Origin of the sequence: Acidovorax sp. 22279 (assembly GCF_052045435.1) — a bacterium.
In the GTDB taxonomy this organism is placed as follows: Bacteria; Pseudomonadota; Gammaproteobacteria; order Burkholderiales; family Burkholderiaceae_C; genus Acidovorax; species Acidovorax delafieldii.
This window is the reverse complement of the sequence record NZ_JBQEOV010000018.1, coordinates 1-55,553: the sequence shown is the minus strand read 5'-3', so window position 1 is coordinate 55,553 and position 55,553 is coordinate 1. Positions and strand designations below refer to the sequence as shown.

The following is a 55,553-nucleotide window of genomic DNA, read 5'->3' as shown; positions in this document are numbered from 1 at the left end:
TGACCGCGCACTGATCCGCCGTGTCCTGGCCCACCTGGACAGCAGTGGCGTGTTGGTGCGCGACGAAAGCGGCTGGATTCTGTCCACCACGCGCGCCGCTTCACGGGTCATGGCCGTGCTGCAGGCCGCTGCGTGGAATGCCTCTTCCAACGAGGTGCTGGACTGGGTCAAACACACCCCAGCGCTGATGCCTGGCGAGGTCAATCGCCTGGAGCAATGGCTGCGCAAAGGTGTGGTGCAGCACTGGAGCGCCGCCGCCCAGTGGGGTTTGAAGGGCGACGTGGGTGCGCAGCCCCACCTGGCCCGCACCGTGGCCACCGTAGAAGCATGGCGCAACACCCTGCGCGCTGCACGGCCGCTGGCGCAGTGGCTACCCGCTTTGCGCACGGTGCTGGAGCAGGCCGGCCAATGGCAGGGTCTGCAGGCCGACCCTGCTGGCATGCGGGTGTTGGCAGCCCTGCGCCTTCAGGACGGTCAGCAGTCAGAGCTGGACGGCTGGGGCGACAGTGCGGGCCGCCGCATGACACTGGCCGAATTCACCCGTTGGGCCAAAGACGTGCTGGAGGCCGGGCGCTATGTGGCCGCGCAGGCGGCTGGTGCCCCCGTGGTGGTGGTGCCCATGCCGCAACTGCTGGGCCGCCCCTTCGCCGCCGCCGTGTTGCCGGGTTGCGACGAAAAGCGACTGCAACCTGCTCCCGAACCCGCTGGCGACTGGACACAGGCCCAGCGCGAGGCATGGGGCCTGCCTACGCGCCAGTCGCTGGAGGCTGCCCAGCGCGCCGCCTGGGCCCATGCCCTGCGCACGCCGGTGGTGGATGTGCTGTGGCGCACCGGTGACGAAGGGGGCGAGCCCCTGCTGGCCAGCGCGCTGGTGCTCGCCCTGCAGCTGGATGGTGCCGCCCTGCCTGGAGCCGATGAGCGCGGTGCGCGCGATGTGGTCGCCACTCCCACGCTACGCCCCTTGCCCGTTGGCCAGGCGCTGCCGGTGACCCACCTGTCATCCACGGCGTATTCCGATTTGCGCCACTGTCCTTACCGCTTCTTTGCCCAGCGCCAACTGGGCCTGCGCGAGGCCGACGAGCTGGATGCCGAAGTGGACAAGCGGGACTTTGGCACCTGGCTGCACGCGGTACTGCAGCACTTTCACGAGGCCTTGCTGGCGGAGCCGACCGATGGTCTGGATGAGCGACGTGTGCGCATGGACGCCGCCGCCGAGGCCGTCACCCGCGAGCAGCGTTTGCAGGACGGCGACTTTCTGCCCTTTGCCGCAGGCTGGACGCAACTGCGCGACGGCTACCTGCAATGGCTGGCAGGGCATGAGCAACAGGGCGCCACCTTCCGCCAGGCCGAGGTCAAGGCCCGCCAGCCGCTGGGCGATCTGGAACTCATCGGCACCATCGACCGCATCGATGGGGTCTCGTCCACCGGCGAGCCTGCGGTACTGGTGATTGACTACAAGACCGAAAGCGACAGCGTGACCCGCCAGCGCGTCAAGTCCGGGGCGGAGGACACCCAACTTGCTTTTTACGCGGCCTTGTTGAGCCACGACACCCTGCGTGCGGCTTATGTCAACGTAGGCGAGCGCGGCGAGACGCAGCTGCACGAACAAGACGAGGTGGTGCACCTGCGCGATGTGCTGATCGAAGGCATCCAGCACGACATGGCCCGCATCGCCGCCGGCGCGCCGCTGCCCGCGCTGGGCGAGGGATCGGTGTGCGAGTTCTGCGCCGTGCGCGGCCTGTGCCGCAAAGACTACTGGGCGGACGCTGAACAGGCGTTGCCCGCGCAAGAGACGCCATGACCGAGAGCCATTCCCCACCCGCCCAGGCCGCTTACGAACACAACGGCCGCCCCGTATCGCGCGAGGCCTTCTACGCCATCGCCTGTGACCCCGCACGCAGCGTGGCGGTGGAGGCCTGCGCCGGTGCGGGCAAGACCTGGATGCTGGTTTCGCGCATGCTGCGGGCGCTGCTCGACGGCTGCGCGCCGCACGAGATCCTGGCCATCACCTTCACCAAAAAGGCTGCGGGCGAGATGCGCCAGCGCCTGCAAGAATGGTTGGAGCAGTTCAGCCACAAGCCGCTCGAAGAACTCACTGCCGAGCTGATTGCAAGGGGAATCAGCCCCCAGGGCGCACTGGAAAAGCGCGAGGCGCTACAAAACCTATATCGCCAGCTGCTCACTGCGGGCCTCCCGGTGCAGATCCGCACCTTCCACAGCTGGTTTGCCGCGCTGCTGGGCACGGCGCCGCTGGCGCTGTTGCAGCAGCAGGGCCTGCCCGCGCACTTTGAGCTGCTCGAAGACGATGCCGAGGCGGTGCGCGAGGTGTGGCCCCCGTTCTTGCAGACTGTGGCTGAGAGCGCCAGCCTGCGCGCCGACTACGAAGCCGTGGTGGCCCGCCACGGCCGCTCGCAAACGCACAAGGCGCTGGCGGCGGCGCTGGCCAAGCGGGTGGAGTTCGATCTGGCCGACGAGGCGGGCGTGGTCGATGCCTCGGTGCCGCCGTTCCAGCAGGCCTACCCCGAACTGGCCGCATTGGCCGAGCCCGCCGATGCTTTGCAGACCGACGCTGCTCTTCAGCGCTGGCGCAGCCGTGCCAGCGCGCTGGGCGCAGAGGCCAACAAGACCCCTCAGAAAGCGGCTGACGCCATCATCGACGCGCTGGGCTGCACCGACCTGAACCAGCGCCTGGACCAATTGCGCCGTGCGATGTTCGTGGCCAAGGAAGACCGCCTGTCCAAGAACCTCGAGAAGTTCCCCGCCGCGCAAGAAGCCGAGCCCGAGCTGCAGCGCCTGCTCACCGCCCGCCGCCAGCACGAGGCCTGGCAGCACCAGCAGCGCATGGCCCGGCTGGCGCGTTGCCTCATCGCGCAGTTTGTGGCCGTCAAGCAGCAGCACGGCTGGGTGGACATGAACGATGTGGAGCGCACCGCCCTGGTCATGCTGGCGGACCCGGTGCTGTCGGGTTGGGTGCAGGAGCGGCTCGATGCCCGCATTCGCCATCTGCTGGTCGATGAGTTCCAGGACACCAACCCGCTGCAGTGGCAGGCGCTCCATGCATGGCTGTCGGGCTATGCGGGCTCGGGCGGCGGGTCGGGCGCGCCCAGCGTGTTCATCGTGGGCGACCCCAAGCAGAGCATCTACCGCTTTCGCCGCGCCGAGCCGCAGGTGTTCATCGCCGCGCAGGCCTTTGTGCGCGATGGGCTGGGCGGCGACCTGCTGAGCTGCGACCACACACGCCGTAACGCGCAGGGTGTGATCGGCGCCGTCAACGCCGTGATGGGCGAGGCCCAGGCGCAGCGCGAAACGAGTGGTTTTCGCGACCACACCACAGAATCCAAGCATCCCGGCCAGTTGCTGCGCCTGCCCGCCATCACCGATGCGGACGACGACAGCCAAGGCGCAGCCCGCGACGCCCTGGCCTGGCGCGACAGCCTGACCGAACCCCGGCACGAGGCTGAAGAAACCCAGCGCATGCGCGAATGCACCCAGGCCGCCGCCTGGGTGGCCGCGCAGATCGCCAGCGGCACGCCGCCCAAAGAGGTGCTGGTGCTGGCCCGCAAGCGCGACCGCCTGGCCAGCATGCAAGACGCCCTGCGCGCCCTCCACCTGCCCTGTGTGCAGCCCGAAAAGGCCGACCTGTTTGACGCGCCTGAGGTGCAGGACATGGTGGCGCTGCTCGACGTGCTGGTGTCGCCCACACACGACCTGTCTTTGGCCCGCGCGCTCAAGTCACCCCTGTTTGGCCTGGGTGACGACGTGCTGGTCGCGCTGGCGTTGTTGCGCCGCCAGCCGGAACACGCGGGCTGTAGCTGGTTTGATTTGCTATTGAAAAGTGAGCTGATAGCGCATGAATATCAAGCGCTTGGAGCCGTTTTGGCCCAATATCAGACGTGGGTGGGCACTTTGCCGCCCCACGACGCGCTGCACACCATTTACGAACACGGTGACGTGCTGGCCCGCTTTGCTGCCGCAGCACCTGTCACCCAGCGCCAGTCCGTGCAGGCCAATCTGCGCGCACTGCTGGCGGCATCGCTGCAGCACGACGGGGGGCGCTACCTCACGCCCTATGCCTTTGTGCGGGCCATGAAAAAGGGCGGTGTGCGCGCCCCAGGCCGGGCGGATGCGCAGGCCATCCGCTTGCTGACGGTGCATGGTGCCAAAGGGCTGGAGGCCGATTGCGTGCTGCTGCTCGATACCGACACCCGTCCACAAAAGGCCGAGACCATGGGCGTGTTGGTGGACTGGCCTGGCGAGCAGGCCGTGCCGTCTGCCTTCGTCTTTTTGGCCAGCGAATCGAACCCGCCACCCAGCGCAGTGGATGCGCTCGCCGCCGAGCAGCAGGCCCGCAGCCGCGAGGAACTGAACATGCTCTACGTGGCCATGACGCGTGCCAAGCATTGCCTGGCCCTGTCGTCTGTGCAGCCCGGTAACTCGGCCCCCGGCAGTTGGTGGAATCGGCTCGCTCCCTTGGTCACTGAAGTGGACACGCAGGCGTTGGCCCCCGCAGAACATGCCGTGGCGGCCGTAGCGCCCGCCCAGACCTTCACCATCCCCTGCCTGCCCGCGCTGCCCGAGGCGCTGCAAAGCGCGCGCGTGCAAACCGATGCGGGATTGCCGGGCGACAGCCCTGTGGCCATGCCGGGCGACGGAGAGTCCACCCCCTTGTCGCGCCAGGGCGATGCCATGCACCAGCTGCTGGAGCAAGCCGGCGTGGCTGGTGCCCCACTGGCCGACTTGCGCGCCCAGGGTTGGGCTGCCGCGCGCATTGCCCGCCTGGCTCTGGACCACGACATTGCCCCCGCTGCCGCCGAGTTGGCTGCCCGCATGGCGCAGGCCATTCTGGCGGGCGAGGGGGCCTGGGCGTGGGACGCTGCCCTGGTGCAGACCGCCATCAACGAAGCCCCGCTGCACTACCAGGGGCAGAGCCTGCGCATCGACCGCTTGGTGCAGCGCCGCGCTGCACGCGCTGGCGATGCAGAGGCCGGCTGGTGGGTGCTGGATTACAAAAGCGCCACCCAACCCCAGCGCCAGCAGGCACTGGTGGCCCAGTTGCAGCGTTACCGCGAAGCCGTACAGGCCCTGATGCCGGGCGAGGTGGTGCATGCCGCCTTTCTCACGGGCGATGGGCGGTTGGTAATGGTGGGCGATGCGCAGGGCTCAGCAGGGGCATCGGCGGCCCAGGCCCTTGTGGTGGGGCATACTCGCCCGCCCGTTGCCCCCATTGCGCCGGTTGCTCCAGCACAACCAGAGCGCGCGCCCACCGCGCCAGGCCCTGCGGATTCTCCGCAAGGCTCCCTGTTCTGACGTGCCGCCCCCGCAACGCGCTCCTTTATTCAGCAAGGCCCTCACGTGTCCCATCCCCTTCTTCCTTCCGATACATCCCCTGCACTTGCCCAGTCTGCGGAGGCTTTGCAGTGCGACGTGGCCGTCATCGGCGGTGGCCCTGCGGGGCTCATGGCCGCAGAGGTGTTGGCCCAAGCGGGGGTGGCCGTGCACGTGTTTGACGCCATGCCTTCGGTGGGCCGCAAGTTTTTGCTCGCGGGCAAGGGCGGGCTCAACCTCACGCATTCCGAGCCGCACGCGCCTTTTGTGAGTCGCTATGCCGGGCGCGAACCACAGATTGAGCCCCTGATTCAGGCTTTTGGCGGCCCCGAGATGCGCGCTTGGGCGCAAGGGCTGGGGGTGGAGACCTTTGTGGGCACTTCGGGCCGCGTGTTTCCAGCCGACATGAAGGCCGCGCCGCTGCTGCGCGCCTGGCTGCAGCGCTTGCGCGGGCAGGGAGTGCTGTTCCACATGCGCCACCGCTGGCTGGGCTGGGCCGAGGAGGGGGTGCTGCGCTTTGCCGCACCGGCAGGCGAGGTGCGGGTGGCCGCCAAGGCGGTGGTGCTGGCGCTGGGCGGCGGCAGCTGGGCGCGCCTGGGGTCTGATGGTGCCTGGGTGCCGCTGCTGGCGCAGCGCGGCGTGGTTGTGGCTCCGCTGCGCCCGTCCAACTGCGGCTTTGATGTGCTGCTTGCAGACGCACCTGCGGGCGAGACGCGCCGCGCCTTTCTGCAGGAGCTGCTGGGCCGCACGCCTGCGCCCACCGTGGGCTGGACGCCGCATTTTGCCGAGAAGTTTGTGGGCCAGCCCTTCAAGACCGTGGCGCTCAGCTTTACCGACAGCCGGGGCCACAGCTTCAGCCGCCGGGGCGAGTTCGTGGTCACGGCCACAGGCGTGGAGGGCAGCCTGGTCTATGCCGCCTCGCACCTCTTGCGCGACGAGGTGGAGGCCCATGGCCACGCCACGTTCCACCTCGACCTGCTGCCTGACCATGCGCCTGAGCGCGTGCTGGTGGAAGTGCGCCACCCGCGCGGTTCCCGGTCGCTCTCCAGCCACCTCAAGAGCCGCCTGGGCCTGGATGGCATCAAGGCGGGCATCCTGTACGAACACCTGGGCAAGGACGGCATGAACGACCCCGTGGCCCTGGCCCATGCGATCAAGGCGCTGCCCATCACCGTGGTGGCTGCGCGCCCGCTGGACGAGGCCATCAGTACGGCGGGCGGTGTGGCTTTTGAAGCGATGGACGCACACCTCATGGCGACGGCGTTACCAGGTGTGTTCTGCGCGGGAGAAATGCTGGACTGGGAGGCGCCCACCGGGGGCTATCTGCTGACCGCCAGCATGGCCAGCGGCCGTGTGGCGGGAGAGGGGGCGCTGCGCTGGCTAGGGCAGTCCGCAGGGGCTTGAGCGGCCGCTGAAGCGCACGGCTCGCCGTGGAAATACTGGAGAGAGGGAAGTTTTTGCGCGACCGCGCAAAAAGAAAGAAGAAGTTGACGAGCCTTACCCCCGGCACTGACTCCACAGTTAGGGCTGCTTGGTTCCCCACCTGACCCGGTTGGCCGCTTCACCATGCGAGGAGGCCCGTCACTGCCGATTGTACGTCGGATGAAGGCCCTGATTTTTCAGTGGCTGTTTTGTTTGCCCTGGTGGCGCCAGGGGCGCATGGCCCAGCCCGTAGAATCGACAGCATGTCCTACCTCGTGCTCGCCCGCAAGTACCGTCCCCGCAATTTCACCGAGATGGTGGGGCAGGAACATGTGGTCCAGGCCTTGTCGAATGCGCTGACCCAGCAGCGCCTGCACCACGCCTACCTGTTTACCGGTACGCGCGGCGTGGGCAAGACCACGGTGTCGCGCATCCTGGCCAAGTCGCTCAACTGCCAGGGGGCGGATGGCACTGGCGGCATCACCGCTACGCCCTGCGGCGTGTGCCAGGCCTGCACCGACATCGACAGCGGCCGCTTTGTGGACTACACCGAGCTGGACGCGGCCTCCAACCGGGGCGTGGACGAAGTGCAAAGCCTGCTGGAGCAGGCGGTCTACAAGCCGGTGCAGGGGCGCTTCAAGGTCTTCATGATCGACGAAGTGCACATGCTGACCAACACGGCGTTCAACGCCATGCTCAAGACGCTGGAAGAGCCGCCTGAGTACCTCAAGTTTGTGCTGGCCACGACCGACCCGCAGAAGGTGCCGGTCACGGTGCTGAGCCGCTGCCTGCAGTTCAACCTGCGCCCCATGGCGCCTGAAACCGTCCTCTCGCATCTCACGCAGGTGCTGGCGACCGAGAACGTGCCTGCCGAGCCCCAGGCCTTGCGTCTGCTCTCGCGCGCTGCGCGGGGCTCCATGCGCGACGCACTGTCGCTGACCGACCAGGCCATTGCCTTTGGCAGCGGCCAGCTGCAGGAAGCCGGTGTGCGCCAGATGCTGGGTGCGGTGGACCGCTCCTATGTGTTCCGGCTCATCGAAGCGCTCGCCCAGGGTGACGGGAAAACCGTGGTGGAGACCTCGGACACGCTGCGCATGAACGGGCTGTCTGCCGCCTCCACGCTCGAAGAGATGAGTGCCGTGCTGCAGCGCATGGCCGTGTTCCAGGCCGTGCCCCAGATGGCCGGTGCCGTGGACGCAGACGACCCCGAGGCTGCTGAAACAGCCCGCCTGTCTGCACTGATGCCCGCCGATGAAACGCAGTTGCTCTACAGCCTGTGCCTGCACGGGCGCGGCGAGTTGGGCCTGGCGCCCGACGAGTACGCGGCACTCACCATGGTGCTGCTGCGTCTGCTGGCCTTCAAGCCAGCCAGCGGCGTCGGCGAATCGGCTGAAAAAAAAACTCTGACGCGGGCTGAAACGCCCCCCTCAGGCGCTGTTGCATCAATTGCAGCAGCCCCTGCTGCAGTGGTGGCCACGCCGGGGCCTGTGGGGGGGGCAGCGGTGAAGCCCCCCCAGGCCCTGCCTGTGCCGTCGGCGCCTGCAGCTCCGGTGCGTGCTGCCCCGCCGGCCCCGTCTGTGGCCCCCGCGCCTGCAGTCCCGGCAGTGGCTGCAGGCACCGCACCTTCTGGCGCCGGAGACCATCCATCAGAGTCGTTCAACGATTCTGAGCCCCCCCCATGGCCAGGTTCTGACGAGCCCGGTACTGTGACCACTGCAGCTGCGCCCGCTGCCACTGTGTTGCCGGTACGCACCACCGAGAGGTTTGAGCAAAATCCCGATGTAGCGCAATCATTTAAAGCACAGAATGCTCCTGAATATGTAGCAATCCCGGTGCGTGAGTCCCCCGAGCCCGGCGAGCGGTTGCAGCCGCTTCCACTGTCTGCACCGACCCCGGTATCTGCCCGCTACACCCCCACCGAAGAGGGGGACGTCTGGCATGCCACGGTGCAGCAACTGGTGGCAGCAGAGGCCATCACGGCGCTGGTGCGTGAACTGGCCCTGCAGTCGCAGCTGGTGGCGCGCGACGGTGGTCACTGGCTGTTGCGTGTCGAGCGCGAATCGCTCAATCAGCCGACGGCGCGCGAGCGCCTGCGTGCGGCCCTTGAAGCTGCGGGCCATGCGACCCAGATCAGCGTGGAAGTAGGCGTGGTCATCGACAGCCCCGCCCGTCGCAACGCCGCCGCCGCCGCCGAGCGCCAACGCCGCGCGGAAGAAATCGTGCACAACGACCCCTTCGTGCAATCGCTGATGCGTGACTACGGCGCGAGAATCGTGCCGGGCAGTATCAAACCTGCATGACGGACAACCTCTGTTACTCATTTCACTAGAAACTGAAAAGGAAACCACACCATGTTCAACAAAGGACAACTCGCCGGCCTCATGAAGCAAGCCCAGGCGATGCAGGACAACCTCAAGAAGGCCCAGGACGAACTGGCTTTCATCGAGGTGGCGGGTGAATCGGGCGCGGGTCTGGTGAAGGTGGTCATGACCTGCAAGCACGACGTCAAGCGCATCACCATCGACCCGAGCCTGCTGGCCGAGGACAAGGACATGCTGGAAGACTTGGTGGCGGCTGCGTTCAATGCGGCGGTGCGCAAGGCGGAGGAGACATCTTCGGAGAAGATGGGCAAGCTAACGCAAGGTATGCCAGGCCTCCCCGGCGGCATGAAATTCCCTTTCTGAGGGTTGGCTACCGAGCGGGTCATCTGCGTCGTTGGGCGGTGCTCGCCATCCTCACGTACTTCAAGTACGTTCCGGTGGCTGTGCTCCGTCCGCCTAGCAGCTGATCCCGCTCGCTACGCCCTTGAGGGCGGGGTGTGAAGGCAAGGACCACATGCCTGTTGTTTTGCTGGCATCCTTTGGGGCTGAGCTTGTCGAAGCCTTGCCCCGCTCGTTCCTCACATCTTTCCTGCATCACTCGTTTCCATGTCCACCACCAACTCCCTCGACGTTCTGATCCAGGCGCTGCGCCGGTTGCCGGGAGTGGGGGTGAAGTCTGCGCAGCGCATGGCGTTCCATCTGCTGCAGCATGATCGCGAAGGGGCGCAGGCCCTGTCGCGGGCGCTCTCGGAAGCGGTGGGCACGGTGCACCACTGCGCGCGTTGCCATACGTTCACCGAGGCCGAGGTGTGCAGCACCTGCCTGGACCCTGACCGCGATGCCACGCGGCTGTGCGTGGTGGAGACGCCCGCTGACCAGTCTGCACTGGAGCGCACGGGGGCCTTCAAGGGGTTGTACTTCGTGTTGATGGGGCGGCTCAGCCCGCTCGATGGTGTCGGTCCCAAGGAGATCGGCCTACACAAGCTCATGGAGCGCGCAACGGATGGCACCGTTCAGGAGGTGATCCTGGCCACCAACTTCAATGCCGAGGGGGAGGCGACTGCGCATGTGATCAGCGAAGCGCTGAAGAGCCGTGGGTTACATGTCACGCGGCTCGCGCGCGGCGTGCCTGTCGGTAGTGAGCTGGAGTACGTGGACCTGGGAACGATCGCGCATGCGCTGGTGGATCGCCGGTGACGCCAAGGCGCCTGCCAGCCCGTCGTCCCGACAATGTCTGCGGCTAAAATACTCTCAATTTAATAGCTACCAGCGCTTGTATTTGCTGCGCTGTTGCCCTCAAAAGCCTCGAAAATGAATACCACCTTGCACGTCGCGCGGTTCACCGTGGCCTATTGGTGCGTGCTGTTCGCAGCACTGCTGCCCATCGCTTGTGCCTGGTTGGCCAAAAGTGGCAACTTTGGCAAGTCCCGCAAAGAAGGCGGTTTTGACAACCACGATCCGCGCGGTTGGCTCTCGCGGCAGACTGACTGGCGCGGACGTGCCAACGCAGCGCAGGCCAACAGCTTTGAAGCGCTGCCGTTTTTCATCGGCGCGGTCATCATTGCGCACCTGCTGGGCGCGGGGCAGACGTTGCTGGACCTGCTGGCGTTGTTGTATGTCTTCCTGCGCATCTTCTACGTGATGATGTACGTGGCCGACATGCCGATGGCCCGCAGCGCAGTCTGGGCCGGCGGTTTTCTGGTCAATATTGCCATCCTGTTCATCGGTTACCGTTGAGCGCCCCGGGTGCGCGCCACCCGTCTTGCGGTGTGCTGCGGTTGAAGGCTGTCTATCGCGGTACGTAGTAACCCGCAAGGATTCACCCTGATGCGGCTTTGCCTGTGCTGCGGCACGATTGTTGCAATGCAGCATTGTCTTTTTGCCTGATTCCATGTCTCTGCCTCCACTCACCCGCCGCGCCTTTGGCGCCGTATCTGCCTTGTCGGCGGCTGCGGTGTGGGCGCCTGCCATCCGGGTGCGTGCGCAGACAGATGGCGCGGCTCTCGGGCGGGTGACCGTGGCGGTCGGAGGGCAGGGCGTTCTGTACCACCTGCCGCTGGCGCTGGCCGATGCGCTGGGGTACTTCCGCCTCGAGGGCCTGGACGTGGTGGTGCGGGACTATTCGGCGGGAGCGCATGCTTGGCAGGCGGTACAGGACGGTGCGGCAGATGTCTGTTCCGGTGCCTTCGAGCACGTGTTGCGTGCGCAGGCGCGAGGTCATGCGTACCGCGCGCTGGTGCTGCAGGGGCGGGCCCCGCAGCTGGCGATGGGTGTGTCACTGCGGTCGGTGCCTGCGTACAAGGACCTGGGCGACCTGGCGGGGCGCAAGGTGGGTGTGTCGTCGGTGGGCTCATCCACCCATCTGGCGGCCAGCCTGATGCTGATGCGTGCGGGCGTGCCGTTGCGCGATGTGGGTTTTGTGGGGGTGGGCTCGGGCACCAATGCCATGAACGCGCTGCGTTCCGGCCAGGTGCACGCACTGTGCCATGCCGATCCCATCATGACCTTGCTGGAGCAGAAGGCGGACACCCGCATCGTGGGCGATCTGCGCTCTCTCAAGGCAGCGCAAGACATGTTCAGTGGCACCATGCCCGCCAGTTGCCTGTATGCCCCGCAGGCCTTCATCCAGAAGCAGCCTGCCCAGGCCCAGGCATTGGTCAATGGCGTTGTGCATGCGCTCAAGTGGCTGCAGACGGCAGCACCGGCAGACCTGGTGAAGGCGGTGCCTCCGGCCTACCTGATGGGCGACCGGGGGCTCTATCTGGCGGCGTTCAGCCGGGTGCGCGAGACCTACTCCACCAACGGACTGATGCCGGACGAAGGTCCGGCTACCGCGCTGCGCGTGTTGTCGCGCGTGCTGCCCGAACTGGCCGAGGCCAAAGTCGAACTGGCGCGTACGTCCAGCAACGATCTGGTGCGCAAAGCCCGCCAAAAGTACAGCGTCTGACAAGCCGCTGCGGCGGGAGACCCCAAGGGCCTGCTTACCTCCCCTGCGAGACCGTCAACAGGCGCTGAGGGCCCTGGCATCGACTACAGTGTCAGTCGCCTGCCCACCTGCCACTGCACCGCAATCACACCGTGCGATACGCATTGCGCAGGCTACGCACGCAGCATTTGTGCTGCGCCATTCCCGTGCCATTTTTCAAGGACTATCCACCATGTCGCTGAGCCTCAGCATCGGCCCGCTCGTCTCCCTGATCGCAGGCATCCTCATCCTGGTCATGCCGCGTTTGCTCAGCACCATCGTGGCGCTTTATCTCATCATCATGGGAATCCTGGGGCTGCTGGGCATGCACACGCTCCGGTTCTGATGCATGGGCCCAGCGACCGGCCAAGCAATGCCGGGCTCGCCAGTCCCAGGCGGCTTTGCTGAGGCGTCTGCGGCTCAGCGGCGCTTGACCTTGGAGGGGGATCCGCCACGCCGCGCAGGCGCTGGAGCCTGGCGTTTGCCCGCGGTGGCGGCCGATGCGCGAGCGCTGCCGCCGCTGCTGCGCGCCTGACTCTGGCGCACCGGCAGGTACACCACAATCTGCTGGCCCACCTTGAATGCGGCATTCGCCCGCACATCGTTCCAGTCCGCCACGTTGGCGGCTGCCAACTTGTAGCGCCGCGCAATGCTGGCCACCGTGTCGCCCTTGCCGGCCCGCACCGTGGTGCGGCGGGTGACGATCTCGGGGGTAAGGCTCAGTTGGCCATTGTCGGCCAAGTGGGACGACACGTCTTGCCGGGTGGTCGTGGAGCGGGGCACCATCAGCGCCGAGCCTGCTTTGATGAGCATGCGCGGCGGGATGTTGTTCATGCTGCGCAGATCCGCCTCGCTCATGCCGGCACGTTGTGCCGCCTCGGCCACCGTCATGGTGGTGGGTACAGACCACACGGTCCAGCTCGCGTACTGGCCTTCACGCTTGGCCTCCAGGTTGCGCTGGAAGACCTTGGCGTTGTCCCAGGGCAGCAGGATTTGCGGCGTCCCGGCGGCGAGGATCACGGGTCGCTTGTACGACGGGTTGAGGGCACGGAAGTCTTCCTCGCGAATACCCGCCAGTGTGGCCACCAGCGACACATCGATGTCGTGCGTGATGTCCACGGTCTGGAAGTAGGGGTGGTTCTCGATCAGTGGCAACTCTGTGCGGAAGGCATCGGGGTTGGCCACGATGTTCTTGACCGCCTGCAGCTTGGGCACATACATGCGGGTTTCCGCAGGCATGTTCAGGTCGGTGTAAGTGGTGCCCAGGCCCAGCTTCTGGTTGCGTGCAATGGCGCGGCTCACGCTGCCTTCACCCCAGTTGTAGGCGGCCAGGGCAAGGTGCCAGTCGCCAAACATGCCGTAGAGTTTTTGCAGGTAGTCGAGTGCCGCCCGGGTGGAGGCGAGCACGTCGCGGCGGTCGTCGCGGAAGGCGTTCTGCTTGAGGTCGAAATAATTGCCCGTAGCGGGCATGAACTGCCACATGCCTGCGGCCTTGGCGCTCGATACCGCTTGGGGGTTGAACGCGCTTTCAATGTAGGGCAGCAGCGCCAGTTCGGTTGGCATCCCACGGCGTTCCAGCTCTTCAACAATATGGAACAGGTACTTGCTGGAACGCTCCGTCATGCGCTGCATGTAGTCGGGGCGCGTGGCATACCACTGCTCGCGGTCCTGTACCAGCTCATGCTGCAGGTCGGGCATGGCAAAGCCGCGCCGGATGCGGTCCCACAAGTCGGCGGGGGCCGAGAGCGATGCCACCTCGCCACTCGTGGCTTGCGCGGCAGTGATGGGTTTGAGCGGGCCGTTGGGGATGACAGGGGTGTGGGGCGACGCAGGGCCCTTGGTGCTGGTGGTGTTTCCGCTGGCGGACGCCTGGTCGGGCGTCGAGCCCGTAGTGGCGCAGCCTGTCAGCCACAAAAGGCCGGCCAGGCAGGCAATGTGCAAAATTTTCATCGGAACTCGTTTTTCCATTGACGCAGCGCGGCCAGCACCGCTACGGCGTCGTCAAGGGGCACCTGCGCGTCGTAGCCCTGGGCGGCTTGCGCCACCGGGCCCTGCCGCACGCGCAGAAAGGGGTTGATGTCTCGCTCCAGCGCCATGTGCGAAGGCAGTGTGGGCTGGTTCTGCGCCCGCAGGGCTTCGCATTGGCTGCTGTAGTGGAGCAGGGCGGCGTTGCCAGGTTCCACGGCCCGCGCAAACTTCAGGTTAGACAGTGTGTACTCGTGTGTGCAACACACCCGGGTGTTGCCAGGCAGTGCCGCCAGCCGGTCCAGCGAGTCGAGCATTTGCGCAGGTGTGCCTTCAAACAGCCGGCCGCAACCGCCTGAGAACAGCGTATCGCCACAAAAAAGCAGGGGCGCACTGTCCATCTCGGGGCAGTAGTAGGCAATGTGGCCCGCCGTGTGCCCTGGCACGCCGATCACCTGGAACTGCAGCCCCAGCGCGTTGACGGTATCGCCTTGCGCCAGCCGCTCCAGCGGCTCGGGCATGCGCTCCCGCGCTGGGCCATACACCCGTGCACCGGTGGCTTGGCGCAGGGCATCGACTCCGCCGACATGATCGGCATGGTGGTGCGTGACTAGAATGGCTTGTAATGACAGGCCCCAGCGGTGCAAGGCCTGCTCCACCGGCGCGGCTTCTCCCGGGTCCACAACGATGGCCTGGCGGCCGTCGTGCAGCATCCAGATGTAGTTGTCGGTAAAGGCGGGCAGCGGTAGCAAGTTCATGAGCGATCAAATTATAGGTTTGCACCACTGGTTCGACTCCCCCCCTGGCCGCTACCTGCTCGCATGGGAGCAGGCACGCTTTGACGAGGCGGTGGCCGATATTTTTGGCTATCACAGTCTCCAGCTCGGCATGCCGCTGCTGGACGGGCTGCGCGCCAACCGCATGCCCCATCAGTGGCTGGCCATGGGGCAGGAGGCCGTGGAGGGCTCCATCGCCTTTGTGGAGACCGGTGATGACGATGGGCCGCTGCAGCGCCGCGCGGTGGACCTGCTCACCGAGCCTGTGGCCTTGCCCTTCCCCGCAGCGAGCCTGGACCTGCTGGTGTTGCCCCACACGCTGGAGTTGAGCATCGACCCCCATGCCGCGCTGCGCGAGGTGGAGCGGGTGCTGGTCCCTGAAGGGCGTGTGGTCATCAGCGGCCTGAACCCCACCAGCCTGTGGGGCCTGCGGCAGCGGCGTGCGCGGCTGTACCAGCGCCTGGGGCGGGGCACGCTGTACCTGCCCGACGTGGGCGAGTTCATCGGCTATCGCCGCCTGCGCGATTGGCTGCGGCTTTTGAACTTCGAGGTCGAATCTGCCCGATTTGGCTGTTATCGTCCAGCGGTGCGCAGCGCGCAGTGGCTGGAGCGTTTTGGCTGGATGGACCCTTTGGGTGAGAAATGGTGGCCCATTCTGGGTGCCGCGTATTTTCTGGTGGCCGTCAAACGGGTGCATGGCATGCGTTTGCTGGAGCCCGCCTGGCGCACCCAGCGTCAGCGTGCTGCGGGCTCCGTGCCCGTCGCCAACCGGGTGACCCAACGCGTGGACAATCCTTCGCGGGCTGCGCCTGCTGCGGCTCGACACAAGCCTTGAGCATAGCCTTCTGCGGTTGCCACGGGCTTCCATGCCCGGTCGTAGCAACCAATCACCACATTGTCAGGAACAGAGTTTGAACCAGGTAGAGATTTACACCGATGGTGCCTGCAAGGGCAACCCGGGCCCCGGCGGGTGGGGCGTGTTGCTGCGCTCCGGCGCGACCGAAAAAGAGCTGTTTGGCGGCGAACTGGGTACCACCAACAACCGCATGGAGCTGATGGCGGTGATTGAGGCGCTGTCGGCCCTCAAGCGCCCCTGTGCCGTGACGCTGTACCTGGACAGCGAGTACGTGCGCAAGGGCATTACCGAGTGGATCCATGGCTGGAAGGCCAAGGGCTGGCGCACGGCCTCCAAGCAGCCGGTCAAGAACGTGGAGCTGTGGCAGCGGCTGGATGCGCTGGTCAGCACCGGCGGACACCGGATCGAATGGCGCTGGGTGAAAGGGCATTCGGGCGACCCGGGCAATGAGCGGGCCGACGCGCTGGCCAACCGGGGCGTGGACCAGGCCCTGGGCCGCAGGTAGATCCATCGCCAGCTGCTCACCGCATGCAAGCCTCTTCGGAGGCTTTTTTTGTGCCCGCGTCCGATGCGGCCAGTACGGCCATCACACACCAGCGGCGAATGCTCCGGGATATTGCTGCGGGTGGCTGCGGCTGCACACACCCACTGTTACATTGTGTGACTGCGCATCCCACCTCACTGGATTGATTGACCCATGGCGTCCAAGAGCAAGTACAAGTACCTCGTTTTCGCTGTCATCGGCATCGCTGCCGCATCGGGCGCTGCCTGGTGGCTGCAGAAACCCGTGCAGCCGCAGCAGCGTGCCGAGGCCGGGGCGGGCGGTGCAGGCGCTGGCGCATCGGCTGGTGGCACCGCGCCCGCTGGTTCTGGCCGCCCCGTGGCCGTGGAAACGGTGACCGTGCGGCAGATGGCGCTGCGCGACGATGCCGAAGCCGTGGGAAGCCTGCGGTCGCGCCAGAGCGTGATGCTGCGGCCCGAGGTGGGCGGGCGCATCACCCAGCTCAACTTCCGTGACGGCCAGCGTGTGCGGCGCGGGCAAGTGCTGGTGCAGCTGGATGACCAGCTGCCGCGTGCGCAGATCCAGCAAAGCCAGGCCGAGTTGTCGATTGCGCGGGCCAACCACAAGCGCAATCAGGAGCTGGTGGCCCAGGGCTTCATCAGCCAGCGTTCGGTGGACGAGAGTGCGGCCAACCTCGAAGTGGCCCAGGCCAAGCTGGCTTTGGCCCAGGCCACGGCCCAGCGCCTGAAAATCCTGGCCCCGTTCGATGGCATCGCAGGCATTCGGGGCGTGAACGTTGGCGACTACCTCAAGGACGGGGCCGATATCGTCAACATCGAAGACCTTGATGCGGTGTATGTCGATTTCCGCCTGCCCGAGCGGTTGCAGGGCAAGGTGCGCCCGGGGCAGACCGCGCAGGTCACGTTTGATGCACTGCCGGGCGCGCGTTACGCCGCCGTGGTGCAGGCCATCAGCCCACAGATCGATGCTGATGGGCGGGCCATCGCGGTGCGTGGCTGCATCGACAACCGCCGCCTGCAGCTGCGCCCCGGCATGTTCGCGCGGGTGACGACCGTGTTTTCCGAACGCAGCGACGCGCTTGTGGTGCCCGAGGAAGCCATCGTTCCCGACGGCACCAGCCCCTATGTGCTCAAGGTGGTGGAAGGCAAGGAGCCCAGCAGCAAGGTGACGCGCCGCACGCCTGTCAAACTGGGCGTCCGTTCACCTGGGTGGGTGGAGGTGGTGGACGGCTTGAGCGCCGGAGATTTGGTGGTCACGGCGGGCCAGCAGCGCATCCGCAAGGACGGCACCGAGGTGCGCGTGGTGGAGCTGGGCAAGCAGGGCAACGGTGGTGCGGCGGCCGCGGCAACGCGGCCGGCTTCGGGCGCTTCAGGTGCTGCGACTGGGGCGGGCCAAAAGGCATCGCCGGTGGCTGATGCGCCTGCGCAGAGCACCTCTGCGGCATCGGCATCTCCATCTCCTGCTGCTGCCCCCTCGGGGGCCCGCGTGATGGCGGCTCGCAGCGAACCCGATCCGCTGCCCGGCCCCAACCCTTGCCAGCTGGCCGGAGCCTCCAGCCGGTCCACGCCCTCTGGCAGCCGCCCTCCCGTCTGACGGACTGCCGTCCTTACCCTCTGATGCCTATGGACTGCCATGCAACTCGCTGAAATCTCCATCCGCCGGCCGGTGTTTGCCACCGTGCTGTCACTGCTGGTGCTGTTGATTGGCGCGGTGAGCTTCACACGCCTGTCGGTGCGCGAATACCCCAAGATCGACGAACCCGTGGTCACCGTCAGCGTGCGGTATGCGGGCGCGTCGGCCGAGGTTATCGAATCGCAGGTGACCAAGCCGCTCGAAGACTCCATCGCCGGTATCGACGCCGTGGATGTGATCACCTCCATCAGCCGGGCCGAGCAAAGCCAGATCAGCGTGCGCTTTCGCCTGGAGAAGGACGCTGACAACGCCGCCGCTGAAGTACGCGACCGCACCGCCCGTGTGCGCAACCGCCTGCCGCTCGCGGTGGATGAGCCCGTGATTGCCAAGGTGGAGGCCGATGCATCGCCCGTGCTGTGGCTCGCCTTCAGCAGCGATACACGCAGCCCGCTGGAGATCAATGACCTGATCAACCGCATCGTCAAGCCCCGTTTGCAGACGGTGACCGGTGTGGCGGATGTGCCGATTTATGGCGAGCGCAAATACGCCATGCGCGTGTGGCTGGACCCCGAGCGCATGGCCGGCTATCGCTTGACCACGCAGGACGTGGAAGACGCCATCCGCCGCAATAACCTGGAGCTGCCGGCAGGCCGCATTGAATCGCAGCAGCGCGAGTTCAGCGTGACGTCCCAGACCGACCTGAAAACCCCGGCGCAGTTTTCCGACATCGTGATCCGCACGGTCAATGGGTTTTCGGTGCGCGTGCGTGATGTGGCACGGGTTGAAGAAGGCCCCGCCAGCGACCGCAGCCGCGTGCGGCTCAATGGCCGCGATGCGATCTCGGTGGGTGTGATCCGCCAGGCCACGGCCAACCCGCTGGAGCTGTCCAAAGGCGTGCGCGCCATGATCCCCTTGCTCAAAGCCGACCTGCCGCCAGACATCGGCATCGACATTGCCAACGACAACTCGCTGTTCATCGACCGCTCCATCAAGAGCGTGTACTCCACCATCATCGAGGCCGTGGTGCTGGTGGCCCTGGTGATCTTTGTGTTCTTGCGCACGTTCCGTGCGTCCATCATCCCCATCATCACCATCCCGGTCAGCCTGGTGGGCAGTTTTGCGCTGATGTCGCTGGCCGGCTTTTCGATCAACACGCTCACGCTGCTGGCGCTGGTGCTGGCCATTGGCCTGGTGGTGGACGACGCCATCGTGATGCTGGAGAACATCTACCGCCACATCGAAGAGGGGCTCGACCCGTTTTCTGCCGCCATCAAAGGCGCACGCGAAATCGGATTTGCCATCGTGGCCATGACGCTCACGCTGGTGGCGGTGTATGCGCCACTCGCATTCACACCCGGCCGCACGGGGCGCTTGTTCGTGGAGTTTGCGCTGGCGCTGGCCGGAGCCGTGGTGGTGTCGGGCTTTGTGGCGTTGACGCTCTCGCCCATGATGTGCTCGCTGCTGCTCAAGCACAACCCGAATCCCAATTGGTTTGACCGCTCCATGGAGCGTTGGCTCACCGCACTCTCGGATGCCTATGGCCGCCTGCTGCGCTGGATCGTCACGGCCCGCTGGGGTGGTGCGGGCGCGGGGCGCAGTGGCGTGCGGGGTGCGCTGTTCCAGGCACGCTGGATCGTGCTGGGCGTCATGGCCCTGAGCGGCGCGGCGCTGGTGCTGGTGTTCCCCAGCATGCGGCAGGAGCTTTCTCCGCTGGAAGACCGGGGCACCATTTTGGCCAGTGTGACCGCGCCCGACGGCGCTACGCTGGACTACACCAACCGCTATGCGCTGGAGCTGGAAAAGATCGGCAACACCTACCCCGAATTCGACCGCGTGTTTGCCAACATTGGCAACCCCACGGTGGCGCAAGGCAGCGTGATCTACCGCACCGTGGACTGGGAAAAGCGCGACCGCACCACGCTGGCCCTGGCCAAGGAGCTCCAGCCCAAGGTGGCGGGCCTGCCCGGCGTGAATGCCTTCCTGATCACGCCGCCATCGCTGGGCCAGGGCTTTCGCTCGCGGCCACTCACCTACGTGATCCAGACCTCGGACAGCTACGAAAACCTGAGCAAGGTGGTGGCTGCCTTCATGGCCGAGATTGCGCAGAACCCCGGCATCGTGTCCCCCGACGTGGACCTGCGCCTGAACAAGCCCGAGCTGCGGATCGAGGTCAACCGTGAACGCGCCGCCGACCTGGGCGTGAGTGTGGAAGTGGTGGCAAAAGCCATCGAGACCATGCTGGGCGGCCGCACCGTCACACGTTACAAACGCGATGCCGAGCAGTACGACGTGATCGTGCAGACCGAGGCGCGGGGCCGCACCACGCCCGAGAACATCGACACCATCTACGTGCGCGGGCGCAATGACGCGATGATTCCGCTGACCAGTCTGGTCAAAGTGCGGGAGAGCGTGAGCCCGCGCGAGCTGAACCACTTTGGTCAGCGCCGCTCGGCCACCATCACGGCCAACCTTTCGTCCGACTACTCGCTGGGCCAGGCCATCACCTTCATGAACGAGACGGCGGCCAGGGTGCTCAAGCCCGGCTACACCACCGACCTGAACGACACCTCGCGCGAGTTCAAGAACTCGCAAGGCGCGCTGGGCGTGGTGTTTGTGCTGGCGCTGGTGTTCATCTTCCTGGTGCTTGCCGCGCAGTTTGAGAGCTTCATTGACCCGCTGGTCATCATGGTGTCGGTGCCGCTGTCGATGATCGGCGCGCTGCTGGCGCTCAAATGGAGCGGCGGCTCGCTCAACGTGTATTCGCAGATCGGGCTGATTACGCTCGTGGGGCTGATCACCAAACACGGCATCCTGATCGTGGAGTTCACCAACCAGCTGCGCGAAGAGGGCATGGAGATGGTGGACGCGCTGGTCAAGGCCTCGGCCCAGCGACTGCGCCCCATCCTGATGACCACGGGGGCCATGGTGCTGGGCGCCATTCCCCTGGCTTTGGCCTCGGGCGCTGGCGCCGAAACGCGCACCCAGATCGGCTGGGTGATTGTGGGTGGCATGTCGCTGGGCACGCTGCTCACCATTTTTGTGGTGCCCACCATGTACACGCTGTTTGCCCGCAAAGCGGTGCCGGGGGCCAACACAGCGGTGGCTGTGGATCAGCCGGCCCACCCGCTGCACCCGCACGACTATGTGGCCAAGTAGCCTTCAGTGGGAGTGCAAAGCGAGCTGCCAAAACAGCAAAAGCAAAGCAAGACAAGAAAGGGCCCGGCAGGGCCCTTTCTGCTTTCTGTTGTGCAGTGCCAGCGTGAGGACGGTCTGGGTCCAGCGGGTTGCAGCGCGGGTGGCTTAGGCCAGCACCGCCTGCACCGCGTCCTGCAATTCCTGGCCGTTCTGCGGGCGCACCAGGCGCGCTACTTCCTTGCCGTCCTTCATAAAGACCAGTGTTGGCCACAGCTTCACGCCGAACGTTCGGCCCAGGCGCTGGCCAGGGCCGTCTTCCACCTTGACGTGGGCAATGTCCGCGCGGTCCCTCAGGGCGGTTTCGATCAATGGCTGGGCGCGCTGGCAGTGGCCGCACCAGGGGGTGCCGAACTCGACCACCGTGGCGCCGGGCAGGCGGTCCACATCGTTTCGGGATGGGGGTTGTGCAAGGTGTTGGGCGGCGTAGGGCATGGCGTGATTCGCGGTTTGTGAACAGGGCGAGAGGCTGGTTTCAGGTTACCTTGACGGCCGATGCCATGCACCGGCTGGCGGCGCATTGCCGTGTCAGATCACGCCCTCAAACACCATCACGTCCACTGCATCGCCCACCGCCACGTTGCCCTGCCCGTGGTGCAGCACGATGAGCCCGTTGGCCTGCACCATGGAGCTGAGCACGCCCGAGCCCTGGTTGCCGGTGGTGCGCACCTGCAGTGTGCCGTCGGCCGCAGTGGTGACCAGGCCACGCTGGTATTCGGTGCGGCCGGGCTTCTTGCGCATGGGCTCGGTGCTGATGGCGCGCAGCAGCGGGGGCGCCGCGCGGGTGCTGCCCATCATGCGCAGCAGGGCGGGGCGCACAAAGGCGAGGAAGGTCACCATCACCGCCACGGGGTTGCCGGGCAGCCCGAACAGCACGGCGCCGCCGGTGGGTGTGTTGATATCATTTTGATAGCTTCCAGCGCTTGATGCACTAGCGCCTGAGGCCGAAAGGGCTTGATTTTCTGAGTTGTTGATGCGCCCCACAGCCATCGGGCGGCCCGGGCGCATGGCGATGCGCCAGAAGGCCACGTCGCCCAGCTTTTTCATCATGGTGCGGGTGTGGTCGGCCTCGCCCACACTCACGCCGCCGCTGGTGATGATGGCGTCGGCCTGCTGGGCTGCCTGGCGGAAGGCGGCTTCAAGCAGCGCGGGTTCGTCACGCACCACGCCCAGGTCAATCACCTCCGCCCCCATGCGCGTGAGCAGGCCGAACACGGTGTAGCGGTTGCTGTCATACACGGCGCCTTCACGGGGAGCCTCGCCCAGGCTCAGGATCTCATCGCCGGTGGAGAAGTACGCCACCCGCAGCCGGCGGACCACTGTGACGCTGGGCAGGCCCAGGCTGGCCACCAGGCCCAGGGCGGCGGGCGTCAGCAGCTCGCCACGGGCCAGGGCCACGCGGCCTTCCATGATGTCTTCGCCCTTGAAGCGGCGGTTGTCTCCGGCGCGCAGCACATCGGCTGCGATGGTGATCTGGCCGTCGGCAGCGGCGGTGGTGAACTCCTGCGGCACCACGGTGTCCAGCCCGGCGGGCATGATGGCGCCGGTCATGATCTTCACGCACTCGCCCGCAGCCACCGCGCCTGCCCAGGCCTTGCCCGCCAGGGCGGTGCCCACCACGCGCAGGGTGAGCGGCTGCCCAGCCACCAGTTGCGCGCCCGCAAAAGCGTAGCCGTCCATGGCCGAGTTGTCGTGGGGCGGCACGCTGACGGGCGAGATCACATCCTGCGCCAGCACGCGGCCCAGCGCGCTGAACAGCTGCAGCACTTCGGTGGCGGTGACGGGCTCAACCAGCCGGTCTAGAAACTGGTTCACATCGGCGGCGCTCAGGGCCTGCGGGTCGTAGCCTTGCAACTCGGCGGCAATCTGGGCAATGGTTTTCATGGGTGGGATTCGCTTGAAGTCAGTGGGAGAGCAGCCGCACCATGTGCAGCTTGTCGTAGCCCACGCCATCCACCACGATGGCGTTGGGCAGCAGGCCCCAGGGGCGGAACCCGGCCTGCTCATACAGGCGCACCACGTGCTGGTTGGACGCGGTGACGGTGAGCACCAGTTGGGTCAGCCCCGGCACCTGGCTGGCGGCCTGCACGCAGGCATCCACGAGCTGCCGGCCAACGCCCCGGCGCTGCGCAGCAGGCGACACCATCATGCCGACTACCACCGCACAGTGGCGCTGTTTGGTGCGTTGCTCGCGCTCGCAGCCCAGGCAGCCAAGCAGCTTGCCCGCCTTGTCGAAGGCGCCCAGGAAAAACTGGCCGGACTCCAGCGCGCCGAAACGCGCCACGTACTCGCTGGCATCGCGGCCCACGGAAGATTCGTAGTCCGAGGTGAAGGCATCCGGCGCTGTGCGCAGTGCCTCGTCCCGCAAAGCCTTGTAGGCCACCGCGTCTGCGGCGACCAGGGGGCGGATCTGCACCGCGCCAGCGTCCACCGGGGGGCGACTGTTCATTGGGGTTGGCGCGCGGGTCAGGCCTGGGGCGCGCTGCTGTTTTCCAGCGCGTGCAGCTCGGCCAGCGTGTTGGCGTTGAAAAAGGCCTGGGGGTCGTCGCCCGGCTGGTCGAACGGCACGATGGCGCAGCGGTGCTGGCCGGTCCACGCGTCGATCTTGCGGCCACCGGCCTGGGTGAAGGCGACCAGGCTTTCCAGCAGGTCCACGCGCAGCAGGCAGAACACCGGCTGCGGGCGCACGGTGATCTGGCCCTTGCCGTCGTCTTCCGGGGCTGCGGCCATGGCAATGTCGGCGCCCTCGGCGTCTGCCGCTGCCGCCAGGCGCTGGGCGAGGTCCAGCGGAAACAGCGGCGTGTCGCAGGGCACCGTGAGCAGCCAGGGGGTTTCGCAGCGCTCCAGCCCGGTCAGAAAGCCTGCCAGGGGCCCGGCGTAGTCGCTCAGCACGTCCGGCCACACCGGCGTGCCAAAGGCCTCGTAGGCCGCCAGATTGCGGTTGGCATTGACCATGGTGGCGCCGGTCTGCATCTGTAGCCGCATCAGCGTGTGCAAGGCCAGCGGCAGGCCGCGAAAGTTCTGCAGGCCTTTGTCCACCCCGCCCATGCGGGAGCCGCGGCCCCCTGCGAGGACCAGGCCGGTGATGTCTTGCTGATTGATCAATTGAAATCCTGTGGGCAATGGGTAGTTTGCTAGATAGCCGGCGCTGTCAATAAGCACAACGCTTTTTCTACAGAGCTGCTAGTGTGCTGTCCCGTAAATAGCTGCACGAAATGAAATCGATGGCATCGCGCCCAAGGCAAGGCGCAAACCGCAGTGATAGCTGTAGCTATCGCGAGGATTTGTAACGCAGCCCTGGGGGTGAGGACGCGATTTCATGTGCAGTTATTTGCGGGACAGCACACTAGCCCCCGATGTAGCTCATCTCAACGCGGCGTGCGCCCTGGCCGGTGTCGGCGGGCAGGCTGCTGCGCAACTCGGAGTAGCGGTCGTTGCGCTGCTGCCAGATGGGGGCGATGGCCGAGGCAATCTCTGCATCGCTCGCGCCCCCGCGCAGCAGGCTGCGCAGGTCGTAGCCCTGGCTGGCAAACAGGCACAGGTAGAGCTTGCCTTCGGTGGACAGGCGTGCGCGGTTGCAGTCGTGGCAGAAGGCCTGGGTCACGCTGCTGATCACGCCGACCTCGCCCAGCGAGGGGTCGTGCCGGCCCTGGGCATCGGCATAGCCCCAGCGCTCGGCGGTTTCGCCGGGGCTGCTCGGGTCCAGTTGCACCAGCGGCAGTTCGGCGCGCAGGCGTTCGATGAGTTCGGCAGAGGGCAGCACCTCGTCCATGCGCCAGCCGTTGGTGGCGCCCACGTCCATGTATTCAATGAAGCGCAGCGTGGTGCCGGTGCCCCGAAAGTGCCGCGCCATGGGCAATATCTCGTGGTCATTGGTGCCGCGCTTTACCACCATGTTGACCTTGATGAGCGACAGCCCCGCCGCATGCGCGGCCTCGATGCCGGCCAGCACATCGGCCACCGGAAAGTCCACATCGTTCATGCGGCGAAAAATCGTGTCGTCTAGGCCGTCCAGGCTCACGGTCACGCGGTTCAGGCCGGCGTCTTTCAGTGCCTGGGCCTTGCGTGCGAGCAATGAACCGTTGGTAGTGAGCGTGAGGTCGGGCGCCACGCCATCCACGGTGCGCAGCTGGGCCAGTTGCGCCACTAGGTCTTCGAGGTTCTTGCGCAGCAGGGGCTCGCCGCCGGTCAGGCGGATCTTGCGCACGCCGTGCGCCAGAAACAGCCGCGCCAGCCGCGTGATTTCTTCAAAGCTCAGCAGCGCCCCGTGCGGCAGGTAGGGGTAGTCCTTGTCGAACACTTCCTTGGGCATGCAGTAGTTGCAGCGGAAGTTGCAGCGGTCCGTCACGCTGATGCGCAGGTCGCGCAGCGGGCGGCCCCGCGTGTCGGTGAGTTGGCCCGTGGGGCTCACCAGCCGCGCTGGCACCGTGGCTGCCAGCGCGGCCAGGCGCTCATCGACCAGCGGAATCACGCGTTCAGACATGGGTGGGCTCGTTCAGCAGGACGGGAGGGCACATGCCCCGCATTTTCTCACTCCAGCCAGCGCACGTTCTGCAGGATCTCGTCAAAGAAGCTGCGCAGCGTCAAGGTGTTCATGCTGAACGGGTCGAAATCGGGGGTGCTGGAGTATTTGAGGAACAGCTGCCGGTTGGCGTCCAACGAGCCCAGAAGCCCCATGGACCAGCTGGTAAACCGGCGGTGCGGGATCTCGCCAAAGTCCAGCACGGCCGTGTCTTTGTGGCGCGTGTCCTTGAGCAGGCGGTGGTACAGCGCGTTGACCGCAGCACGGTCGCCTTCGAGCTGCTGCAGGAAGATGCCGTTGTTCAGGCACAGCGCACCAGTGATGCCCGCGCGGGCATTGTTGCGCTGCGACGCGCCCAAGATGTCCTTGATGTCCGCAGGGCCGAGCACACGGGAGGTGCGGCTGGCATAGGTCAGTTGTATCAACATGTATGTCTCCTGAACGGCGCAGTGTGTCAGGTTTGGTGCGCATCAGTGGGCCCGCCCGCCAATGACCCTGAAGATGGGTTCTGTGTCTTCGCAGGTGTGGGACCCGCGGATGGGGGATGTTTGATCTGGCGCAGGGCGTCGAAATGCTGCGTTGCAACAATGCGGGCATCCGATTTCAGGGGGTTCCCATGCCGGTTCGCGAGCTATTGAACAGGTTCTCCGCCGACGCCATGCCATGCCAGCGCCGTGTGGCGGTGCAATGGGTGGCGGCGGGCATCCTGCTGCCCACCTGGGCCAATGGGGCCCAGGCACAGATGGGATTGTCGGGGGCCATCAACTATGCGGGCTGGTTCCGTGCACTGTCGCAACGCATGGCCAAGGCCTATTGCCAACAGTACCTGCAGGTGCTGCCGGGCGCTGCGGTGGACGTGATGGGGCTGGCACGCAAGATGGTGCAGTCCGGCAGCAACGAGCTGGCCCGGGGCATGCAGTCAGGGCAATGGCCTGCCGATGTGGGGCGCCAACTGGCCGATGTGCAAAAGCAGTTTGCCCTGCTCAACCAGTTGACGGCAGCGCCGGCCACCCAGACCGCACTGGTCGTTGCGGCGTCCGAGCAGGCAGATCGCACGCTGCTGGTCGCGCAGACCGTGACCGAGTCCATCGAGAAGATGGCACAGGCCCCCAGCGCCCGCCTGGTCAACCTGGCGGGCCGCCAGCGCATGCTGTCGCAGCGCCTGGCCAAGAACTATTTTCTGAATGCGGCCAAGGTGGAGTCGAAGGTCGTGCAGGCGCAGCTGGTGGCCGATGCGGCCGACTTCCGGCAGGCGCTGCAGACGCTGAAAACAGCGCCGGTGTCCACGCCCGCCATCCGCAGCGAGCTGGAGCTGGCCGACTCGCAGTGGCTGTTCTTCGACTCCGCCCTGCGCCGCCCGGCCGATGACGCAGGGCTCAGTGCCGTGGCAACCACCAGCGAACGCCTGCTGGGCGTGATGGACAAGCTCACCAGCCTCTACGAGGCCGCCCTGCGCGAGGTGCTGGGCTGAGCCGCACCGCACGGCTGGGCGCATCCGGTCAGTCGCCGCCACAGGCGGCAGGCAGCGTGAATTCCGCCAAACGGCAATCGCGCCCCACCAGCACCAGCCGCGTATCCAGCGCGTCGAAAAATCCCGGCGGCGGTGGCAGCGGCAAGTGCTGCACGCGCTTGTGCGCGTCGATGCGGACCGCTGCCAGCTCATAGTCGCGCGCCAGGGCCATCCACAGGCCGTGCGCGCCGGCAGACTGGCGTGCGCCGGTCATGAGGCTGCGGCCGGAGTCCAGCCACCAGCGGTAGATGGCGGTGGCAATGCCCATGCGCCGGTAGCCGAGCGCTACCTTGGTGTGGGGTGCGCGCAGGTGGCGGTCGGTGCGCCGGTCCACCTCCACCAGCCGGTTGAACACGGTGTAGGCCACGATGCGGTTGCGCAGCGGGTCGATGGCGTACACAAAATATTCGCCATCGGCCTCGCGCAGGCGGAACACCAGCCCGCGCAGATGCAGGGGCAGCGGCTGCATCGCATCGCGCGTGCGGTGGTTGGTGCGAATGCGGTCGTACAGCGCATCGAACTCGCGCTGAATGTCGCGGCCCGACAGGTCCACGTCGATGCGCAGTTCGGTCAGCCACTGGGCCCAGCGGCCCAGCAGGCCGGGGCTGGTCGATGCCTTGGTGGTTCCGGCGGTGGGGGCATGGCCGGGCAGGTGCAGGCAAAGGGCGCTGGCCATCATGGCGTGCTCCCCGTGCCCCCGGTCCAGCAGCCGCTCAGCAGGCGTGCTGGCTGTTCGCGTGCGCACACCTGGGCGCTGTGGGGCCAGTCGGGCAAGGGCACGTCCAGGCCCGCATACACGCCATAGGCGTCGCCTGCGGCAATCGTTTCACCTGCCCAGAGGCTCTCGCCCGCACGGATGGCCCCGCCGGTGTGGATGTGACCACCGGCCCGCACACCCCAGCCCACCTGCAGGTGGCCCTTGCAGTCCACATCGCCCATGGCCCACACGCCCCGGGCGGCCTGCACGGCGGCATCGGCTTGCAGATGCCCGCCCACCTTGATGCCGCCGTCGCAGCCCAGGTCGCCCACCACCCGCAGATCCTGGGCCACCCGGCAGTGGCCACCGACGTGGGCGGCGGCGGCGCAGTCCAGCTCGCCGCCCACACGCAGGCTGCCTGTGCACTGCAGCCGCTGCGCCACCGTGAGGGACCAGCCCACGCGCGCATCGCCGTGCAGCCTCGCGCTGCCCTCGCAGCGCACCGCGCCCGCCACGCGCAGGTCTTCGCCCACGCGCAGCGCGCCGCCCACCCGCAGGCCGCCCAGCACGCTCAGGCTGCGGCCGGTGCGCAGCACACCCTCCACGTCGGCATGGCCCCGGCAGCGCACACTGCCCGCAAACACCAGCGCGTCTGCCTCCAGGTGGTCCACCTCCAGCACATCGTTGGTGGGGCCGAACTGGTCCAGCATCCAGCACGCGTCTTCCACGCGGCCCTCGCGCACCAGGTCGTCCAGCAGTGCCTGGTAGTTGCTGGCACCCTCCTGGCGGCGCAGGTACCAGCGGTAACCATCGGCACAAGGCCGCTTGGCGCGGATGAAGTGGCGGGTGATGTCGGTGGCGGCAGACGGGTTGGCGATGGCCTCATCGGCGGGCAGGCTGTGCGCAAGGGCGCACGGGGCGAGCGAAATCTCGCCTGAAGGGAACGGGGGCATGGACACTCCTGACGTCCGCGCCCCGGCGGTTGCCAAGGCGCAAGCTGGCGCTGGGCGTGGGGCCCGGCGACAAGAGGTGCGCGAAAAGAATGCGGAGGGGAGGGGGTGTCGCCGGGCTCAGGAATCTGCAGCGAGGGTGCAGAGAGCGCGGTCACCGGCCTGGAGCGTGGCCTGCGAGCGCGCGCCACGGCGCAGCGGCGCGGTGGCGCTGGCAGCTGTGGCGGGAGAGTGGCTCGCAAACATCGGCGGCACTATAGGCAGCAGGGCCTGCACCGTCAAATCAATCCGCACTGCCCTAGTGCGGATTGGGCCGCTCAAAAAGGGGCGTGGTGGCTGCTTCACAGAGCATGCCGCGACGCCTGATTGTTTGCTTGCTGACTTAAACGCAGCGCCCGCCATCCACCTCAATGCACACGCCGCTGATGAACGACGCCTCTTCGCTCGCCAGGTACAGCGCGGCGTTGGCCACGTCCAGCGCGGTGGAGAAGCGGCCCAGCGGAATGGTGGCCAGGAACTTGGCGCGGCGCGCATCGTCCACCGGGCCGCCCGCGAATTCGGCGGCCAGGCCGGTGTCGGGGTTGAACACGGGGTTGATGCAGTTCACGCGGATGTTGTCGGGGCCCAGCTCAGCGGCCATGGACTTGCTGGTGATGATGACGGCGCCCTTGGATCCGTTGTACCAAGTCAGGCCTGGGCGGGGGCGCAGCCCGGCGGTGGAGGCGATGTTGATGATGCTGCCGCCACCCGCCTGGCGCAGTGCGGGCACGGCGTGGATGGCGCTCAGGTAGATGCTCTTCATGTTGATGGCATAGACCTTGTCGAACTCGTCCTCGCTCACTTCGAGCATGGGGCGGTTGCGGTGCGTCCAGCCTGCGTTGTTCACCACCACGTCCAGGCGGCCGTACAGGCGCACGGCTTCTTCGACCATCGCCTTCACTTCGGCGGATTTCGTCACGTCGGCCTTGAAGAACGCGGCGGTGCCGCCGGCGGCCGTGATCTCGGCCACCACACGCTGGCCTCCCACCTCGTTGATGTCGTTGACGATGACCTTGCCGCCTTCAGCGGCCAGGCGCTTGGCGATGCCTTCGCCAATGCCGTTGCCAGCGCCGGTGACGATGATGGATTTGTTCTGCACACGCATGGGTGTCTCCGATGGGTTGTGGTGATATATCAAAATTGATAGCTACGAGCGCATATTCAGCTAGCGCTAGCGCCCGATGGGGCTGAAATTTCAGTGGCCGAAGCTGTATCGGCCGCAGGGGCTGCCGGGGCGGGTGCCTTGGGCTCCCGGCCATAGAACTGCGGAAAGAACTCTTTGACGCCATTGCCGTTGAAGTCCCACCCTGTGCACTGGCCCAGGTGGCGCGGCGGCTCGGTGGGATCGCTGGACGAAAACACCGCAGGCACCGACTGGAATGCTGCCGTGGCCAGATTGAACAGCAGCTCGCGCAGGTGCGTGCAGCTTTCCACGCCGCCCAGGTGCTTCTGGATGGCCTGGCGCCAGCCGCGTGCCATGCTGCAGCCCACCATGCGCTGCAGCGCTGCCTGGGCCTCGGTGCAGCCTTTGAGCGGATGCGAATCCATGGACACATCCACCGCCTGCACCACCAGCTGGCGGTTCACGGTCACGCGCAGCCACATGTGGTGGATGGCTTCGCCCGCCAGGCGCGTGCGCGTCGGGTCGCGGTGCGAGGGGGCGTCGTAGGCCTTGCTGTCATGCAGCTCGCCTTCGATGTCCCACAGGCCATCGTCGCGTTCAAAGCCCTGGTAGTTCACCCGGCGGACATGCTTCAGGGTGCGGGGGGCGGGGGGGCTCAGGGGCATGGGGAAGAAAAATCGTCGTACAGAAGCAGCCGAGGTTAGCGGGGCCTGCCAGCACCGTCGCGCGCCAGCGGGACACCCTGCAACGCCTCTTCAACCGTACTTGATGGCAACGGTCTTCAAGGTGGTGAAGCCGTACAGCGCCTCAAAGCCCTTTTCGCGTCCATAGCCGCTGGATTTGACGCCGCCAAACGGCAACTCCACACCGCCGGCCGCGCCGTAGTTGTTGATGAACACCTGGCCGCTGTGCACACGCTTGGCCATGCGGAACTGGCGCGCGCCGTCACGCGTCCAGATGCCGGCCACCAGGCCGAATTGCGTGGCGTTGGCCAGCTCCACCGCGTGGTCTTCGTCCTGGAAGGCCATGGCCGACAGCACGGGGCCGAACACTTCTTCCTGCGCCAGGCGGTGGCCCACGGGCACATCGCGCAGCAAGGTGGGGGGCTGGTAGTAGCCAGTCTCGGGCGCGTCGTCCACCACCACGCCTTGGGCCACCATGGGGATGCCTGCAACCTGCGCGTCGGAGAGGAAGTCCCACACGCGCTGCTGCTGCGTCTGGCGGATCAGCGGGCCCACGTCCAGGTCCATGGCAGCGGGGCCGACGCGCAGCTTTTCAAACGCCTTGCCCAGGCGCTCCAGCAGGGGTTCGTAAATCAGCGAGTCGATCAGCACGCGCGAGCCCGCCGAGCAGGTCTGCCCCGCGTTCTGCACGATGGCGTTGATGACCACGGGGATGGCGGCGTCCAGGTCGGCATCGGCAAAGATGATTTGCGGGCTCTTGCCGCCCAGCTCCAGCGTCACGGGGCAGTGGCGTTCGGCAGCCACCTGCTGGATGAGCGTGCCGATCTTGGGGCTGCCGGTGAAGCTGATGTGGTCGATGCCGGGGTGGCGCGCCAGCGCGTCGCCCACCTCATGGCCATAGCCGGTGACGATGTTGAGCGCCCCTGCAGGAAAGCCAACCTCCGCTGCCAGCTGCGCCACGCGGATCAGCGAGAGGCAGGCGTCTTCGGCAGGCTTGACCACGCACACATTGCCCGCCGCCAGGGCGCCGCCCACGCTGCGGCCAAAGATCTGCATGGGGTAGTTCCAGGGGATCACATGGCCCGTGACGCCGTGGGGCTCGCGCCAGGTCAACACGCTGTAGCCGTCGGGGTAGGGGATGGTCTCGCCGTGGAACTTGTCGCACGCACCGGCGTAGAACTCGAAGTAGCGGGCCAGCGCAATGGCGTCGGCGCGTGCTTGCTTGGTGGGCTTGCCGCAGTCGCGCTGTTCCAGCGCGGTCAGCTCGTCGGCATGTTCCAGGATCTTGGCCGAGAGCTTTTGCAGCAGGCGGCCCCGGTCCACGGGCGCCATCTTTTGCCACACCGCGTGGTAGCACTGGCGCGCCGCATGCACCGCCGCATCGATGTCGTCGGCGTTGCTGCGCTGGATCTCGTCGAAGGGCTGGCCGTCGGACGGGTCGATCACGGGGATCGTGCGGCCCGAGGACGAGGGCACCGAGGCGTTGGCGATGTAGTTGAGTTGCATGGCCGCCATTTTGCCCGGAAATGGAATGTGTGCTTAGTATTTGTGTGAAAACACGCCGATGCGCTAGTGCAATATGCCTTGGTTGCTATTGATTTAATAGTAATCAGGCGCAGGCCCTCCGCAGGCCGGCCAGGTCCAGAATCTCCACCTCGCCGCGCTGCACGCGCACCAGCTGGCGCGACTCCAGGTCCTTGAGGATCTGGTTGGTGGTCTGGCGCGAGATCGCCAGCATCAGCGACAGCTGCTCTTGCGAGATCTCGATCACGCGGCGCGACTGCCCTTCGGCCGTCCACTGCCCGTAGCCCTCGGCCATCATCACCAGGCGCCGCGCCAGGCGCTGTGGGGCGGGCAGCAGCGCCAGCTCTTCCATCGCCACGAAGGCCGAGCGCAGCTTGTCGGTCATCAACAAGGCCAGCGCATGCCAGTGCTGCGGGTGGGCCTGCAGCCAGTGCTGCAGCCGCTCGTGCGGGATGTGCACCAGGGTGGTGGGTTCGGTGGCCTGTGCATCGTGGGTGCGGGCCGAGTTGTCAAACACCGAGATCTCGCCAAACCAGTGCGGCGGCTCCAGGCGGATCAACAGCGCCGCACGCGCCTCGTCGGCCCGCCCCCCGGTGCCCGAGATGCTGACCGCGCCGCGCACCACCGCATACAGGCCACAGGGCGCATCGCCGCGCCGGAACAGCACCTCGCCCGTCGGCAGATGGCGCAACTGCGCCATGGCAATCAGCGGCTGGGCAAAGTCGGGCGGCAGGTGGGCAAACCAGCGGCCAGTCTGGAGGACGGGTAAATAGGCAGAAGGGGTGGACATGGGATGCGAGTGAACGGGGCAGGAGGGCGGCGGGGTTTTGTCGTCTGCACGACAGACGCTGGCGCGGCCCGAGAGCGAGTATTGATGCTGCGCAAAACACATGCTGGAGACACCCATGAAAACCCTGATCGACCACCTCTCCCAATACGCCGACTACCACCGCGATCCGCGCAACATCCACACCCATTTTGTGGGCGTTCCCATGATCATGTTCGCCGTCGTCATCCTTCTGTCGCGCCCGACCTGGATGGTGGGTGCGCTGCCGCTAAGCCCGGCGCTGCTGGCAGCGCTGGCGGCCAGTGTTTTCTACTTCCGGCTGGACATGCGTTTTGGCCTGGCCATGGCCGCGCTGCTGGCCGCCATGCTGGTGGGCGGGCAATGGGTGGCGGCACAGACTCTGGCCGTCTGGCTCGCCACGGGCATCGGCCTGTTTGCCGTGGGCTGGGTGATCCAGTTCGTGGGCCACTACTACGAAGGCCGCAAGCCCGCTTTTGTGGACGACCTGGTGGGCCTGATCGTGGGCCCGCTGTTTGTGCTGGCCGAGTGGGCGTTTGCACTGGGCCTGCGCAAGGAAGTGCAGGCGGCAGTGGAAGAGCGCAGCGGCCCGGTGCGCTTGCGTACCGGGCAACAGGCTGCTGCCCACCCTCAGTAAGCTCTGCGCTCGCGCTCCGCCGCGTTTGCTGCTTGTGCTGCTTAGGCACCAGGGCGCAAAGTGCTTGAGGGCCTCGCAAGGGCCAGCACGGCCCCTGCGCACACCGCACCCAGCGCCACCAGCGCACACAGGTAAGGCAGCGCGGCGGACAGCGGCGCGCCCAGCTGGTTGAGCCGCAGCGACGCCTGCACGCCCGAGGTGCTGGGCAGCAGCCAGCGCAGCCACTGCAGCAGCTCGGGCAGCGCCTCCACCGGCCACGAGAAGCCTGCGACGAACGCGATGGGCAGTGTGGTGAACAGCAGCACCTGCAGCGCGCGTTCACGGTTGCCAAACCACAGCCCCAGCAACACACCCAGCGCAGCGATGGCCGGGATGTAGCAGGCCAGCAGCGCCAGTGCGCCCGGCGGGTTGCCGCCGCGCGGGTAGTCGTGCAGCACAAAGATCCAGCCAAAGTAGAACAGACCGCTGGCCCAGCCCAGCGTGCACAGCGCCAGCAGGCGGCCCAGCCAGGTGGTGGCGCGGGCGCGGTGCTGGCCGCTTTCCACCCAGGTGCCGGTGAGCATGGCCGCGCCCATCAGCAAGGTCTGCTGCAGGATGAGCAGCGCCACAGCAGGCACCACAAAGCTGCCGTAGCCCTCGGTGGGGTTGAACAACGCCACCATCTGCAGTTGCACCGGCGTGCGGCTGGCGCGGGCCTGGGGGGCGCTCTGGCCGCTGGCCTGCAACTTGCGGATCTCGACCCCGGCAGACACGGTGCCGACGGCTTCCGCAAAGCCGTATTGCACGGCCTTGTTGAGCAGCGCATAGGCGCCGTTGGCCTCGATGCTGACCACGGCGTTTTCGCCGCGCACCACGCTGCGCTTGAGCCCGGCAGGGATCACCGCGTAGCCCTCGATCTCGCCGCGCCACAGGGCCTCCTGCGCCTCGCGTTCGCTGGCGGCCACCAGGCGCACTTCGATGCGCGGGTCAGCGTCGGCAAAGCGGGTGATCTGCCGTGACAGGCTGGTGTGGTCCCCATCCACCACGGCCACCGGCACGCGGGTCAGTACCTCGTCGGCATAGAACCAGGGGTAGAAAAAACCGTACAGCACGGGCGCTCCTACCAACAGCAGCAGCACGCCCTTGTCGCGCACCACGGTGGCCAGCGCTTGCAACCAGGCGCCCAGCAGGCCCTGGTGGGGTGGCGTGGTCACCGGCATGGGTTGCATCGGTGTGTTCATCAGCGGCCTCCCCAGGTGTCTGGGCGCTTGTGCGCCAATGTGAGCGCGGTGGCGCCTACCAGCCACAGCGCGGCGGTGGCGATGATCAGCGCCACCATCGTCGAGACGCTGGTAGCCACCGGGGCGCCCATTTGCAGCTGCTCGATCTGCAGGCGGATGTAGTGGGTGAACGGCATGGCTTCGGCCCACGCGCGTGCGCTGCCGGGCATGCCCGAAAGGGGAAACGCCACGCCGCTGAACGCAAACGCCGGTGCCGCAAAAAAGCCAGCGCCCGACAGCGCAGTGCGCAGCGACCGCGTGATGCCCGCCAGCGCAGCGCCTGCGGTGATCGACACCGCTATCAGCAGCGCCAGCGCCGCAGCCACCCACCACAGGTTGCCCGGCGGGTGCCAGCCCCGGCCCCAGGTGATGCCCACCAGCGCCAGCAGGCCCACCAGCGTGAGTGTTACCCAGGGCAGGGCGAGCTTGCCGACCAGCGCGCCTGCAGTGCGCACCCAGCCCCCTGCGCCCAGCCACTCGCCCAGCGTGCGGTCGCGCAGCTCGCGGCCCACCGTCCAGGCGCCGGCCGTCATGGCCAGGATGTGCAGCAGGGCGGGGATCAGCGCCGCGCCCAGAAACTGCTCGTAGTTGCTGGACACATTGAACAGCGCCACCATCTGCGTGTGGATGGGCTCCATGCTCACGTGCACGGCCTGGGCGCTTTCGCCGCGTTTGTTGCGCGCGGCCATCTCGACACCGGCCGACAAGGTGCCCACGGCCGTGCGCACATCGCGCTGCAGCAGGCCCGAGTGGGTGGACATCTGCGCGTTGTGCAGCAGCGTGACCTGCGCTGCGCGGCCTTCCTTCACTGTGCGCGCAAAGTCGCGCGGGATGGAGACCACGGCGTACACGTCCACCGCGCGCAGCGCGCGTTCGGCCTCGGCCGCGTTGGTGAAGTGCTGGGTGATCTGCACGCCCGGTGTGGCGTCCAGCATGCGCACCAGCTGGCGCGACAGGCTGGAGTGGTCGTCATCCACCACGCCCACCGCCAGGTGGCGCGGCAGGCCGGCCGAGAAGATCCACCACAGCAGCGCCACGCCCAGCAGCGGCACCCAGGTGACCATGGCCAGGTCCCACGGATCGGCCGCCAGGCGGCGGGCTTCGCGGCGAAGGCTGCTTGCTATTGAATTCATAGCTTTTTGCGCTTGTAAGATAAGCGCTGGAGGCACTTTTTGGGATCGGTTTTCCATCGCGCTCCAGTCCCGTCGCGGAATTCGGAACAGGCGCGGCCCGGAGAGGGCAGCCGAGCAAGGGCCGCCCCGCAGCGAGGGCTGCGTCCCCCTGCCCGCAACGCATAGCGTTGCGAGAGCGGGGGGAAGCGCCGAAGGCGCTCAGGGGGGTGTCGCATTTCAGTTCACCAGCACCGTCATGCCGGGGCGTGCGCCTTCGATGGGGGCCGCCGGGCGCGCGCGCACTTCAAACGTGCGGGCGTCAAAGCCCTGGCCTGCGCGTGTGGCGCGCCAGGTGGCAAAGTCGGGCAGCGCAGCCGTGTGGTAGACCTTGAACTTCACGGTTTTGCCGCCCAGCGCGGGCAGCGTGGCGTCAAACTCGTTGCCGATGGCAAAGCGCTGCAGACGGTCTTCGCGCACATTCAGCACCACCCACTGGTCCTTCAGGTCCACCACCGTGACCACGGCCACGCCCTGCGGCGACAGCTCGCCCGTGCGGGCCAGCACCTTGGCCACTTCGCCGGCGACGGGGCTCTTGAGCTCGGTCTCGGCCTGGGCCGCCTGCACCTCCGCCACCACGCCCGCCACCTGGCGCGCCTGGGCGCTGGCGGCGGATCGGTCTTCGCTGCGGGCACCGGCGCGGGCCAGGTCGTACTGGGCCTTGGCGGCCAGCGCCTGGTCGCGCGAGGCCTTGAAGTTGGCCTCGGCCTCGTCGCGTTTTTGCGCCGCCACCAGGCCCTCGCGGGCCAGGCCGTCCACGCGCTTGAAGGACGACTCGGCCAGGTCGGCGGCGGCCACGGCGCGCTGCCAGTTCAGGCGGGCCATTTCAATCTCTTGCGGGCGCGCGCCGTGCTGGGCCTTGTCGGCCACGGCCTGGGCAGCCTCTTGGGCGGCGGTGGCCTGCGCCAGCTTGGCTTTCACCTCGGGGCTGTCCATGCGGATCAGCGGTGCACCCACGGCGATCTGGTCGCCTTCCTTCACCAGGATCTGGGCGATGCGCGCGGTGACCTTGGGGGCGATGTCGGCCTCTTGCGCTTCGATCTGGCCCTGGAACACCTCGGGTGCAGGCTGCGAGGCCTTCCACAGGCCAAAGCCCACAAAGCCTGCCACGGCCACAAAGGCCACCGTGCCGATCACGGCCGCTTTTTTGCTGTTGTTCTTGCTCATGTTCGTTCCACCTTTACTCATTCCACCCGCACCGCATCAGCGCGCGCCATGTATTTGCCAAAGTCTTCCGACAGGCCGCAGGCCTCTAGCAGATCGGCCAGCGCCTTCACGTAGTCGTGGGCGGCCTGCGCGCGTTCGGTCTGGGCCTTGGCCTGGTTGACCTGTGCGTCGATCAGATCCAGTGTGGTGCTGGTGCCCGCCTTCAGGCCGGAGATGCGCAGGCGCAGCACTTCGTCGGCCAGCTCCAGACCCGGCTGCAGCGCAAAGTAGGCGCGGCGCGCCTGCTCCAGGGCCTGCCAGCGCTTTTCCACCAGCAGGGCAATGTCGTTCTGCGCCTGCGCGCCGGTGCGCTCAGCCTGCTCGATCTGGCGGTTGGATGACTCGGCCAGCGCGTTGCGGTCGATGGAGTCCCACAGCGTCCAGCGCACGCCCACGCCGGCCACCCAGTCGGCATCGCGGCCGGTCTTGAGCTGGCGCTGGCCAAACGCAAACACCTGGGGCTTGCGCAGTGCCTCCTGTGCGGCATGCAGTTGCGTGGCTTGCTCTTTCTTGGCGGCCACCTTGTCCAGTCCGGGGTGGTGGGCCAAGGCGGTGTCGATGAAGTGGGGCAGGGGCTCGACCGGCTGGCTCAGCACAAACAGGGGGCTGGTGGGCGTCACAGGGTCGGACGCCTTGAGGGTGCGGGTCAGCGCCGTGGCGGCCAGCTCGGCATCGTCGCGGGCCTTGCGCGCGTTGCGGCGGGCCTCTTCCAGCGCGGAGCGGGCCTGCAGGCGTTCGACGCGTGCGATCACGCCGGCGTCCAGCATCTTCTGTGCGGCGGCGTCGTGCTGCTCGATGGTGGCCAGGGCCGATTCGCGCAGCAGTGCAGCGCGCTGCGCCAGCTGGGCGCCAAAGTAGCGCTGCACCAGCAGGGTGGTGGCCTCATGGCTGGTTTTGGCGGCGTCGGCCTGGGCTTCTTGCGCCTGGGCATCCAGCAGGCCCCGGGCCGCATTGCTGGCGCCCCCCATGTAGATCGGCCAGATGGCAGAGACCGAGGCTGTGGTGTCGCTCTTGCTGCGGTTGAGCGTGTAGCTGGACGGCAGATGCGGCAACTGGGCCAGTGAGCCCGCCAGCTGGGGTGGCAGCTGCGACAGCACGCCGGGCAGGGCGCGATTCAGCGGGTTCAGGTCCACGTCCAGGTTGGCGTTGTAGGTATAGGCGGCGCCGCTCAGGTTGACCACCGGGCCACCCAGGCGCTGCATGGCGTCGCGGCGCAGCTGGGCGCTTTCGACGGCGCTGCGCGATGCGGCCAGCTGGTCGGAGCGCTGCTGCAGCTGCTGCAGTGCTGCGTCAAATGCCAAAGGGGCGGCGTGGGCCTGCAGGGGCAGCAGGGTCAGGGTGGTAGATGCAAGCAGGCAGAGCAAAGCCGCGCCTGCCCGGCCTGTGTGCCGGGGCGTGGTGGGATGGGTCATGGTGTCAGGTCGTGGTTGTCAGCGCGCACCCACTGGGGTGTAGGCGTTGCTGTGCTCTGCCAGCCAGCGTGCCGACAAGTCGGTGCCGTGCTGGCTGGGGTGAAAGTCGGGGCGCAGGTACTCGCGCCAGGGGCGCCAGGTCTCGCGTACCAGGCCGCCTTTGCCGAACAGCGTGCGTGCGGCGCTGGTCCACGTGCTCCATTTCCACAGCGAGCCATCTCGGCGCAGGTTCAGCACCGTCTGGCGCAGCACATCGCCGAGGAACACCACCGTGATGCGGCGGAACCAGGTGATGCGCCACTCGTGGTTGCCGCCTAGCGCCTGGTAAAGGTCGAAGGCGGTGTTCTTGTGCTCGGACTCTTCAGCGCAGTGCCATTGCCACATCGTGGCCAGGCGCGGCTCGGCGCCCTGCAGCACCTCGGGGTGGGCAAGCAGCCATTCGGCGAGCAGGGCGGTGAAGTGCTCGTTGGCAGCGGTCACAGCCAGCGGATGGCGTGGGTCGGCGCCCGCAAACAGCTTCATGCGCTCTTGCGCACGCGGGGCCCATTCATTGGCGAGGCCCTGCTGGTCGAGGTGGCCATTGAACAGCGCGTGGATGCGGCGGTGTGTGGCCTCCTGCCCGATGAAGCCACGCACTTCGTCGGCAAACTGCGCCTGCCTGTCGGGGGGCAGGGCCTTGTGGCCGTCACGCACGGCATCGATAAAGAACTGCTCGCCCACCGGAAAGCTCATCGACAGCGCGTTGAACAGCGCAGAGCGAAACGCGTCGCCACCACACCAGTGGCGCGCAAACGGCGTCTCCAGGTCGATCAGCAGGCGGCGGACAACGAGTTCGGTCATGAAGAAAGCTCCTGGCGCAAGGGGGCCGCGCGGTGGTGCATGGATTTGGTACTTTGCAGTACCGGTGGATTTGTATGATGCAGATCAACTATGGTACTGTCAAGTACCTCGTCGAATTTTCTGCATTGCGATCAGCCTCCATGAGTGACGTCACCGCCCCAATTGCTGCGCCCGTTGCACCCGCTGCGGGCACCGAACACCGCGCCCGCCTGCTGGAGGGCATGGCACGCGCCGTGGCCGCCAAGGGCTATGCCGACACTACCATTGCCGACATCGTGCGCGAAGCCAGCGTGTCGCGCCGCACCTTTTATGAAAATTTTGCCGACAAGGCCGAGTGCCTGACCGCGCTGTACGAGGCGGCCAGTGGCAACGCGATTGCGGTGCTGCGCGCTGCCATCGATCCGCACAGCGACTGGGAGGCCCAGGTGGAGCAGGCCATGGCCGCCTACTTTGGCGTGTTGGCGCGCAACCCCGTGCTGCTGCGCACCTTGTTCATCGACATCCTGGGCCTGGGCCCGACGGGCCTGGCCGCGCGCCGCCGCGCCAACCAGCAACTGGCCGACCTGATGCTGGACGTGGTGAACAACCGCCCGGGTGAGCGCAAACGCAAGACGCCCCTGCAGCCGATGATGGCCATGGCCGTGGTGGGGGGTATCAACGAGATGGTGCTGCACTCTATCGAGCAGGACCGGGCCGGGCAGCTGCAAGAGCTGGTGGAGCCCGCGGCAACTTTGTTGCGGGCGGCGATCTCGGCCGAGTTCTGATCGTTGTGTTGGAGACCGCACTGCGATCGGTGCAGCCAGCGCCTCACACCTCGTTGGCAATCTCGATCAGGTTGTCGTCCGGGTCGTAGATGTAGACCGAGCGCAGCCGGTGGCGGGCGCCCGTTGCTCCCACCGGGCCTTGCACGATGGGGACGCCTTCGGCCTGCAGGTGTGCGATGACGTCGTCGAGCGGCATCTGGGTGAGAAAGCACAGGTCGCCGGAGCCCGCCGTCGCGTGGCGCACGTTGGGGTCCACCACCGTGCCCACTTCGTGCAGGTTGATCTTTTGCGCGCCGAAGTGCAGCGCGTACCGCTGGGGCTTGAACTCCCGCGCGGTCATGCCCAGCACACGCTCATAAAACGCAATCGTTTTTTCGATGCTGGCAACGGTGAGCACAACGTGGTCGAGTGAGTCCAGAACGATGGGCATGGCGTGCGGCGATGGGGTTAAACAGGCAGGTGATTGTGCGCCGCTGTCGCGGGCTGCAGCCATCGCTTGTTGGCCGCAAACACCACCGTGAGCAGCATTCCGGCCAGCAAGGCCATGAACCAGTGCAGGGGCGATAGCGGCACAAATCGGAAAGCGTTGGCCAGCCACGGCACGGTGGTGATGGCCGCCAGCGCGGCCAGCGTACCGCCCGCCACCCACAGGCTGACCGGGGTGAGGCCTGCCCACAGGCTGCGCCAACCCGTCTGGCCGCTGCGGCTGGGCAGGATGAGTGCGGCATTGGCGGCCACCAGCACCACAAACGCGGCCGTGCTGGCGGTGGCGGCATGTGGGGGCTGGCTCAGCAGCCAGGCATACAGGCCTACCACGGCAGCGGTCACCACGCTGCCCTGCAGCACGCTCAGCAGGATGTGGCGGGCGCACAGCAGGGGTTCGTCGGCCGCGCGCGGCGGCTGCTGCATGAGGTCGGCAGCACCTTCTTCGGCCTCGAACACGATGGAGCAGGCCGGGTCGATGACCAGCTCCAGAAACGCGATGTGCAGCGGCGCCAGCACCAGCGGCAGCCCGAACAGCACCGGCAGCAGCGCCAGCCCAATGATGGGCACGTGCACCGCCAGCGTGTAGACCATGGCCTGGCGCAGGTTGGCAAAGGTCTGCCGCCCCCGGTGAATCGCCAGCACGATGGCTGCAAAGTCGTCGTGCAGCAACACCAGGGCGGCAGCCTCGCGGGCTACATCGGTGCCGCGCTGGCCCATGGCGATGCCAATGTGGGCTGCCTTGAGGGCGGGGGCGTCGTTCACGCCGTCACCGGTCATGGCCACCACCTCGCCCTGGGCCTTGAGGGCTTCCACCAGCGCTAGCTTCTGGTGTGGCTTGATGCGCGCAAACACGCTGACCTGCCGAACCTGGTCGGCCAGCGCCTGGCGCGGCATGCGGACCAGCTCGTCGCCGGTGATCACACGGTCGTTAGCGATGCCCGCCTGGGCTGCAATGGCGCGTGCGGTGCGGGGGTGGTCGCCAGTGATCATCACCACGCGAATGCCCGCCTGGCGGCACTGTGCAACGGCCTGGGGCACCTCGGGGCGCAGCGGGTCGGCCAGGGCCACCAGGCCCAGCCATTCAAAGTCAAAGTCGTGCTGGGCTTCGGGCCAGGTGTCTTGCGTGTGGTGCCGGGCCTTGGCCACGCCCAGCACCCGAAGTCCCTGATCGGCCAGCCGAGCGGCCTGGGCGCTGACGGCGGCGCGCTCGGCGTCGGGCAGGTGGCAGAGGTCGGCCACGGCTTCGGGTGCGCCCTTGGTGGCCACCGTGTCATGTGCCGAGGTGCCGTCGCGCCACAGGTGGCTCATGGCCAGCAACTGTGGCGACAGCTCGTATTCCCGCGCCAGCGACCATGCGGGGTGCAGGTGCTCGGTATCCACCAGGTGGTCCGCCGCCATGCGATGAAAGGCCTGCTCCATGGGGTCGTGGGGTTCTATCTCGCTGGCCAGCACGGCGTATTCGAGCAGTTCGTGGAAGGCATCGGGCAGCGCGCTGCCATCCGCAGCGGCAGGCAGGTGTTGCACATCCAGCTCCTTGCCCGCAACGCAGAGCGCCGCCACTGCCATGCGGTTTTGGGTCAGGGTGCCAGTCTTGTCCACGCACAGCACCGTGGTCTGGCCCAGTGTCTCGATGGCGTTGAGCCGCCGCGTGAGCACCTGCTGCGCCGCCAACCGCCGAGCGGCCAGGGCCAGGAAGATGATCATGATCACCGGTAACTCTTGCGGCAACACGCCCATGGCCAGCGTGATGCCCGCCAGCACGGCCTGCAGCCAGTCGCCGCGCAGCGCCCAGAACAGGGCCACCAGCAGCGCGCACAGCGACAGGCCAATGACCACCAGCTTGCGCGTGAGCCGCGCCATTTCCTCGCGCAGCGGCGAGGCCTGCAGGGCAATGGTCTCGAGCGACTGGCCGATGCGGCCCAGCTCCGTGTGGCGGCCCACGGCGGTCACCTGCAGCAGGCCCTGGCCGCTGACCACCAGCGTGCCTGCAAACACCTTGTCCGCCGGTTGTTTGGCCACAGGCTCGGATTCGCCGGTCAGCATCGACTCGTTGGCGGCCAGCTCGTGGGCCTGCAGCAGCGTGCCGTCGGCCGGGATGCGGTCGCCCTCGGCAATCATCAACAGGTCTTCCCGCACCACGTCGCGGCCTGCAATGCGCACCAGGGTACCGCCGCGCAACGCCAGCGCGCGGGGGCTGGAGAGGTCGCGCAGGGCGTTCAGCGCGTTGTCGGTGCGGCGCTCCTGCAGCACCGTGATTGCCATGATGATGACCACGAAGCCCAGCAGGATCATTGCCTCGTGCGCGTCGCCCATGGCGAGGTAAATGGCACCTGCACCCAGCAGGAGCAGGAACATGGGCTCGGTGACCACATCCCAGGCCATGTCGCGCAGCGTGCGGCGCTGGCTGATGCCCAGTTCGTTGGGGCCTTCTTCACGCAGGCGTTGGGCGGCCAGTGCCGGGTCGAGGCCAGTGGGGGAGTCGGTAGTGGGCATGTGGGGCGTGACGCTGCGTTGCAAGGAGGGTCGCAGCGGTGTAACAGTTATACCGCGCGCTGGTGTCAGCAGCCCTGACGGAGCGCAGTGCGCCGCATCCCATCCGCCTTCATCACACCTCGCACATCACAAAGTCTGCCTTGCCGACATTGCATTCGGGGCAGCGCCAGTCGTCGGGCACGTTGGCCCAGAGGGTGCCGGGCGCGATACCGTGGTCGGGCAGGCCCGCAGCCTCGTCGTAGATCCAGCCGCAGACAGCACACATGTAGATTTTCATAGGGCGGTTCCTTCGTGTTCGGTGGCTCAGCATCAGTCGTCATCGTGGTGCCGTTGGCGTTCGGTCGATGTGCCGTTGGCAACCCAGCCGCTGGGCGACTGCTGCCACTGCCAGGCGCCAAAGGCCAGGGTTGCGATCAGCAGCAGGGCCGCGAGCCAGGTGCGGTTCTTCGGGACCAGGTCCGGCCCTTTGCCCTCTACCCGGCCGGTGAGCATGGGCAGTGCCTGGTTCTTGCGGCGCAGCAGGCTCAACCCTGCAATCAGCGCGATGTGGGCCAACACCACAAACAGCAGGGCGTTGCCGAAGAACTCGTGCACTTCTTCCAGTGCTTCGCCCATCCAGTTGCCACCCAGCGCAGCGCCCCAGTCGTTGTACGTGGCATATCCGCTGAGGGTGAGGGGCACCACCAGCGCCAGCAGCAACACAATGGCCAGCGCCATCAGCAGGTTCTGGCCCTGGCGCCAGTTGATCTGCGTGACTGATGCGGCCTGGGGCAATGTGCGCAGCCATGCGGGCGCCCCTGTCAGCTTGCGCCACAGCAGGCCCAGGCCCGAGGTGCGCGGCCCGAAGATGCCGTACAGCAGTCGAAAGCCCAGCAGTCCCGCCATGGAGTAGCCCAGCGTGACGTGCAGCAGCCGCCAGTGTTCGCCGTCGGCCGTGGCGTAGGCCCCCGCAAAGCAAAGTGCAAACAGCCAGTGGAACATGCGCGTGGGCGCATCGGTCACCCGGCGGCTGGGAGCCTTGACAGGGGTTGACTGCGCCGTGGTGCTGGCAGGGTGGAGGGAAGGGGCGTTGTTCATCGTGTTCTCTTTGTGGGGACGCCAAAGGTTTTTGTCGGTGGCAGTCAGTCGTTCCACGCGCGGCGCGATCGGGCATCGAGCCCCGCCGGCATGCGCAGGTTGTGTTCGTCAAACTGCCCCTGGTCCGCGCCCGTGTGGCAGGCTGCACAGTTGGCAGCGCTTTTCACGCTGGCGAGCTTCCAGGTGGTGGGTTCGATCTTTCGGTGCTTGCGTTCAAACCAGGCCGAGCGGGTGATACGGTCCTCGGGTGGCTCCTCGTTCACCCGCTTGTAGGTGCCTGCGTGGGCCTGCAGCCACTGGTTGAGTTGGCGTAGGGTGGCAGCGTCCAGCGATGCGTCGGTGCCGTAGTGCCTGTCCAGGCCCGTCATCACGCGGTTCCAGGATGCTGCGGGCAGCAGGCCGGGCGGGTAGGCGGTGTGGCAAGCGGCGCATTCCTGTGTGTAGGCACTGGGCACGTTGCGGGGCATGGCGCGCCCACTGTCTGCATGGGCGCTGGAGAGTGACAGCAGGGTCAGTGCGCACACAGCGGCGGCCAGGGCTGCAGGGCGTAATAGGGCTGGTTTTTGCATGGTGTCGGTCTCAGGGCTTGAGGGCGTTGAGGTAGGCCAGCACGTCGGCTTTTTCCACCGCTGTGCATTCACGGCTCACCACGTCGTTGCAGTTGCGGCGGAACCACTTGTCCACCTTGGCGGTGTCGGTGAATGCCTTGGGGTTGAAGGCCGGAGCCAGGGGCGCAATCGACTTGCCGGTGCTGGCGTGTTTGCCCTGTGCGGTGGGCGGTGTGCCGTGGCAGGATGCGCAAGACCATTCGCCACCATGGCGTGCGTTGAAGAACCCCTTGCCTTTGTCGGCATTGCCTGGGCTGCCGGCCTGTGCGCTCCAGTGGGCGAGCTGCTGGGCAGCGGTGGTGTCAGCGGCGTGGCTGATGCTGGTGGCTGCAAGTGCACAGAGCGCGGCCAGAGTCAGGGTGCGAAGGGAAGTCATGCTGTGGTCCTTGTGGGTTTCATCGCTTGTGCAGCCATTGTTGAAATCCCCGCCTGAACGGCGCGTGAAAGGGCTGTTCATCGGCCGTTCAGATATCGCGCAGGACAATGCGCCCATGCCTTTCTCCTTCCACTCTGCTTGTGCGGGCTGCCATGTCCGGCGCATTTGCTTGGCGGCGTGTGTGCTGTGGGCTGCCGCGCTGGCCGTGCCGTCCGCGTGGGCCAGCGGCAAGGAAGACCACGACCGCGCCCGGCAGGCCGTGCAGGCGGGCCAGGTGTTGCCACTGCCCGTCGTGCTCGATCGCCTGCAGCGCGAGGTGCCTGGCCAGGTGCTGGAAGTGGAGCTGGAGCAGGAGCGCGAGCGCTGGATTTACGAGATCAAGCTGCTGACGCCTGCCGGGCAGTTGACCAAGGTCAAGCTCGATGCGCGCACGGCGGAGGTGCTGCGTGTGCGATCCCGAGAATCGCGCGAAGATCAACAGCGAAGCCGTGACAATCGCTGACACCCTTCCGACCACGACACCTCCATGCGCATCCTGCTGGTAGAAGACGACACGCTGCTGCGCGCCCAATTGCGCAATGCCCTGCACGGCGCGGGCTACACGGTGGACGAGGCAGACAACGGGCGCGACGCACAGTTTCTGGGCGACACCGAGGCAGTGGATGCCGTGGTGCTGGACCTGGGCCTGCCGGTGGTGGACGGGCTCACGGTGCTCAAGCGGTGGCGGGCCGAGGGGCGCAACATGCCGGTGCTGATCCTCACCGCGCGCGACAACTGGCACGAAAAAGTCGCAGGCATCGATGCTGGTGCCGACGACTACCTGACCAAGCCCTTTCACCTCGAAGAACTGCTGGCGCGTCTCCGCGCACTCATCCGCCGCGCCAGCGGGCAAGCGTCGGCCGTGCTGCAGTGTGGAGACTGGTCGCTGGACACACGCAGTGGCCGCGTGACCTGTGCGGGCCAGCCTGTGACGTTGACAGCGCATGAGTACAAGGTGCTCGACTACCTCATGCACCGGCCTGGCGTGCTGGTGTCACGCGCGGAGCTGACCGAACACATCTATGCGCAGGACTTTGATCGGGACTCCAACACCATCGAGGTCTTTGTGGGGCGCTTGCGCAAGAAGATGTTGCCTCCTGCGGCTTCGTCGGCTGCCCCGGTGGATTCGGCACGCATCGAAACCGTGCGTGGCATGGGCTACCGCCTGGTGCCGCCATGAGCGCGCAGGCTGTGCCACCTGCGCCTGCCGTGCACTGGTCCCGGTCGTTGCGGGTGCGGCTGCTGGCGGTCACGCTGGCGGGGGCGGCCGTGGCCATGGTGCTGGCTGGGCTGGTGCTGAGCGGATTGTTCCGCGAGCATGTGCAGCAGCAGTTTCAGGCTGCCCTGCAGCTGCAGTTGGACCAGATCACGGCGCGGCTGGAGTTTGACGCCCAGGGGCAGCCGGTGATTGCTGCCGAGGCGCTGTCCGACCCGCGCTGGCTCAAGCCTTACTCTGGCCTGTATTGGCAGGTGGACGCCATGGCGCCCGATGGGCGGGAGCGGGCAGGGGTGTTGCGCTCGCGCTCGTTGTGGGACACCAGCCTGGCGCTACAGGTGGATGCGTTGGCCGATGGCACCGTGCATGTGCATGAGATGACAGGCCCGCAGGGCGTGCCTTTGCTGGTGCTGGAGCGCACGGTGCGCGCCGAGGGCGTGCATGCAGCGCGCTGGCGCTTGATTGTGGCCGCCGACCTGCAGGCCACGCAGGCAGCCACGGCCCGGTTCACTGGCGTGCTGGGGCTGTCGCTGGCGGTGTTGCTATTGCTGCTGGTCGCCGCCGCCTGGGCGCAGGTGGCGGTGGGGCTCAAGCCCCTGCAGGCGCTACAGCGCGCGGTGCAGGATGTGCAAGAAGCGCGGGCTTCGCAATTGCAAGGCAGCTTCCCTGCGGAAGTGCAGCCGCTGGTCGACGACTTTAATGCCGTGCTGCGCCGGCATGGCGAGGTGGTGGAGCGGGCACGCACCCAGGCGGGCAACCTGGCCCATGCGCTCAAGACGCCCCTCACGGTGCTGGAGAACGCGGCCCGCACACAACCGTCCACTGATGGCCCGGAGCTGGCGGCGCTGGTGCGAGAGCAGGTGGTGGTGGCCCGCAGGCACATCGACTGGCACCTGGCGCGGTCGCGGGTGGCGGCATCTGCGCGCTTGCCCGGGCAGCGCACGCCGCTGCAGCCGGTGGTGGATGGGCTGGTGCGCGTGATGAACAAGGTGCATGCGGACCGGTTGCTCGATATCAGTGTCGAGTCTTCAGCGGTGCCGCTTTTCTTTGCGGGCGAGGCGCAGGACCTGCAGGAAATGCTGGGCAACCTGCTGGACAACGCCTGCAAGTGGGCGCAGGCTGCGGTGCGGCTGCAGATGCAACTGCTGCCCGCCGGATCTGGCGCTGCGCAGCCCCAACTGGTGGTTGCGGTGGACGACGACGGCCCCGGCATTGATGCCGCGCAACGTGATCAGGCGCTGGAACGCGGCGTGCGCCTGGATGAAACCGTGCCCGGCACGGGACTGGGCTTGGCCATCGTGCATGACCTGGCAGCTTTGTATGAGGGGCGGCTGGATCTGGAGCCCGCAGGCCTTGGCGGCTTGCGGGCGACGCTCACCCTGCCTGCTGCGAGCGCTCACTGAGCCGCAGTGGTTGCGGCTGTTCGACACGCCAAAAAGGTCCTGCTGGGCGGGGCGCCTAGAGAAAAACCGCCAAAGCGGAAACCCATTAAAAAAGCCCGCCAAAGCGGGCTAAGGCCCTGACAAATTCCCCTGAATTCTGCAAAGCCTTGGAGTGATGGAGACAGGGTATCACCGTCTGCCGTGTTTGACCACTTTTGTTGTGCAAGCGGCCTTCAGTGCCTGCTTTCCACGCTGTTTTGCATGGCTGTCTGAGCGACGGCGTCCAGGGCGTTGTCCACCACGGTGTGCTCGGCCAGCACCTGCATCGCTCCCTGTTGCAGCAGCCGGTCCAGCAGCCGCAGGGTCATCGATTGGGTGCGGCCAGCGGCGCTGGTAAAGAGGAACAGGTTGCCGTGCGAGCCGATCCAGGACAGCTGTGTGCGCTCCCACTGGCCCGCCACCTGCAGATTGACCCAGGTGCCCACCGTGATGGTGGCGGCAGGCAGCGGCATGGGCGCAGCGCTGCTGGGGGCAGCCTCGGGGGCCGTGTCTGCGCCCTCGCTCTCGGGCGATTGCGAGATATCGATGTAGCCGGACTCCCTCGCTTCGGAGGGCGCAACCCAGGGGTCGTCGTCATCAAGGGGCGCCGGTTGTTGCGGCTCTGCCGGGGGCGTTGCAAAAGTCGCTGCGGCTGCAGGGGCCGGCGCAGCCACCCGGGGCCCGGGTTTGAAGGCCTGCTGGTGCAGTTGCATCAGCAGCTCAAAAACAGCCTCCGTGCGGTCTGTAGGGTAGTCGATGGACGCCAGACCTTCGCGCAATTTGGCCAGCAGCTTGGGCAGCAGGCGAGCCAGCTGGCCCGTGTTGGCGCGCGTCAGTTCGGGCTGTACGCTCCAGATCAGCGCGTCCACCAGTTCCTGGTAGCGGCCCGGGTCGGTCGTGCCTGATTTGTCCGAAAGACGCGCCTCCGCCATGACCTGGGCCCAAGCGCCCAGCAAAAAGCGCGAGATGGCGTCCGGCACCTTGCCGATGTCGGGCAGCAGCCAGATCTCGCGCGATATCTGTGCGGCCAGCAGATGGCGCTGCTCAGCGTGCTGCAGGGCCTCGATGGCGCGCAAGCGCTCCTGCTTGAGCGCCTGGTCCTTCTCGGCCCATTTGGTGTGCAGTTGCTGCAGCACTTGTTCAAAGTCATCAGCGCTGTCGATGGTGGCGGTGGCCAGCGGGCCTGCGATGTGCATGAGCGAGCGCATGAAGCTCTGAAAACCAGGGGCTTCGGGGTTGTTGAAGGCCTGGCTGCGGTCGGTGATGTCCTGCAGCAGGCGGCGCGCGGCATGCTCCTTGTGGCTGAAAAAGCGAGGGTCGGCCAATGCCAGCTGCATCAGCGCAGGCTCCAGCGCGCGGATGAACTGTTGCACCGGCCACAGCAGCCGGGTGTCGCGCGCGATGTTGTCCACCATCAGCGCCACCACCTCCATGCTCAAGGCCTGGCCCAGGCCCTGCGCCTGCGCCCGCTGCGCGGCAGCAGGGCTGCCGGCTGCATCGTTGCCGGCTGGCGCGCGTGGCGTACCCAGGCGCTCCATCATCTGGCCGACCTGGTTCATCTCTTGCAGCGCCTCAAACGCCGCGGGCACCGTCATCGCGAAATCCGTGGCCGGTGGGTCGATCTGCGGCAAACCTTGTGACGGGTGTTCAAACTCCCGGTCAAACCGGGCTGCGAAAGATTCCTGGGGGTTGTCGCCGCTGGCGTTCATGTCCGCAGGGGCGGCTGCGTCATTGAACTCGCCCAGCAGCAGGCGGCGCAGGCGGTCCAGCGTCAGCAACGGGTCGCCCGCGCTGGTGGACGACACGTACAAGTCGTTGTCGGCTGCAAAACCGGGGGACGCCCCGGCGTCGGCCGGCGCCACATAGACCATTTCACCCGTGGCCTGCCGCATGGCATAGCCCACAGGCTTCACACCGCTTTGCTTGAGCTGGTCGATTTGCGCGAAGTACAGGCTGCGCAGCTCGGTGCCCAATGCCTGTGCCATCAGCCCTACCCAGTCGTGGCGCACCTGGGGTGTGACCTGCATTTGCGACACCACGGACTGCAGAGCCTGCAAGAACACGTCGGGGCGCAGCGGGTTGTGCTCCGGCTGCACCCGGGACAGCCCCTGGGCCGCGCACACCAACGCGTCCAGGTCAGCCAGCGGACCTTCCACTGCAGCGATCAGTACCTGACGGGCACGTGCGCGCTCCACGCTGTCGTTGATCTGCGCCTCGTCCATCAGTTCGAGGTCGTCAAAGTGCACGGTGAACAGTGACCGCGTGGGCTTGTCGTCGCCCTGTGCCGTGTCCTGGTCCAGCGCCTTGCGCAGTGCGTCGGGGTAGCGATCTGCCATCACCGATGCCAGCCGCACCAGTTGCTGCCGTGCCTCCTGCATCGCATGGTGCTCGCCGGGGGTGCGGGCACTGTCCAGGCGCGCTTGCAGGGACACGCGCGTGGCCTCAATGACGCGCTCCACCACAGGCCGGGCCTGGGCCAGCGCGATCTGGACGATGCGCTGCTGGGGCGCAGCGGGGCTGTCGGTCGGGGCCGGGGCGGGCAGGGTGGTGTGTGTCAAGGCCATCTTCAGTGGAACGCGATACCAGTGGCTGCTGCAGTGGATGCGATGTTACGCGTCAAAAAGGGGCCAGAGGCCCCTTTTTGACGATGGTGGGACGGTTTTACCCGCCGTGGAACTTGACCACCAGCGGCACGATGAGCAGTGCCACGATGTTGATGATCTTGATCAGCGGGTTGATGGCCGGGCCGGCCGTGTCCTTGTAGGGGTCGCCCACGGTGTCACCGGTCACGGCGGCCTTGTGCGCCTCGCTGCCCTTGCCGCCGTGGTGGCCGTCTTCGATGTACTTCTTGGCGTTGTCCCACGCGCCACCGCCCGTGCACATGCTGATTGCGACAAACAGACCTGTGACGATGGTGCCCATGAGCAAGCCGCCCAGCGCCTTGGGCCCCAGCAGCAGGCCCACCACAATGGGAACCACCACCGGCAGCAGGCTGGGGATCACCATTTCCTTGATGGCGGCGGTGGTCAGCATGTCCACGGCCTTGCCGTATTCGGGCTTGCCCGTACCGTCCATGATGCCCTTGATGGTGCTGAACTGGCGGCGCACCTCCACCACCACAGCGCCTGCGGCCCGGCCTACAGCCTCCATGGCCATGGCGCCGAACAGGTAGGGAATCAGCCCGCCGATGAACAGGCCCACAATGACCAGCGGGTCCGACAGATCAAAGGTGATGGCCTTGCCATAGCTCTCCAGCTTGTGGGTGTAGTCGGCAAACAGCACCAGTGCAGCCAGGCCGGCAGAGCCGATGGCGTAGCCCTTGGTCACAGCCTTGGTGGTGTTGCCCACGGCGTCCAGCGGGTCGGTGATGTCGCGCACGCTGCTGGGCAGCTCGGCCATTTCGGCAATGCCACCCGCGTTGTCGGTGATGGGACCATACGCATCCAGCGCCACCACAATGCCCGCCATGCTCAGCATCGATGTGGCTGCCACCGCAATGCCGTACAGGCCAGCCAGGCCGTAGGACACGATGATGGCCGTGCACACAAACACCACCGGCCAGGCCGTGGAACGCATCGAAACGCCCAGGCCCGCAATGATGTTGGTGCCGTGGCCGGTGGTGGACGCCTGGGCAATGTGCTGCACGGGCGAGTACTGCGTGCCGGTGTAGAACTCGGTGATCCAGACCAGCGCGGCCGTCAATACGAGGCCGGTGGCGCAGGCGCCAAACAGCCGCAGCTGGGTGCCCGTGGCCGTGACCGCGTTGTCCGGCATGATCCACAGCGTGACGAAGTAGAAAGCGATGAGCGACAGCACGCCCGCGATCGCCAGACCCTTGTACAGCGCGGGCATCACGTTCTTCATGCCGGGCGTTGCCTTGACGAAGAAGCAGCCAATGATGGATGCGACGATGGACACCGCCCCCAGCGCAAGCGGGTACACCACCGCATTGACCTGGGCCGTGGCCACCATCAGGGCGCCCAGCACCATGGTGGCGATCAGTGTCACCGCGTAGGTCTCGAACAGGTCGGCCGCCATGCCGGCGCAGTCGCCCACGTTGTCGCCCACGTTGTCGGCGATCACGGCCGGGTTGCGCGGGTCATCCTCGGGGATGCCTGCCTCCACCTTGCCCACCAGGTCGGCGCCCACGTCCGCGCCCTTGGTGAAGATGCCACCGCCCAGGCGCGCAAAGATCGAGATCAGCGACGAGCCGAACGCAAAGCCGATCAGCGGGTTGAGCAGCGTGGCCAGATGGGTGGTGGGCGTGTGGTTGCCGTTGCCCGCCAGGAACCAGTAAAAGCCCGTGACACCCAGCAGACCCAGCCCCACCACCAGCATGCCGGTGATGGCACCGCCACGGAACGCGACATCGAGCGCCGGGCCAATGCCTTGAGTGGCCGCCTGCGCGGTGCGCACATTGGCGCGCACCGAGACATTCATGCCGATGAAGCCGCAGGCGCCCGAGAGCACGGCGCCCACCACAAAGCCGACCGCCGTGGTGCCGTCCAGAAACACGCCGATGAGCACCGCCAGCACCACGCCCACGATGGCAATGGTCTTGTACTGGCGGGCCAGGTAGGCGGCGGCACCGGCCTGGATGGCGGCGGCAATCTCCTGCATGCGGGCGTTGCCCGGGTCTTTGGAAAGGATCCAGCCCCGGGCCCAGATGCCGTAGGCCACCGCAATGAGCCCGCAAACGAGGGCGAGGATGAGAGGGGATGTCAGTGCTGAACTTGCAGCCATTCAATTCTCCTTGGTGTGTTGCACGGAGGGGGACCAACGCATCGGTGGCTTCCCCGCTGCGTTGCTTCCTCGTGCTACCCATGCGTTTCGCGCAGGAGCCGATTGGCCAACAGGCCCAATTTACAGGCAAACGCCGGTTTGCAAGCGGGCAGAAAGGGGCGTGCGCCTAAAATCAGGGTTAATCCCGACGCTTCGTTGCGCTGCATCAGTGCCGAAGGCCTCGCGGGTTATCGTCAACAAACCACTATCCAAAGACATGTCCCTCAACAACGTCCCCCCAGGCAAGAACGTTCCTGACAGCTTCAACGTCGTCATCGAGATTCCGATGAACGCCGATCCGATCAAGTACGAAGTGGACAAGGAATCGGGCGCCATTTTTGTGGACCGTTTCATGACCACCGCCATGCACTACCCCACCAACTACGGGTATGTGCCGCAGACGCTGTCGGGTGATGGCGACCCGGTCGATGTGCTGGTGATCACGCCTTACCCGCTGTTCCCCGGCGTGGTCGTGCCCTGCCGCCCCCTGGGCATCTTGATGATGGAAGACGAGGCCGGTGTGGATGGCAAGGTGATTGCTGTGCCCACGTCCAAGATCCTGCCCATGTATGACCACTGGAAGACCATCGACGATGTGAACGCCATGCGCCGCAACGCCATCGCCCACTTCTTTGAGCACTACAAGGACCTGGAAAAGGGCAAGTGGGTCAAGGTGCTGGGCTGGGAAGGCATCGACGCCGCCAAGAAGGAAATCACCGACGGCATCGACAGCTACAAGAAGTCGCAGGCCTGATAGGTCAGATAGGCCGGTAGCGCTGGTGCCGATTGCGCCAGCTGCTATCAAAATAAAAGCACGCCATCCGCCATGGATGGCGTGCTTTTTTGTGGGCGGTGCCCCGGTGGGGTAGGGAAAAGCCGCGCAATGTGCGGTCAGGCCCGCTGATAGACTGCATTTGGTTACACACCCGGGGTGGTCCCGGTGTCACGAGGTACTTTGAGGTGATTCATGAAAATTTCTGATCTGCGCATCGGCGTGAAGCTGGCAGCGGGTTTCCTGGCGGTGGTGCTGCTGACCGCCTTGCTCGGCGCCATTGCGCTGGTGCAGATGTCCCGCATCCATGCGAACGCTGAGGAGATCGCCACCAACCTGCTGCCCAGCGTCACGCAAACGGGCGAGCTGCGGGTGCTGCTCAATCGCATGCGCCGTGCGGAGGCGGGCATGGTCACGGCGCGCAGCGCGGCCGAGGTCAAGGCGTTTGCCGAGCAGGTGGCGCAGCGCCACAAGGACCTGACCCGTGTGGAGGCGATCTACGAGCCGCTCATCGACATGCCCAAGGAGCGCGAGGTGTTCAACGCCTACAAGGCGCGCAAGGCGGCCTATGTGGCGTTGCAGGACAAGCTGGCGGACATTGCCAAGGGCGTGGACTTCAGCACTGCCGAGACCATGGAACTCACGGCAGATGCGTTGAGCATGCTGTATGCGGGCGAATCGGAGTCAGCCTTTGTGGCCACCGCCGAGACCCTAGGCGAGCTGCAAAAGATCAATGCGGACGCTGCATTGAAGGCCAATGAGGAAGCGATGACAGTGTTCAATGCGGCACGCATCTGGGTGCTGGGCACCCTCGCGCTGTGCGTGGCGTTGGCGGCCGTACTGGGTGTGGCCATCACCCGCGCCGTTACGCGCCCCGCCCATCACGCCGTGTTGGCCGCCCGCGCGATTGCCGATGGCGACCTGGCGACCGAGGTGCCCCCCGGCGGCAAGGATGAAATGGGCCAGCTGCTGAATGCGCTGGGCGACATGCGGGCCAACCTGGCGCGTGTGGTGTCGGGCGTGCGCAGCAACGCCGAAGGCGTAGCGTCAGCGAGCGCACAGATCGCCTCAGGCAACAACGACCTGAGCGCGCGCACGGAACAGCAGGCCTCGGCCCTGGAAGAAACGGCCGCCTCGATGGAAGAGCTGGGCTCGACCGTGCGCCAGAACGCCGACAACGCGCGAGCCGCCAACCAGCTGGCCGTGAGCGCCAGCACCGTGGCCGTGCAAGGCGGAGACGTGGTGGCCGAAGTGGTCGAGACCATGAAAGGCATCAACGCCAGCAGCAACAAGATCGCAGACATCATCAGCGTCATCGACGGCATCGCCTTCCAGACCAACATCCTGGCGCTCAATGCCGCAGTGGAAGCCGCCCGCGCCGGCGAACAAGGCCGAGGCTTTGCCGTGGTGGCCGGAGAAGTACGCAACCTGGCAGGACGCAGCGCAGAAGCCGCCAAGGAAATCAAAGCCCTCATCACCGCCAGCGTGGAACGCGTGGAACAAGGCACCGCCCTGGTCGACAAGGCCGGAGCCACCATGACTGAAGTTGTCAGCGCCATCCGGCGCGTGACCGACATCATGGGAGAGATCAGCGCCGCCAGCAGCGAACAAAGCGCAGGTGTCGGCCAGGTCGGCGAAGCCGTCACCCAGATGGACCAGGCCACCCAGCAAAACGCCGCCCTGGTGGAAGAAATGGCCGCGGCCGCCAGCGCACTGAACGCCCAGGCCGGAGAACTGGTCAACGCCGTGGCCGTGTTCAAGCTCGACGCCAGCAGCACGAACAGCAGCTACAGCCAGAACCGCCACACGGCAGCCCCCACCCGCACCCCCATTGCAGCGCCCAGCTACAAAGCCGCGGCCCGCAGCACCAGCCTGGGCAAAAGCGCCAAGACCGGCAGCAAACCCGCCGCCAGCCTGGCGGCGCCCAAGGCCAGCAGCCCGGCAGCCTCACCCGCCGCCAAGCCCGCAGCGCCCAGCCCGGCCCCGGCACCCAAGGCTGCGGGAAGCGACGACGACTGGGAGAGCTTCTGAGAAGGGCCAGACAGGCCCCTGGGTGAAGAAATCAGGTCAAAACGGCTGCAAGCGTAGGTGGAACATGCGCTGACAGCTATCAAAAACAAAGCAAAAAAGCACGCAGAGGGGGCTACCTTCTGCGTGCTTTTTTGT

48 protein-coding genes and 1 other RNA gene (1 of these 49 running past the window's edge) are annotated in these 55,553 nt (G+C 66.6%); 21 read left to right on the top strand and 28 right to left on the bottom strand.

Going from position 1 to position 55,553, the window contains the following annotated elements; genetic code table 11:
* From ACTJKQ_RS20650 to ACTJKQ_RS20640, 3 genes are all read left to right on the top strand, one after another.
* On the top strand, positions 1-1,801 hold the 3' portion of the coding sequence (locus ACTJKQ_RS20650) for a PD-(D/E)XK nuclease family protein (RefSeq protein WP_440597938.1). It extends 818 nt beyond the left edge of the window; 1,801 of the gene's 2,619 nt are visible here — the last part of the coding sequence; its start codon lies beyond the left edge, outside the window; its stop codon occupies positions 1,799-1,801.
* Entirely contained in the window at positions 1,798-5,307 is a 3,510-nt protein-coding gene (locus ACTJKQ_RS20645) for a UvrD-helicase domain-containing protein (RefSeq protein ID WP_440597937.1), read from the top strand. Before ACTJKQ_RS20650 ends, ACTJKQ_RS20645 begins: the two co-directional genes overlap by 4 nt.
* 105 nt (positions 5,308-5,412) lie before the next feature.
* Positions 5,413-6,729, top strand: coding sequence for a TIGR03862 family flavoprotein (locus tag ACTJKQ_RS20640; protein ID WP_440597954.1), 1,317 nt, complete (start codon positions 5,413-5,415; stop codon positions 6,727-6,729).
* Between the two features lie 82 nt (positions 6,730-6,811).
* Here the strand turns inward: ACTJKQ_RS20640 and ffs are convergent.
* Positions 6,812-6,908: signal recognition particle sRNA small type (gene ffs, locus ACTJKQ_RS20635), an RNA gene on the bottom strand.
* A 102-nt stretch (positions 6,909-7,010) separates the two neighbouring features.
* Here ffs and dnaX point away from each other — a divergent pair.
* The 6 genes from dnaX (at position 7,011) to ACTJKQ_RS20605 (ending at position 12,379) form a co-directional block, all read left to right on the top strand.
* The gene (gene dnaX / locus ACTJKQ_RS20630; RefSeq protein WP_440597936.1) at positions 7,011-9,047 is read left to right on the top strand and encodes a DNA polymerase III subunit gamma/tau; all 2,037 of its coding nucleotides are present in this window, start codon (positions 7,011-7,013) and stop codon (positions 9,045-9,047) included.
* A gap of 51 nt (positions 9,048-9,098) precedes the next feature.
* Entirely contained in the window at positions 9,099-9,431 is a 333-nt protein-coding gene (locus ACTJKQ_RS20625; RefSeq protein ID WP_440597935.1) for a YbaB/EbfC family nucleoid-associated protein, read from the top strand.
* A gap of 243 nt (positions 9,432-9,674) precedes the next feature.
* The gene (gene recR / locus ACTJKQ_RS20620) at positions 9,675-10,265 is read left to right on the top strand and encodes a recombination mediator RecR (RefSeq protein ID WP_121943243.1); all 591 of its coding nucleotides are present in this window, start codon (positions 9,675-9,677) and stop codon (positions 10,263-10,265) included.
* Between the two features lie 114 nt (positions 10,266-10,379).
* Entirely contained in the window at positions 10,380-10,805 is a 426-nt protein-coding gene (locus ACTJKQ_RS20615) for an MAPEG family protein (RefSeq protein ID WP_056743563.1), read from the top strand.
* 154 nt (positions 10,806-10,959) lie between these two features.
* A complete protein-coding gene (locus ACTJKQ_RS20610; RefSeq protein ID WP_440597934.1) occupies positions 10,960-12,015 on the top strand; it encodes an ABC transporter substrate-binding protein in 1,056 nt (351 codons plus the stop codon).
* A gap of 211 nt (positions 12,016-12,226) precedes the next feature.
* Complete coding sequence (locus ACTJKQ_RS20605) at positions 12,227-12,379, top strand: DUF3096 domain-containing protein (RefSeq protein ID WP_015013605.1); 153 nt, start codon at positions 12,227-12,229, stop codon at positions 12,377-12,379.
* A gap of 74 nt (positions 12,380-12,453) precedes the next feature.
* Here ACTJKQ_RS20605 and ACTJKQ_RS20600 read toward each other — a convergent pair whose 3' ends face one another.
* On the bottom strand, positions 12,454-13,983 hold the full coding sequence (locus ACTJKQ_RS20600) for a transglycosylase SLT domain-containing protein (RefSeq protein WP_146872356.1): 1,530 nt from the start codon (positions 13,981-13,983) through the stop codon (positions 12,454-12,456).
* Positions 13,980-14,756, bottom strand: a complete 777-nt coding sequence (gene gloB / locus ACTJKQ_RS20595) for a hydroxyacylglutathione hydrolase (protein WP_440597933.1) — start codon at positions 14,754-14,756, stop codon at positions 13,980-13,982. Before gloB ends, ACTJKQ_RS20600 begins: the two co-directional genes overlap by 4 nt.
* Here gloB and ACTJKQ_RS20590 point away from each other — a divergent pair.
* From ACTJKQ_RS20590 to ACTJKQ_RS20575, 4 genes are all read left to right on the top strand, one after another.
* The gene (locus ACTJKQ_RS20590) at positions 14,755-15,609 is read left to right on the top strand and encodes a class I SAM-dependent methyltransferase (RefSeq protein WP_225581147.1); all 855 of its coding nucleotides are present in this window, start codon (positions 14,755-14,757) and stop codon (positions 15,607-15,609) included. The genes gloB and ACTJKQ_RS20590 overlap by 2 nt on opposite strands.
* Before the next feature lie 76 nt (positions 15,610-15,685).
* On the top strand, positions 15,686-16,135 hold the full coding sequence (gene rnhA, locus ACTJKQ_RS20585) for a ribonuclease HI (protein WP_015013609.1): 450 nt from the start codon (positions 15,686-15,688) through the stop codon (positions 16,133-16,135).
* Between the two features lie 192 nt (positions 16,136-16,327).
* Positions 16,328-17,746, top strand: a complete 1,419-nt coding sequence (locus ACTJKQ_RS20580; RefSeq protein ID WP_440597932.1) for an efflux RND transporter periplasmic adaptor subunit — start codon at positions 16,328-16,330, stop codon at positions 17,744-17,746.
* A gap of 39 nt (positions 17,747-17,785) precedes the next feature.
* On the top strand, positions 17,786-20,941 hold the full coding sequence (locus tag ACTJKQ_RS20575; protein ID WP_440597931.1) for an efflux RND transporter permease subunit: 3,156 nt from the start codon (positions 17,786-17,788) through the stop codon (positions 20,939-20,941).
* Between the two features lie 144 nt (positions 20,942-21,085).
* On the opposite strand, the gene ACTJKQ_RS20570 is transcribed toward ACTJKQ_RS20575, so the two are convergent.
* From ACTJKQ_RS20570 to ACTJKQ_RS20545, 6 genes are all read right to left on the bottom strand, one after another.
* The gene (locus ACTJKQ_RS20570; RefSeq protein WP_440597930.1) at positions 21,086-21,412 is read right to left on the bottom strand and encodes a thioredoxin family protein; all 327 of its coding nucleotides are present in this window, start codon (positions 21,410-21,412) and stop codon (positions 21,086-21,088) included.
* A 93-nt stretch (positions 21,413-21,505) separates the two neighbouring features.
* Positions 21,506-22,861 carry a molybdopterin molybdotransferase MoeA gene (moeA, locus tag ACTJKQ_RS20565; RefSeq protein WP_440597929.1) on the bottom strand — a complete coding sequence of 452 codons (1,356 nt, stop codon included), beginning with the start codon at positions 22,859-22,861 and terminating at the stop codon, positions 21,506-21,508.
* 19 nt (positions 22,862-22,880) lie between these two features.
* The gene (locus ACTJKQ_RS20560; RefSeq protein WP_440597928.1) at positions 22,881-23,426 is read right to left on the bottom strand and encodes an N-acetyltransferase family protein; all 546 of its coding nucleotides are present in this window, start codon (positions 23,424-23,426) and stop codon (positions 22,881-22,883) included.
* A gap of 17 nt (positions 23,427-23,443) precedes the next feature.
* Positions 23,444-24,082 (bottom strand): molybdenum cofactor guanylyltransferase MobA, encoded by a 639-nt coding sequence (gene mobA / locus ACTJKQ_RS20555; RefSeq protein ID WP_056067294.1) that lies wholly within the window; start codon positions 24,080-24,082, stop codon positions 23,444-23,446.
* A 241-nt stretch (positions 24,083-24,323) separates the two neighbouring features.
* Positions 24,324-25,460, bottom strand: a complete 1,137-nt coding sequence (moaA, locus tag ACTJKQ_RS20550) for a GTP 3',8-cyclase MoaA (RefSeq protein WP_440597927.1) — start codon at positions 25,458-25,460, stop codon at positions 24,324-24,326.
* A 47-nt stretch (positions 25,461-25,507) separates the two neighbouring features.
* Complete coding sequence (locus ACTJKQ_RS20545) at positions 25,508-25,927, bottom strand: BLUF domain-containing protein (protein ID WP_056067298.1); 420 nt, start codon at positions 25,925-25,927, stop codon at positions 25,508-25,510.
* 188 nt (positions 25,928-26,115) lie between these two features.
* On the opposite strand from ACTJKQ_RS20545, the gene ACTJKQ_RS20540 reads away from it, so the two are divergent.
* A complete protein-coding gene (locus tag ACTJKQ_RS20540) occupies positions 26,116-26,970 on the top strand; it encodes a type IV pili methyl-accepting chemotaxis transducer N-terminal domain-containing protein (protein ID WP_233193723.1) in 855 nt (284 codons plus the stop codon).
* A 28-nt stretch (positions 26,971-26,998) separates the two neighbouring features.
* Here ACTJKQ_RS20540 and ACTJKQ_RS20535 read toward each other — a convergent pair whose 3' ends face one another.
* The 6 genes from ACTJKQ_RS20535 to ACTJKQ_RS20510 all read right to left on the bottom strand — a co-directional run bounded on the left by ACTJKQ_RS20535 (position 26,999) and on the right by ACTJKQ_RS20510 (position 32,815).
* Complete coding sequence (locus ACTJKQ_RS20535) at positions 26,999-27,685, bottom strand: hypothetical protein (protein ID WP_440597926.1); 687 nt, start codon at positions 27,683-27,685, stop codon at positions 26,999-27,001.
* Positions 27,685-28,659 carry a hypothetical protein gene (locus ACTJKQ_RS20530; RefSeq protein WP_440597925.1) on the bottom strand — a complete coding sequence of 325 codons (975 nt, stop codon included), beginning with the start codon at positions 28,657-28,659 and terminating at the stop codon, positions 27,685-27,687. Before ACTJKQ_RS20530 ends, ACTJKQ_RS20535 begins: the two co-directional genes overlap by 1 nt.
* A 379-nt stretch (positions 28,660-29,038) precedes the next feature.
* Complete coding sequence (locus ACTJKQ_RS20525) at positions 29,039-29,800, bottom strand: SDR family oxidoreductase (RefSeq protein ID WP_440597924.1); 762 nt, start codon at positions 29,798-29,800, stop codon at positions 29,039-29,041.
* Positions 29,801-29,856: 56 nt separating this feature from the next.
* Positions 29,857-30,483, bottom strand: coding sequence for a DUF2889 domain-containing protein (locus ACTJKQ_RS20520; protein ID WP_440597923.1), 627 nt, complete (start codon positions 30,481-30,483; stop codon positions 29,857-29,859).
* 90 nt (positions 30,484-30,573) lie between these two features.
* Complete coding sequence (locus ACTJKQ_RS20515; protein ID WP_440597922.1) at positions 30,574-32,007, bottom strand: aldehyde dehydrogenase family protein; 1,434 nt, start codon at positions 32,005-32,007, stop codon at positions 30,574-30,576.
* A gap of 103 nt (positions 32,008-32,110) precedes the next feature.
* Positions 32,111-32,815 (bottom strand): Crp/Fnr family transcriptional regulator, encoded by a 705-nt coding sequence (locus tag ACTJKQ_RS20510; protein ID WP_440597921.1) that lies wholly within the window; start codon positions 32,813-32,815, stop codon positions 32,111-32,113.
* Positions 32,816-32,930: 115 nt separating this feature from the next.
* Here ACTJKQ_RS20510 and ACTJKQ_RS20505 point away from each other — a divergent pair, with 115 nt between their 5' ends.
* Positions 32,931-33,467, top strand: a complete 537-nt coding sequence (locus tag ACTJKQ_RS20505; protein WP_440597920.1) for an Mpo1 family 2-hydroxy fatty acid dioxygenase — start codon at positions 32,931-32,933, stop codon at positions 33,465-33,467.
* A gap of 41 nt (positions 33,468-33,508) precedes the next feature.
* Here the strand turns inward: ACTJKQ_RS20505 and ACTJKQ_RS20500 are convergent, their stop codons facing one another.
* The 5 genes from ACTJKQ_RS20500 to ACTJKQ_RS20480 all read right to left on the bottom strand — a co-directional run bounded on the left by ACTJKQ_RS20500 (position 33,509) and on the right by ACTJKQ_RS20480 (position 39,353).
* The gene (locus ACTJKQ_RS20500) at positions 33,509-34,687 is read right to left on the bottom strand and encodes an ABC transporter permease (protein ID WP_440597919.1); all 1,179 of its coding nucleotides are present in this window, start codon (positions 34,685-34,687) and stop codon (positions 33,509-33,511) included.
* Positions 34,687-35,859 (bottom strand): ABC transporter permease, encoded by a 1,173-nt coding sequence (locus ACTJKQ_RS20495; RefSeq protein ID WP_440597918.1) that lies wholly within the window; start codon positions 35,857-35,859, stop codon positions 34,687-34,689. Before ACTJKQ_RS20495 ends, ACTJKQ_RS20500 begins: the two co-directional genes overlap by 1 nt.
* A gap of 216 nt (positions 35,860-36,075) precedes the next feature.
* On the bottom strand, positions 36,076-37,062 hold the full coding sequence (locus ACTJKQ_RS20490) for an HlyD family secretion protein (RefSeq protein WP_108499354.1): 987 nt from the start codon (positions 37,060-37,062) through the stop codon (positions 36,076-36,078).
* 17 nt (positions 37,063-37,079) lie between these two features.
* On the bottom strand, positions 37,080-38,513 hold the full coding sequence (locus tag ACTJKQ_RS20485; protein ID WP_440597917.1) for a TolC family protein: 1,434 nt from the start codon (positions 38,511-38,513) through the stop codon (positions 37,080-37,082).
* Between the two features lie 18 nt (positions 38,514-38,531).
* Complete coding sequence (locus ACTJKQ_RS20480) at positions 38,532-39,353, bottom strand: metal-dependent hydrolase (protein WP_056743529.1); 822 nt, start codon at positions 39,351-39,353, stop codon at positions 38,532-38,534.
* Positions 39,354-39,493: 140 nt separating this feature from the next.
* Here ACTJKQ_RS20480 and ACTJKQ_RS20475 point away from each other — a divergent pair, with 140 nt between their 5' ends.
* Complete coding sequence (locus tag ACTJKQ_RS20475; protein WP_146872370.1) at positions 39,494-40,117, top strand: TetR/AcrR family transcriptional regulator; 624 nt, start codon at positions 39,494-39,496, stop codon at positions 40,115-40,117.
* A 43-nt stretch (positions 40,118-40,160) separates the two neighbouring features.
* Here ACTJKQ_RS20475 and ACTJKQ_RS20470 read toward each other — a convergent pair whose 3' ends face one another.
* From ACTJKQ_RS20470 to ACTJKQ_RS20445, 6 genes are all read right to left on the bottom strand, one after another.
* The gene (locus tag ACTJKQ_RS20470; protein WP_440597916.1) at positions 40,161-40,547 is read right to left on the bottom strand and encodes a VOC family protein; all 387 of its coding nucleotides are present in this window, start codon (positions 40,545-40,547) and stop codon (positions 40,161-40,163) included.
* Positions 40,548-40,564: 17 nt separating this feature from the next.
* Positions 40,565-43,096 (bottom strand): cation-translocating P-type ATPase, encoded by a 2,532-nt coding sequence (locus ACTJKQ_RS20465; RefSeq protein WP_440597915.1) that lies wholly within the window; start codon positions 43,094-43,096, stop codon positions 40,565-40,567.
* 112 nt (positions 43,097-43,208) lie between these two features.
* Complete coding sequence (locus tag ACTJKQ_RS20460; RefSeq protein ID WP_056743520.1) at positions 43,209-43,373, bottom strand: rubredoxin; 165 nt, start codon at positions 43,371-43,373, stop codon at positions 43,209-43,211.
* Positions 43,374-43,405: 32 nt separating this feature from the next.
* Positions 43,406-44,173: a cytochrome b/b6 domain-containing protein gene (locus ACTJKQ_RS20455; protein ID WP_440597914.1), complete on the bottom strand. Its 768-nt coding sequence runs from the start codon at positions 44,171-44,173 to the stop codon at positions 43,406-43,408.
* A gap of 44 nt (positions 44,174-44,217) precedes the next feature.
* Positions 44,218-44,742, bottom strand: a complete 525-nt coding sequence (locus ACTJKQ_RS20450) for a diheme cytochrome c (protein WP_440597913.1) — start codon at positions 44,740-44,742, stop codon at positions 44,218-44,220.
* A 10-nt stretch (positions 44,743-44,752) separates the two neighbouring features.
* Complete coding sequence (locus tag ACTJKQ_RS20445) at positions 44,753-45,157, bottom strand: DUF1924 domain-containing protein (RefSeq protein ID WP_440597912.1); 405 nt, start codon at positions 45,155-45,157, stop codon at positions 44,753-44,755.
* Between the two features lie 115 nt (positions 45,158-45,272).
* Between ACTJKQ_RS20445 and ACTJKQ_RS20440 the strand changes: the two genes are divergently transcribed.
* Genes ACTJKQ_RS20440 through ACTJKQ_RS20430 form a run of 3 tightly spaced genes read left to right on the top strand, consistent with a single transcriptional unit; the run spans position 45,273 to position 47,815 of the window.
* Positions 45,273-45,659: a PepSY domain-containing protein gene (locus ACTJKQ_RS20440; RefSeq protein WP_056067788.1), complete on the top strand. Its 387-nt coding sequence runs from the start codon at positions 45,273-45,275 to the stop codon at positions 45,657-45,659.
* 24 nt (positions 45,660-45,683) lie between these two features.
* Entirely contained in the window at positions 45,684-46,376 is a 693-nt protein-coding gene (locus tag ACTJKQ_RS20435) for a response regulator (RefSeq protein ID WP_260667022.1), read from the top strand.
* Entirely contained in the window at positions 46,373-47,815 is a 1,443-nt protein-coding gene (locus ACTJKQ_RS20430) for a sensor histidine kinase (RefSeq protein ID WP_440597911.1), read from the top strand. Before ACTJKQ_RS20435 ends, ACTJKQ_RS20430 begins: the two co-directional genes overlap by 4 nt.
* 212 nt (positions 47,816-48,027) lie before the next feature.
* Here ACTJKQ_RS20430 and ACTJKQ_RS20425 read toward each other — a convergent pair whose 3' ends face one another.
* Positions 48,028-50,397, bottom strand: coding sequence for a DUF1631 family protein (locus ACTJKQ_RS20425; protein WP_440597910.1), 2,370 nt, complete (start codon positions 50,395-50,397; stop codon positions 48,028-48,030).
* Between the two features lie 97 nt (positions 50,398-50,494).
* Positions 50,495-52,576 carry a sodium-translocating pyrophosphatase gene (locus ACTJKQ_RS20420; protein WP_056067326.1) on the bottom strand — a complete coding sequence of 694 codons (2,082 nt, stop codon included), beginning with the start codon at positions 52,574-52,576 and terminating at the stop codon, positions 50,495-50,497.
* A 256-nt stretch (positions 52,577-52,832) separates the two neighbouring features.
* Here ACTJKQ_RS20420 and ppa point away from each other — a divergent pair, with 256 nt between their 5' ends.
* Positions 52,833-53,369 (top strand): inorganic diphosphatase, encoded by a 537-nt coding sequence (gene ppa, locus ACTJKQ_RS20415; RefSeq protein ID WP_056067328.1) that lies wholly within the window; start codon positions 52,833-52,835, stop codon positions 53,367-53,369.
* A gap of 213 nt (positions 53,370-53,582) precedes the next feature.
* Complete coding sequence (locus tag ACTJKQ_RS20410; protein WP_440597909.1) at positions 53,583-55,418, top strand: methyl-accepting chemotaxis protein; 1,836 nt, start codon at positions 53,583-53,585, stop codon at positions 55,416-55,418.
* Positions 55,419-55,553: the final 135 nt, after the last annotated feature.

What these genes read in the sequence shown, in the direction of transcription:
- ACTJKQ_RS20645 (WP_440597937.1), top strand. Translation starts at nt 1,798, where the DNA reads ATGACCGAGAGCCATTCCCCACCCGCCCAGGCCGCTTACGAACACAAC.
- dnaX (WP_440597936.1), top strand. Translation starts at nt 7,011, where the DNA reads ATGTCCTACCTCGTGCTCGCCCGCAAGTACCGTCCCCGCAATTTCACC.
- ACTJKQ_RS20625 (WP_440597935.1), top strand. Translation starts at nt 9,099, where the DNA reads ATGTTCAACAAAGGACAACTCGCCGGCCTCATGAAGCAAGCCCAGGCG.
- recR (WP_121943243.1), top strand. Translation starts at nt 9,675, where the DNA reads ATGTCCACCACCAACTCCCTCGACGTTCTGATCCAGGCGCTGCGCCGG.
- ACTJKQ_RS20615 (WP_056743563.1), top strand. Translation starts at nt 10,380, where the DNA reads ATGAATACCACCTTGCACGTCGCGCGGTTCACCGTGGCCTATTGGTGC.
- ACTJKQ_RS20610 (WP_440597934.1), top strand. Translation starts at nt 10,960, where the DNA reads ATGTCTCTGCCTCCACTCACCCGCCGCGCCTTTGGCGCCGTATCTGCC.
- ACTJKQ_RS20605 (WP_015013605.1), top strand. Translation starts at nt 12,227, where the DNA reads ATGTCGCTGAGCCTCAGCATCGGCCCGCTCGTCTCCCTGATCGCAGGC.
- ACTJKQ_RS20600 (WP_146872356.1), bottom strand. Translation starts at nt 13,983, where the DNA reads ATGAAAATTTTGCACATTGCCTGCCTGGCCGGCCTTTTGTGGCTGACA.
- ACTJKQ_RS20590 (WP_225581147.1), top strand. Translation starts at nt 14,755, where the DNA reads ATGAGCGATCAAATTATAGGTTTGCACCACTGGTTCGACTCCCCCCCT.
- gloB (WP_440597933.1), bottom strand. Translation starts at nt 14,756, where the DNA reads ATGAACTTGCTACCGCTGCCCGCCTTTACCGACAACTACATCTGGATG.
- ACTJKQ_RS20580 (WP_440597932.1), top strand. Translation starts at nt 16,328, where the DNA reads ATGGCGTCCAAGAGCAAGTACAAGTACCTCGTTTTCGCTGTCATCGGC.
- ACTJKQ_RS20575 (WP_440597931.1), top strand. Translation starts at nt 17,786, where the DNA reads ATGCAACTCGCTGAAATCTCCATCCGCCGGCCGGTGTTTGCCACCGTG.
- ACTJKQ_RS20570 (WP_440597930.1), bottom strand. Translation starts at nt 21,412, where the DNA reads ATGCCCTACGCCGCCCAACACCTTGCACAACCCCCATCCCGAAACGAT.
- moeA (WP_440597929.1), bottom strand. Translation starts at nt 22,861, where the DNA reads ATGAAAACCATTGCCCAGATTGCCGCCGAGTTGCAAGGCTACGACCCG.
- ACTJKQ_RS20560 (WP_440597928.1), bottom strand. Translation starts at nt 23,426, where the DNA reads ATGAACAGTCGCCCCCCGGTGGACGCTGGCGCGGTGCAGATCCGCCCC.
- moaA (WP_440597927.1), bottom strand. Translation starts at nt 25,460, where the DNA reads ATGTCTGAACGCGTGATTCCGCTGGTCGATGAGCGCCTGGCCGCGCTG.
- ACTJKQ_RS20545 (WP_056067298.1), bottom strand. Translation starts at nt 25,927, where the DNA reads ATGTTGATACAACTGACCTATGCCAGCCGCACCTCCCGTGTGCTCGGC.
- ACTJKQ_RS20540 (WP_233193723.1), top strand. Translation starts at nt 26,116, where the DNA reads ATGCCGGTTCGCGAGCTATTGAACAGGTTCTCCGCCGACGCCATGCCA.
- ACTJKQ_RS20535 (WP_440597926.1), bottom strand. Translation starts at nt 27,685, where the DNA reads ATGGCCAGCGCCCTTTGCCTGCACCTGCCCGGCCATGCCCCCACCGCC.
- ACTJKQ_RS20530 (WP_440597925.1), bottom strand. Translation starts at nt 28,659, where the DNA reads ATGCCCCCGTTCCCTTCAGGCGAGATTTCGCTCGCCCCGTGCGCCCTT.
- ACTJKQ_RS20525 (WP_440597924.1), bottom strand. Translation starts at nt 29,800, where the DNA reads ATGCGTGTGCAGAACAAATCCATCATCGTCACCGGCGCTGGCAACGGC.
- ACTJKQ_RS20520 (WP_440597923.1), bottom strand. Translation starts at nt 30,483, where the DNA reads ATGCCCCTGAGCCCCCCCGCCCCCCGCACCCTGAAGCATGTCCGCCGG.
- ACTJKQ_RS20515 (WP_440597922.1), bottom strand. Translation starts at nt 32,007, where the DNA reads ATGCAACTCAACTACATCGCCAACGCCTCGGTGCCCTCGTCCTCGGGC.
- ACTJKQ_RS20510 (WP_440597921.1), bottom strand. Translation starts at nt 32,815, where the DNA reads ATGTCCACCCCTTCTGCCTATTTACCCGTCCTCCAGACTGGCCGCTGG.
- ACTJKQ_RS20505 (WP_440597920.1), top strand. Translation starts at nt 32,931, where the DNA reads ATGAAAACCCTGATCGACCACCTCTCCCAATACGCCGACTACCACCGC.
- ACTJKQ_RS20500 (WP_440597919.1), bottom strand. Translation starts at nt 34,687, where the DNA reads ATGAACACACCGATGCAACCCATGCCGGTGACCACGCCACCCCACCAG.
- ACTJKQ_RS20495 (WP_440597918.1), bottom strand. Translation starts at nt 35,859, where the DNA reads ATGAATTCAATAGCAAGCAGCCTTCGCCGCGAAGCCCGCCGCCTGGCG.
- ACTJKQ_RS20490 (WP_108499354.1), bottom strand. Translation starts at nt 37,062, where the DNA reads ATGAGCAAGAACAACAGCAAAAAAGCGGCCGTGATCGGCACGGTGGCC.
- ACTJKQ_RS20485 (WP_440597917.1), bottom strand. Translation starts at nt 38,513, where the DNA reads ATGACCCATCCCACCACGCCCCGGCACACAGGCCGGGCAGGCGCGGCT.
- ACTJKQ_RS20480 (WP_056743529.1), bottom strand. Translation starts at nt 39,353, where the DNA reads ATGACCGAACTCGTTGTCCGCCGCCTGCTGATCGACCTGGAGACGCCG.
- ACTJKQ_RS20475 (WP_146872370.1), top strand. Translation starts at nt 39,494, where the DNA reads ATGAGTGACGTCACCGCCCCAATTGCTGCGCCCGTTGCACCCGCTGCG.
- ACTJKQ_RS20470 (WP_440597916.1), bottom strand. Translation starts at nt 40,547, where the DNA reads ATGCCCATCGTTCTGGACTCACTCGACCACGTTGTGCTCACCGTTGCC.
- ACTJKQ_RS20465 (WP_440597915.1), bottom strand. Translation starts at nt 43,096, where the DNA reads ATGCCCACTACCGACTCCCCCACTGGCCTCGACCCGGCACTGGCCGCC.
- ACTJKQ_RS20460 (WP_056743520.1), bottom strand. Translation starts at nt 43,373, where the DNA reads ATGAAAATCTACATGTGTGCTGTCTGCGGCTGGATCTACGACGAGGCT.
- ACTJKQ_RS20455 (WP_440597914.1), bottom strand. Translation starts at nt 44,173, where the DNA reads ATGAACAACGCCCCTTCCCTCCACCCTGCCAGCACCACGGCGCAGTCA.
- ACTJKQ_RS20450 (WP_440597913.1), bottom strand. Translation starts at nt 44,742, where the DNA reads ATGCAAAAACCAGCCCTATTACGCCCTGCAGCCCTGGCCGCCGCTGTG.
- ACTJKQ_RS20445 (WP_440597912.1), bottom strand. Translation starts at nt 45,157, where the DNA reads ATGACTTCCCTTCGCACCCTGACTCTGGCCGCGCTCTGTGCACTTGCA.
- ACTJKQ_RS20440 (WP_056067788.1), top strand. Translation starts at nt 45,273, where the DNA reads ATGCCTTTCTCCTTCCACTCTGCTTGTGCGGGCTGCCATGTCCGGCGC.
- ACTJKQ_RS20435 (WP_260667022.1), top strand. Translation starts at nt 45,684, where the DNA reads ATGCGCATCCTGCTGGTAGAAGACGACACGCTGCTGCGCGCCCAATTG.
- ACTJKQ_RS20430 (WP_440597911.1), top strand. Translation starts at nt 46,373, where the DNA reads ATGAGCGCGCAGGCTGTGCCACCTGCGCCTGCCGTGCACTGGTCCCGG.
- ACTJKQ_RS20425 (WP_440597910.1), bottom strand. Translation starts at nt 50,397, where the DNA reads ATGGCCTTGACACACACCACCCTGCCCGCCCCGGCCCCGACCGACAGC.
- ACTJKQ_RS20420 (WP_056067326.1), bottom strand. Translation starts at nt 52,576, where the DNA reads ATGGCTGCAAGTTCAGCACTGACATCCCCTCTCATCCTCGCCCTCGTT.
- ppa (WP_056067328.1), top strand. Translation starts at nt 52,833, where the DNA reads ATGTCCCTCAACAACGTCCCCCCAGGCAAGAACGTTCCTGACAGCTTC.
- ACTJKQ_RS20410 (WP_440597909.1), top strand. Translation starts at nt 53,583, where the DNA reads ATGAAAATTTCTGATCTGCGCATCGGCGTGAAGCTGGCAGCGGGTTTC.